This window comes from Nannocystis sp. RBIL2 (genome assembly GCF_026626745.1).
Classification (GTDB): domain Bacteria; phylum Myxococcota_A; class Polyangia; order Nannocystales; family Nannocystaceae; genus Nannocystis.
The window spans coordinates 2,676,372-2,734,042 of sequence record NZ_JAPNJW010000001.1 but is presented as its reverse complement, the minus strand read 5'-3'; the positions used below and the strand labels follow the sequence as shown (position 1 = coordinate 2,734,042).

Here is a 57,671-nt window from a genome sequence, read left to right as displayed (position 1 = left end):
TGTCGGCGGCGAGCCGCTGACGCGCGGCCGCCTCGGCGCGCCGGGCGTCGCGGATCGCGGTCGCGGTGCCGTCGGCGATCCACTGCACCGCGATCTCGGCGAGCAGCGGCGAGCCCGACCACAAGGTCGCCGCAGCCGCGGTCTCGAGCGCGCGCCGGGCGGTCGCGGGGGCGCGCAGGAAGCCGACGCGCAGCGCGGGGACGGTGGCCTTCGACAGGCTCGTGATGTGCCAGGTGCGCTCGGGCGCGAGCTTGGCCAGCGGCGGCGGCGGAGCGGCGACCAGCGGCGCGAGCGCGGCGTTCTCGACGATCGTCACGCCGTACTCGCGGCAGACTGCGACGAGCGCGAGTCGGCGCTCCTTCGGCATCACGGTCGTGGTCGGGTTGTGGTGCGTCGGCGTGCAGTACAGAACTTTGGCGCCGCTGTCGCGACAGGCCCGCGCGAGCGCGTCGGGCACGAGGCCGTGCTCGTCCAGCGCGACCGGGTGCGTCGGCAGGCGCAACCATCCGGCGGCCGCGAGGACGCCGGGGTAGGTGAGCTCCTCGACGAGCACGCCGGCCGGGCAGGCGAGGGCGGCCAGCGCGAGGACGGTGGCATGCTGGGCGCCGCTGCACACCGTGACCTCGTCGACGTCGGCGTCGACGTCGGTGGTGGCGAGCCAGCGCACGCCCGCGGCCCGCTGGGCCTCGCTGCCGCCGTGCGCCTGGTAGCCGGCGAGGGCCCCGAGGTCGGCGCGGGCGGAGAGGCCGGCGAGGGCGGCCGCCAGGGCGCAGTGACCGAGGTCGCCGGCGACGATCGGCGCCGCGGTCGGGCCGAGGTCGATGCGCGAGCGATCGAGCATCGGCGAGTACGAGGCCGGATCGGTGAGGTCGCGGACGAAGGTGCCGCTGCCGACCTGACTGCGCACGAGGCCGCGCCGCTCGGCCTCGGCGTAGGCGCGGGTGACGGTCCCGATCGAGGCCCCGACCGCCGCCGCGAGCTCGCGGTGCGTCGGCAGGCGCTCGCCGGCGTGCAGCTTGCCGCGGGTGATGTCGGCAGCGAGGGCGTCGGCGATGGCGGCGTAGAGCGGCCCCTCGGCGCGGCGGAGACGGGGAGTCCAGGACGGAGCGGGCACGGTGTGCGTATCAGGATAGAAAATTAATTGTACCAAGACAATCTTCATGCGGCGAACGGGCGGGTCGTCCCTCGGCGCGTCATCGTTCGACGGGTCGCGAGGCGGTCGACCTCGTGCCTGCGGAATTTCGGGGAGACTTCGGCAGAGGGGGGTCCGGATCGGCCCGAGAGACGGTCTCTCCGGGAGCGTGGGGGATTCGCGCGCGCCTCGTTCGTCGAGCGCTTCGCCTTCCGCTGCTGCGCGTCCGGATTGACCGCGTGGAGGGCTCGTGGTCAGGTGGGGCGCATGCGATGGCGAGGGTTTTCGCTCGGAATCTTGTGGATCGCGGGCGCTGCGTGCGGCGACAGCGGCGGGCGCGATGACTCGGCGACGGGGAACGCACAGACGTCGTCCGCAACGGACCCCACGGGCTCGTCGACGGTGCCCACCACCACGGGGTCGACCGGCTCGGAGGCGGGCACCGCGACCGACAGCGCCACGGTGGCGCCGACCACCAGCACGAGCTCCGGGTCGAGTACGACCGACGACACGACCGGATCCGACGCGACGTGCGTCGATACGCCGCCGCCGGGCTTCGCCGGTCGCTCCGACCCCACGTGCGCCGCGGCGCCGCAGGTCGGCACGTTCCAGCCGATCCTCGAGTGGAACCGCGGCACCTGGGCCACCGCGCCGACCTCCGACCAGGTGCTCATGTCGCCGATCGTCGCCTCCCTCGACGGCGACGACGTGCCCGACGTCGCGTTCGTCACCTACGTGTTCGGCGACCACTACGGGCCGGGTGTCCTTCGGGCCATGTCGGGGGACGGGCAGAAGGAGGTCCTGAACGTCGAGGGGCAGGACGTGTGCGGCCACTCCGGGCTCGCGGCCGGCGACATCGACGGCGACGGCCAGGTCGAGCTCGTGGTCGTGACCACCGGCGGCGCGGTCAAGGTGTTCGAGCACGACGGCACCCCGAAGTGGACCAGCCCGATCTACACGCTGCACTGCTCGACCTCGCCGGGCATCGCCGACTTCGACGCCGACGGGTCGCCGGAGGTGTTCGCGGGCGCGGTGATCCTCGACGCCGACGGCAACGAGCGCGGCGTCGGTCCGCACGGCAACGGCTTTCGCATCTCGCTCGCCGCCGACATCGACGAGGACGGCCAGCAGGAGCTCGTGGTCGGCAACGCCGCCTACGACGGCCTGGGCGGGGTCGAATGGTTCAACATGGAGAGCGACGGGATCCCCGGCGTCGCCGACTTCACGGGCGACTCGAAGCCGGAGATCGTCGTCAGCGCGTCCGGGACGGTGCGCCTGCAGGACAACCAGGGCGTGGTCCTGTGGTCGTCCGCGGTCCCCGGCGGCGGCGGCGGAGCGCCGACGATCGCCGACTACGACGGCGACGGCGAGCCTGAGACCGGCGTCGCCGGCAGCGAATTCTACGTGGTGTTCGACACCGACGGCTCGCTGATGTGGCAGGCACCGATCTCCGAGACCGAGTCGGCCACCGGCTCGATCGTCTACGACTTCGAGGGCGACGGGATCGCGGACGTCATCCACGCCGACGAGAACCGCGTGTGGGTGTTCTCCGGGGTCGACGGCGCGGTCAAGCTCGAGTTCGACGGCCACGGCAGCGCGACCCAGCTCGAGTCGCCCGCGGTCGCCGACGTCGACGGCGACGGCCAGGTCGAGATCGTGTTCGGCAACAACCAGTTCTACGACCCGGCGGCGCCGAAGGGGATCTCGGTCATCGGCGACGAAGCGCTGTCGTGGCGGCCGGGGCGGAAGATCTGGAACCAGTTCGCCTACTCGATCACCAACGTCGCCGACGACGGCACCATCCCGGCGATGCCGGTCCACAACTGGACCGCGCACAACAACTACCGCTCCGGCGACGACTCCCCGCCCGACGGCACCGCCGCGCCGGACGTCGTGCTCGAGGCGTCGATCTGCCAATACCTGTGCCAGGACACCGCGCTGCAGCTGTGGGTCAACGTCGGCAACGCCGGCGCCTCGGCGCTGACCGCCGGCGCCACCATCGAAGTGTACGGGGACATGGGCGGGCAGGAGACGCTGCTCGCCTCGCAGCAGTTCTTCGAGGTGGTCCAGCCCGGCGAGTACGCGACCGCGATCGGCTTCGACGTCGACGGTGCGGGCTACGACAGCCTGGTCGTCCGCGCCGTCGCCGGCGAGGAGGAGTGCAAGCTCGACAACAACGCCGCCCTGCTGTCGACGCCGTTCTGCAACCCGCCCGGCTGACCGGCTCGGGCCGCTGCGAGGTCGACGATCGCACGCTTTGCGCGACCGTCGACCTCGTGCGCGAGCGTGCGGACGCCACGTACTTTGCGGCGTTCCTGGCACCTGGGGCTCGGCGCTCGCACTCCTTCGGTTCACGGCGTTCGTCCTCGCGGCGGAGCGACGGTGGCGATGCAATTCACGGGTAACTCCTGAAGGTCCCCGGTGAGCGACTCGAGCAAAGAACGTCGAGACAGGCAGTTACCCCTGCGCGAGCGAAGGCGCCGGCGAGCGACCCGTGACAGCGACGCGTCGGGCATTGCCGGAGTTGGCCTGCTCCCGTTCGTGCCGTCGATTCATCCATACATCTCCGGGCTGCAGATTGCAGACCTTCGGGCATATCGCTGAAATAGCCCATGCGCGTGTTCGCGCGCGAGGGCGTCTCCATCGAAATGACCGGCAGACCAGTCGAGTGGCCGTACTGCACCGGTTGGCCACGATCGCGGTGATCCGTCGGAACGGGTGATCCATCGATCGCGTGATCCGTCGCCTGTCGGCACGACGCTGGCGCGGCCGCCGGAGCGGCTGCGAGAAGTTGTATTCTTTCGTTCGTTCCCGCTACCTTGCTACGGTGGAGCTGCGATGATGCGTTTGGTTTTGCCGCTCGGCGGTTGTCTCCTTCTCGCTGCCTGTCCGTCCGATCCCGTCGCCAACACGTCCGACGGCGACACGACGACCACGGCGGCCACGACCACCACGTCGCCCGGCACCGGTAGCACCGGGGACAGTCCCGGCAGCACCGGGGACGTGCCCACCAGCACCGGTGACGATTCCCCGACGACCGACGCCTCGACGTCGACGACCGGCGACGACGGGGAGCACTTCGAGCCCGCTCCGGGCGGCCTGCGCCGGCTGCAGCGTCATCACTATGTCGGCTCGGTCCGCTATCTTCTCGGTGACGCGGCCGCCGGGGCAGCCGCGCCGCCCGAGGATTACTCGCTGCACGGCTTCGACGCGATCGGTGCGGCCGAGCTGTCGCTGCAGGAAAGCGCGATCGAGCAGCTCGAGGCGTCCGCGCGGGCGGTCGCCGTCGCTGCGGTCGCCGACCGCACCACGCTCGGCGGCCACGTCCCGTGCGTCCTCGAGGCCGATCCGGGCGACACCTGTTACGAGGCAATCGCCGCCGACCTCGGGCGTCTCGCGTGGCGCCGCCCGCTGACCGCGGAGGAGGTCGGCCCGCTGGTCGCCATCGCCAAGGACGCGAGTGCCTGGGGCGGCGGCAGCTTCGCGACCGGTCTGCAGTACGAGCTGATGGCGCTGCTGCAGTCGCCGTACTTCATCTACCTCGTCGAGGTCGGCGAGCCGGACCCCGTCGACCCGGCCGTGCGCACCCTGACGCCGACCGAGCTCGCCGCGCGCATGTCGTTCTTCCTGATCGGGCGGACCCCTGACGCCGAGCTGCTCACCGCTGCCGAGGCCGGCGAGCTCACCACCGACGACGACGTGCGCGCGGTCGCCGAGGCCATGATCGCCCGCACCGAGGCGCGCGCGACCCTGTCGAACTTCTACTCCGAGCTGTTCCAGCTGCGCGACCTGTCGACGATCAACAAGAGCAACGAGCTGTTCCCGCAGTTCACCCCCGAGCTCGCGTACGCGATGAAGTACGAGACGCTGCGGCTGATCGAGGACATCGTCTGGGACAAGGACGCCGACTTCCGCACGCTGCTCGACGCCGACTACACCTTCGTCAACCCCGCGCTGGCGTCGCTGTACGGCCTGCCGCCGCCGCCCGGGCAGGGCTTCGCCAAGGTCGACCTGGCGGCCGAGCAGGGCCGCGCCGGTCTCCTGGGCCAGGCCAGCTTCCTCGCCCGCTTCGCCCACCCGGCCGAGACCTCGCCGACGCGCCGCGGCCAGTTCATCCGCGCCAAGCTGCTGTGTGAAGCGGTCCCGCCGCCGCCGCCCGGCGTCGACGCCAGCCTGCCGACCGAGGACCCGAACAAGCCGCAGACGATGAAGCAGAAGCTGCTGCAGCACATGCGGGACCCCAGCTGCAGCGGCTGTCACTCGCTGCTCGACCCTCTCGGCTTCGCGCTCGAGAACTACGACCCCGTCGGCGCCTACCGGACCCTCGACGACGGCCTCGAGATCGATCCGAGCGCCAACGCTGCCGACCTCGGGGAGTTCGCCTCCGCCCGCGACCTCGCCGAGCTGCTCTTCGACGATCCGCGTATCACCGCGTGCGTGATCAAGAACTTCGTCCGCGGCTCGCTCGGTCACATGGAGCGCCTCGGCGAGATCGACGTGCTCGACGACCTCGAGGCCGGCTTCGTCGCCAACGATCACCGCCTGCAGCACCTCCTCGTCGAGCTGGCCGTCAGCCCCGTGTTCCGCGCCGTCGGTGCGCCCAAGTGAGCTTTTTATGATCAACCGTCGCACCATTCCCCGTCGCACCTTCCTCCGCGGCCTCGTCGGCGGCTCCGCGGCCGTCGTCGGCCTCCCCCTGCTCGAGGCGATGCTCGACAGCCACGGCGAGGCGCTCGCCGACGGCTCCCCGCTGCCGACCCGGTTCGTCACCTGGTTCTTCGGCAACGGCGTGATCCTGCCGCGCTTCGAGCCGGCCGCGACCGGCGCGAATTATCCGCTGAGCGACCAGCTGCAGCCGCTCGCCAACGTGCGCGACTACGTCACGGTGCTGACCGGCCTGCGCAACCGCTGCGAGGTGACCGTCACCCACCACGAGGGCATGACGGCCTTCAACGGCTACACGATGACCGAGCTCAGCGGCTTGTTCTCCAAGGCCGGCGGCCCGACGATCGACCAGCTGATCGCGGCGAAGATCGGCCAGGACACCCCGGTCGCGTCGATCCACCTCGGCGTCTCGAAGCACCTCAGCGTGATGGACTCCGGCACCACCATGCACGCCCTCTCGCACAAGGGCCCCAACGAGCCGCAGTACCCGCAGTTCAACCCGCAGCAGGCGTGGACCGACCTGTTCGGCGCGTTCGCCCCCCAGGCCGACGACCGCGCGCTGCGGTCCAGCATCCTCGACGCAGTGCGCGACCAGACCGCCGCGCTGCGGATGAAGCTCGGCAAGCACGACAACGAGCGGCTCGACGCGCACCTCGACGGCGTGGGGGCGCTCGAGAAGAAGATCGAGGCCACCGTGCCGCTGTGCGCCTTGCCGGACAAGCCGACCGAGACCAACACCGACATCAACGGTGTCGAGCCGATCACGGCCGTCAACGCAGTGATGAGCGACCTGCTGGTGTACGCCTTCCAGTGCGACATCACCCGCGTCGCCAGCATGCTGTTCCACGGCGGCGCCGCCGAGACGGTCTTCTCGGAGATCGACATCTGGAGCGGCCACCACAACAACTCGCACAACCCCAACTCCGAGGAGCTGCACACCGGCATCGTGCACATCATGGGGCGCTTCGCGGACATGCTCGAGAAGTTCAAGGCCTCGGAGGACATCGACGGCAAGAACCTGCTCGACACCTCGATCATCTATTGCAGCAGCGACTGCGCCGAGGGCTGGACCCACTCGATCCAGCGCCAGCCGGTCATCCTCGCCGGCCACGGTCGCAACAAGCTGATCTTCCCCGGCATCCACGTGCAGGCCGCCCCGTACCCGATGAGCGACGGCAACATCTCCGACGTCCTGCTGACCTGCCTCCAGGCGTTCGACCCGCGCGCGACCTCGATCGGCGCCGGCGGGCCGATGTCGACCACGCCGATGGAGGCGATCAAGGGCACGATGTTCTGACGGCGAAGCCCGCGACGGCCGCTCAGGGCGGCCGCTGGGGTGCACCATGCAGCATGAAGAGCGCGGCCTCGGCCGCGCTCTTCGTTTTACCGGGCGGGGCTCACTCGCACATGCCGCAGCCGAACGACTCGACCTCGGCGACGCACTGCGAGTCCCACTCGACCGAGCAGCAGAAGCTGTCCTGGGCGCACACGCACTCGGAGATCGCCGCGTCGTCGCACGACGCCGAGTCGTGCTCCTCGCAGCAGCCGGTCCCGCCCTGACCGCCGCACGTGCCGCAGCCGAGCGTCTCGACCTCGGCGACGCACAGGCCGTCCCACTCGACCTCGCAGCAGAACGGGTCCTGGGCGCACACGCACTCGGAGACCGCCGCGTCGTCGCACGACGGGGTGTCGTGCTCCTCGCAGCAGGCGGCCTCGACCGGGCCTTCACACATGCCGCAGCCGAACGCCTCGACCTCGGCGACGCACTGCTCGGTCCAAGCACCCGTGCAGCACAGGTCGTCCTGCGCGCACACGCATTCGGCGATCGCCGCGTCCTCGCACGACGGGGTGTCGTGCGCCTCGCAGCAGGGGCCCAGGGCCGGGCCCTCGCACATGCCGCAGCCGAACGCCTCGACCTCGGCGACGCACTGCTCGGTCCACGCACCCGTGCAGCACAGGTCGTCCTGCGCGCACACGCATTCGGCGATCGCCGCGTCCTCGCACGACGGGGTGTCGTGCGCCTCGCAGCAGGCGCCCAGGGCCGGACCCTCGCACATGCCGCAGCCGAGCGGCTCGACCAGCGCCACGCAGTCGGCGCTCCACACGTCCTGGCAGCAGCCCGGCGCGTTGTTGCAGACGCACGCCTGCACCGCCTGGTCCGCGCATCCCGGGCCCTGACCCGCTTCGCAGCAGTCGCCGAGCTCCGGCTGACACACGCCGCAGCCGAGCAGATCGACCTTGTCGACGCAGGTGACGTCCCACTGCGCCTGGCAGCAGAACGGGTCCTGCGCGCACACGCAGGCCTCGATCGTCGGGTCGCTGCAGCCGGGCCCGTCTCCGGGCATGCAGCAGGCCGTCTTCTCTTCCTCCTCGCACATCCCGCAGCCGGCCTCGTCGACCAGCGCGACGCAGGCCTCGCTCCACACGTCGGCGCAGCACTCCGGGGCCAGGGCGCACACGCAGCTCTCGACCCCGGCGTCGAGGCACCCGCCGCCGCGGTGCGCCTCGCAGCACTCGCCCTTCGGCGGCTCCTGGCAGACGCCGCAGCCGAGCGAGTCGACCGCAGCGACGCACTCGGGCCCCCACACGCCCGCGCAGCAGTCGGGCAGCGCCAGGCACACGCAGCTCTCGATCGCGTCGTCGGTGCAGCCGGGCCCGATCCCGGCCTCGCAGCACGCACCCTCGGGCAGCGGCGGGCACGCGCCGCACCCGAGCTCGGTGACCAGGGCGACGCACTGGCTGGTCCACGGCCCCTGGCAACACGACGCATCGACCGTGCACACGCACGCCTCGATGGCAGGGTCGCTGCACAGGGTCGGCTCGCAGCAGACCGCCGGCGGCTCGCCGGTGGTCGCGTCGGTCGTCTCCGTGCTCGTCACCCCCGTCTCCGTGGTCGAGCCGGTGGTCGTGGTCGCCGTCTCGGTGTCGGTGGTCGAGGCCGTCGTGCCGAGAGTGGTCGTCGGCGCGGTCGTGGTCGGCTCGCCCGTGGTGGTGCCCGGGTCCGAAGTCGTGGTCGAGGTGTCGGGCTCGGTCGCCGCCGAACCGGACGAGCTGCTCGGCGCGCTCAGGCTGTCGGTCGAGGTGACATCGTCGCCGCAGGCGGACAACAGCGGATTCAATGCGACGAGCGCGAGGGTGATCGAGGCGAGGCTACGCAAAGCGAACGGCTCCTGAAGGCGGAGGACGGCGCCGCCCTGTCCGCAGTATCGCAGCGCACAGGACCTGCACCTTGAGTTACCTATACACGAGGAAGGCCCGACGTTTGCGATCTTCGCTCGGCGCTCGAAGGGATATCGCACCGCGTATCCGCGACGCCCCGAAGCGCGGCCTGTGACTCGTTCACATCAGCGCGAGAACGCGCTCGCGGTCGCCGATCAGCTCGCCCGACGCCGGGTGCATCGATGTGCGCCTCGGTGAGCCGCGGCGGCCGCTGAAACGGAGATTTAAGCGGGGATTAAGTGGGCCGCGGGCGACGCCTGGCGCACCCTCGCCGCGTGCGTACTCGGTCGATCGACATTCTCATCCTCGGCGTTCTCGCGGGCCTCGGGGCCTGCGACAGCGATGTCCCCGCCGGCACGACTGCGACCACGAGCGCGACGAGCGGCCCCGACTCCGATTCGAGTAGCGAGGCCGGCACGAGCGGCGAAGCCGGCACGAGCAGCAGCACGAGCGACGCAGTGCCGACCAGCGGTGACCCGAGCTGGGGCAGCAGCAGCAGCAGCAGCAGCAGCGGCGATGTCCCGCCGGACGATTGCCAGGCGCCGCTCCCGAGCCCGCCGTCCTGCGAGCCCATCCCGGAGGCGTGCGGCAACGGGACCGCCATCGCGGGGGCCAGCGACGCATTCGTCTACCGCACTGCGTTGACTGCAGAAGACGTGTGGTTCCTCGGCCACCGCGTGGGCTGCCCTCAGGCCCTCTACCGCGTGTCGAAGCGAGGCGGCGACGCGCAGTGGATCCGCGAGGTCCCCGTCCTCGTCGACTTCGAGGGCGATGACGCGGCGCTCTACATCGTCGAGCAGACCGAGGACCCGCTCATCATGAAGGTGAGCGCGCGGGTCGACGGCGAGGAGACCGTGATCGGCGAGACGCACGCCCATCCGGCCGACAACAGCTACTGGAACACCGCGCTCACGCGCACGCTCGCCGGCGTCGTCACCTACGACGACCTCGGGCCGATCCGCCCGTCGTTCGCGCACCTGACCCCGACGAAGCTGGTCCTCCTGGCCGACAAGGTCGAGGGCAAGTCTTTGGGCTCGGCGCCCGCCTACGACGGCGAGCGCCTGTTCTTCACCTGGAACGACCCACCGTTCGACGAGGATGGCAGCGGGCCCCTCCATGGCGCGCTGGTGCGCCTCTCGGGCGGCGCCCAGACCGTCCTGGCCGGCGACGCCTCGACCCGCATCGATCCATCCGTGGCGGTCGACGCCGACTTCGTCTACTTCGCCACCGGCGATCCGAGCAAGGTGTACGGCGTGCAGCCGGCGCCGATGAACGTGTCACGGGTCGCCAAGACCGGCGGACCGGTCACACCGCTGTTCCCGGCGATGGACATCGGCATCGATCAGGTGCTGGTCGACGGCGACGAGGTGTTCTTCCACCAGGCGCCCGCAGGCATCTTCGCGGTGCCGAAGACAGGCGGCACGCCGCGGCACGTGTGGCACGGGGTCGAGATCGAACGGCGCGGGCTGCATCTCGACGCGCACGACCTCTACTTCTCGGTCAGGGTGGCGCAGGGCGACATCCCGCCGCCCGGCCACGATTTCATCGTCCGCGTCGCCAGGACTGCGGTCGTTCCGTAGGTTTCTGCGGTCGAGCTCGAAGACGACCTCGCGCGCACGCATCCTCGCGTCTCGAGGATGCCCTCTCGTGAGTCGCGGCTTCGTCGCTCGCCCGACGCGGCGTTATGCTCTCGGCCGGCATGCCCGCGCCAGACGACCGCTCGGACTTCAGCGTGCTCGCGACGCATGTGCCGGTCGTCTCGTCCTCGTTCGTCGGGCGCGTCGCCGATCTCGACGCCATCGCCGGCCGCTTCGAGGACGGCGCGCAGCTCGTGACGATCACCGGGCTCGGCGGCATGGGCAAGACCCGCCTGGCGCAGCGCTTCGCCGAGGCGCAGGCGGCCAGCTACACCGCGCCAGGAGCGGGCGGGGCGTGGTTCTGCGATCTCACCGGGGTGCACGGGGCGATGGCGGCCTGCTCGGCGGTCGCGTCGGCGCTCGGCCTGCAGCTCGCGGCCGACGAGCCCGCGCTGGCCGAACACCTCGCACGCACCCTCGCGCGGCGCGGGCGGATCCTCGTCGTCCTCGACAACTTCGAGCAGCTCGCCGACATCGCCGAGGCGACGCTCGGTCGCTGGCTGCGGGCCGCCTCGCGGGCGCGCTTCCTCGTCACCTCGCGCGTCGCCCTCGGCCTCGCCGGCGAGCACCTGTGGCCGCTGCACCCGCTCCAGCTGCCGCCGCCGGGGCTGCGCGACGAGGCCGGTCTCGCCGCGATCGAGTCGATCGATCTGTTCGTCCGTCGCGCCCGCCAGCTCCGCCCCGACCTCGTGCTGCGCCCGGACGACCTGGCGGCGATCGCCGAGGTCGTGCGTCGGCTCGACGGGATCCCGCTGGCGATCGAGCTGGCCGCGGCGCGCATCACTGTGCTCTCGGTCGTCCAGCTGCGCGACCGCCTGGTCCATCGATTGGCCCTGCTCGTGCGCCACGGCGAGGGCGGGCGGCACGCGTCGATGCGCCGGGCGATCGCCGATACGTGGGACCAGCTCCGCGCCGCCGAGCAGGACTGCTTGGCCGGGTGCACGATCTTCGCCGGCGGCTTCACCCTCGAGGCCGCGGAGGCAGTGCTCGCCGACGAGGTGGGCCCGGTGCTCCCGCTGCTCGAGTCGCTGTGCCTGCGCTCGCTGGTGCGCGCGACGCCTCGCCTCGACCTCGACGGCGAGCTGCGCTTCTCGCTGTACGAGACGATCCGCGAATTCGCGGCCGAGCGCCTGACTGCAGCCCCCGAGCTGGCGGTCCGGCTCGCCGGGCGTCACGCGGCCGTGTACGCCGACCTCGGTCGCGCGCTCGCGGTGCCGGCGGCGGCCGGCGGCGGACCAGCAGCGGTGCGCCTCGAGCTCGACCTCGACAACCTGATCGCGGCGCACGCTCACGCGCTCGTCGGCGACGGTCCCCATGCCGCCGAGCAGGCGCTGGCCCTGGCGCGCGGGGCTCATCGCGCGCTGATCCGCCGCGGCCTGGTCGGGCACTCGCTACGCTTGCTCGACGGCGCGATCGAGAAGGCTCGGCCCGCAGCGGCGCCGGCCGACCTCGCCGCCGCTGTGCTCGCGCGAGGTCGGGCCCATCGTTTGCTCGGGGCAGGGCAGCGAGCCCGCGCCGACTTCGAGGAGGGCTTCGCGCTCGCTCGCGCGGCCGCGGACCCGACGCTCGAGGCGCTCGGCCACATGTTGCTCGGCGAGTTGGTCGAGCTCGACGGCGCCACGGAGGAGGCGCGCGCTCTCTTCACGGCCGCGCTCGCGTGCCTGGCCCGGGTCGCAGATGACCCGCTCGGCCCGTTGCACGAGGCGGACGTGCGGACGCGCCTCGCCCACGCGTACCGGCGCGAGGGGCAGCTCGAGCACGCGGAGCGGGAGATCCGTCGCGCGCTCGAGCGGCATCGCGCGGCCGAGCACTCCGAAGATCTGCCGCTGGTGCTCTACGAGGCGGGGGTGATCGCGTGGTTCCGCGGCCGCCACGACGAGGCGCTGGACCGCTACGACGAGGGGCTCGCGCTGGTCCAGGCGAGCGACGCCCGCCACGCCCGCGGCGCGCTGCTGTACGTCCGCGCGATCCTCCTGCAGGAGCGGGGCGACCTCGACGCCGCGTTCGACCACTACGTCCGCGCCCTCGAGCTCATCCGCGTCAGCGGCAACCTCCACCTCGAGGCCAGCGCGCTCTACTACTTCGCCGGCGCGCACCTCGAGCGCGGCCAGCGGGACGACGCGGCCAGGCTGCTCGAGCGCGCGCTGGTCATGTTCCGCGACCTCGAGATCCCTCGCTACCAGGCGCTGACCGAGAGCTGTCGCGCGACCCTGTTCGCGTTCGCCGGCGACCTCGAGTCGGCGCGCGCTTGCCTGGCCGCCGCCGAGCAGGCCGCCGCAGCGTGCCGCTCCGAGCGCGCGTTGACTGCGACCGTGGCGATCCACGGCCTCACAGTGCGGATGATGGCGGGCGCTCCGGGGGCGCGCGCCGGCTTGATCGAGGAGGCGCGCGCGCTCGCCGAGGCGCACCCGAGCGACGACTCTCGCTTCGCGCTGCGAGCCGCGCTCGCCTGCCTCGCGCGCGCCGAGCCGTCGGGGCAGCCGCTGATCGTCCGCGCCGGCGGCCGGGCGCTGCGCCTGCCCGGAGCCGCGGCGGACGTCGATCTGCGGCGCCGCGTGCCGCTGCAGCGGATCGTCCTGGCGCTCGCGCGCAAGCGGATCGAGGCGCCCGGCGAGGCGCTCGCGCTCGAGGAGCTGCTCGCCGCCGGCTGGCCCGGCGAGCGCGTCGGCGACAGCGCCGGCACCAACCGCGTCCACGTCGCGCTGACCACCCTGCGCAACCTCGGCCTGCGCGGATTCCTCGTCAGCAACCGCGACGGCTACGCGCTGACCTCCGCGAGCCCGTGCTCGCTCGAGCAGGGCGATTGACGTTCCGCACCGAAGTTCAGCCCCAGCGCAGCGTGACGACATGCAGCGCTCCGTCGTCGAGGCTCACCAGCGAGCTGGGCTCCGGCCCTCCGTCGCTCACCTGGATCCGGCCCGCGTAGGCGCGGACGCGCTCGAGCCGCGGCCAAAGCGCGAGGAGCTGCTCGACGATCGCCCGCTCGACGAGCTCGAGGTCGGGGGTCGTATCGGCCCCCAAGAAGTCGATCCGCCCGAGCGGGTAGGCGTCGCGCGGCGGGAGGAGCGTCCGGCCCGGGAGCAACGACCGGCCGTCGAGCGAGCAGTCGTGGACGTCCCCGTGCGCGTCGTAGGTGGAGAGCACGACCGGGAAGCTGTCGAAGGCTCCCTCGGCCTCCACCTCGAACACGACGAGCGCGACTTCCGGGAGGACACGGAGGGCTCCGGCGATGGCGAGGAGCTCCGCCTGCAGCGCGGGTGACAGGGCGGCGAGCGCTGCGCGAACCGATCGTTCGTCGACGAACCGCATGGCCCGAATATAGGCGGGCCTCGGGCAGGCAACCAGTCAGTCGACCCGGGATTCGCTGAGCCGGACGTCGAGTCCGTGACTACTGGTTTTGCCGCCAGCCGCCGCCCAGCGCCTGATAGATCGCCACCACCGCCTGCATCTGGTCCTTCTGCGCCTCGACGAGATCGATCTCGGCTTCCAGCGAGTCACGCGTGGTCATGAGGACCTCGTTGTAATCCGCCTGCGCCGACTGATAGAGGGCCTTCGACGTCTCGATGGCCGCGCGGAGCGCTGCGACTTGCCCGGACAATTGCTCGTAGCGCTGGCGCAGGTTCGAGAGCGCCGTCAGCTGGTTGTACACGTCCGTGTACGCCTGCAGGATCGAGCGTTCGTAGTCGAAGACCGCCTGGACCTGCCTGGCGTTCGCCGAGCGGTAGTCGGCCTTGATCGCTGCCCGGTTGAGCAGCGGCGCCACCAGGCCGCCGGCGATGTTGTAGGCCAGCGACCGGGGGTCGATCAGGTGCTGCAGGTTGAACGACTCGAAGCCGATGCCGGCGTCGAGGCGGAGCGAGGGGTAGAAGCGGGCCTTCGCGCTCTTGGTGTCGAGCTTCGACGCCTCGAGCCGCAGCTCGGCCGCCTTCACGTCGGGGCGGTTCTCCAGCAGATCCGAGGGCAGGCCGGTGGCCACCACGTCGGGCTTCGCGGCCATGAAGGTCCGGGGGTTGCGCGCGACGGGCTGCGGGAACCTTCCGACCAGGAAGTTGATGCGATTTTCGACGATGATCCGCTGCTGCTCGAGGGAGAACCTCCGGCCCTGGTTCTTGAGCACTTCGCCCTGGAACCGCTGGACGCCCAGCTCGGTGCCGCGCGCGGCCAACTTCTTGAGCTTGACGACCTCGAGCGCGTTCTTCTGCAGCTCGATGTTGCGATCGAGGATCTCGATCTGGAGGTCGAGCGCGACCAGATCGTAGTAAGAGCCGGCGATCTCCGCCACGATCTCGGTGACCAGGAAGTTCCGCTCCTGGATCGTCGCTTCGTATTGAAGCAGCGCGGACTTCCTGGCGTTGCGGAGCCTGCTCCAGATGTCGGTCTCCCACGAGGCCACGAAGCCGAAGCGGAAGTCCGCCAGCGGCCTCGGCAAATTGTGGGCCCTGTGCTCGACCCCCTGGGCGGTGTACTCGCCCGGCTTCTCGAGGCCGGCGCCGACCTCCGCGTCCAGGCGCGGGATGTAGTCGCCGCGGATCGCCGCGGCGTTGTTCTGGGTGATGATGATCTCCTGCAGCTGAATGTTCAGCTGCTGGTTGTTCTCCATCGCCTCCTGGATGAGCGACCTCAGGTCCGGGTCGGCGAAGAACTGGTCCCATTGCTTCTGCACCGCGACGCTCGGGCCGGACTCCGTCGCCAGGGCGCCGAAGTTCTCGGGGGCCGTCTTGTTCGCCTCTCTGGCCTTGTTGTTGCCCAGGATGCTCGCGCAGCCGAGCGACAGCGACAGGGCGCAGGCGACCGTGCGGGCGAAGATCGAGCGCCACCGCTTATTCACGGGAATCCTCCTCCGCGTGCGCGGGGTTCGAGTGCGCCGGCGGCTCGGGCCGGATCGCGCGGGGGGTCGCGTCCTGGGGCTGGTGGAGCTCCGGCGCGCGCGCCGTCGACATCGACCCGGCGTCCGCGAGGGTCTCGGTGATGAGATCCGCCAGCGACACCTCGGACAGCGGCAACGGGTCGGTCGGCGCCGACGGCTCGGTGGGCCCGCCGATCCGCAGGAACTTCTCGAACCGCTCGATGTGGCCGAAGATGAAGTAGAGCCCCGGGATGAGGACCACGCCGAACACGGTGCCCATCACCATGCCGCCGAGCGCGGACGAGCCGATGGTGTTGTTGCCGACGGCGCCGGCGCCCTTGGCCACGACCAGCGGATAGAGGCCGGCGACGAACGCGAACGAGGTCATGAGGATCGCGCGGAAGCGGGCCTTGGCGCCGGCGACGGCGGCTTCGAACACCGTGGCGCCCTCGCGCCGGGTCTGCACCGCGAACTCGACGATCAGCACCGCGTTCTTGCCGAGCAGGCCGACCAGCATGACCAGGCCGACCTGCGCGTAGATGTCGTTCGCCAGGCCCATCATCTGCAGGAACAGGAACGAGCCGAACGCGCCCGCGGGCAAGGACGTGATCACGGCCAGCGGGAGGACGAAGCTCTCGTACTGAGCCGCGAGCACCAGATAGACGAACACCAGCACGATCCCGAAGATGTAGATCGCCTCGTTGCCGCGCCGCGCCTCGTCGTACGACAGGCCCTCCCAGGCGATGTCGTAGCCGCGCGGCAGGACCTCCGCCGCCACCGCCTTGATGGCGTTGACCGCGTCGCCGGTCGTGTAGCCGGGCGCGTTGTTGCCGCGGATGGCCGACGAGTTGTACATGTTGTAACGGGTGATCTCGTTCGGGCCCTGCCGCTTCTTGAGCGTCATGAACGACGAGTAGGGGACCATCTCGCCGGCCTCGTTCTTGACCCACATCTTCAGGACGTCCGGCGGCAGCGCCCGGAACTCGGGCAGCGCCTGCACGTAGACGCGGTAGAAGAAGTTGAAGCGGGTGAAGCCCTGCTCGAAGTTGCTGCCGATCATGAGATCGAGGTTCTCCATGGCCTTGCGGATGGAGACGCCCTTCTGCATCGCCTTCTTGTTGTCGATGACGAGCTCGTACTGCGGGTAGTTGGCGGCGTAGAACGTGAAGAGGCCGGTCAGCTCGGGCCGCTCGCGCAGCGCCGCCATGAACTCCTGGTTGACGCGATCGAACTCGTAGTAGTCGGTGCTGCCGGTCTTCTCGAGCATGCGGAAGGAGACGCCGCCGGCCGCGCCGTAGCCGGGGACCGCCGGCGGCTCGAAGAACTCGACCACCGCGCCGATGTCCTTGGCCCGCTCCTCGAGCTCCTCGATGACCTCGGTGACCGACTTGTGGCGCTCGGACCAGTCCTTCAGGTTGATGAGGCACGTCCCGGCGTTCGAGGCGCGGCCCTCGGTGAGGATCTCGTAGCCGGCGAGGGCGGACACCGACGCGACCTCGGGCAGCTCCTTGGCGATGTCCTGCAGCTCCCGCGAGACCGCGTTCGTCCGCTCGATCGTGGTGCCCGGCGGGGTCTGGATGATGGCGTAGATGATGCCCTGGTCCTCGTTGGGCACGAAGCCGGCCGGGAGCACCTGGTTGACCTGCATGATGCCGAACACGAACAGGCCGAGCGCCAGGAGCGTGACGTAGAACCGCCCCAGGGTCGCCCGAATCACCCGGACGTAGATCGACGTGACCCAGTTGAACACCCGGTTGAAGCCGCGGATGAACAGGGTGATCGGGTTGCGGGTCTTGCCGTGGTCGTGCACCGGCTTGAGGATCAGGACCGACAGCACCGGCGTGAGCGTCAGGGCGATGAAGCCGGACAGCACGATCGACGAGGCCATCGTGACCGAGAACTGGCGGTAGAACACGCCGACCGGGCCGGGCATGAACGCCACCGGCACGAACACCGAGGTCATCACCAGGGTGATGGCGATGATGGCGCCGCTGATCTCGTTCAGGACCGCCTTCATCGCCTCGTAGATCGACAGGCTCGTCGTCTCCATCTTGGCGTGCACGGCCTCGACGACGACGATGGCGTCGTCGACGACGATGCCGATCGCCAGGACCAGCGCGAACAGGGTGATGAGGTTGATGCTGATGTCCAGCACCGCCATGAAGATGAACGCGCCGACCAGCGACACGGGCACGGCGAGCGTCGGGATCAGCGTCGAGCGCCAGTCGCCGAGGAACACGAACACGACCAGCGCCACCAGCACGAACGCCTCGACGAGGGTGTGGGTGACCTGCTCGATGGAGGCGTCGACGAACCGCGAGACGTCGTAGCTGATCGCGTAGTCCATCCCCGGCGGGAAGGTGGTCGCCTTGATCTCCTCCAGCGTCTTCTTGACGTTCTCGATCACCTCCTGCGCGTTGCTCCCCAGCGTCTGCTTGAGCACGATCGCCGCCGAGGGGTGGCCGTCGAGGTTGGAGTAGATGTTGAAGAACTCGCTGCCCAGCTCGACCTTGGCGATGTCCTTCAGGCGCAGGATGTGGCCGTCCGGGGTGGCCCGGATGATGATGTCCTCGTACTGCTCGGGCTTGTTGTAGCGGCCCTCCCACACGAGCACGTACTCGAGCGACTGCGCCGTCTTGCCCGTGGCCTGGCCGACGCGGCCGGGGCGACCGATGATGCTCTGGTCGGCCATCGCGTCCTGCACCTCCTCGGGCGAGACGTTGTAGGCCCGCATGCGGTCCGGGTTCAGCCAGACGCGCATGGCGAACTGCCGGCTGCCGAGGATGCGCGCCTGGCCGATGCCCTTGACGCGCATGATCTCCGGCAGGACGTTGACGTTGGCGAAGTTGAACAGGAACTTCTCGTCGGCGCCCTCGGCGGTGCTGAACACGTTGACGTACATCAACATGCTGGGCATGACGCGCATCAGGATGACGCCCTCGAGCTGGACCAACTTGGGCAGCTGCGGCATCACCTGATCGATGCGGGTCTTGACGTTGATGATCGCCTGGTCGGGGTCGGTGCCGAGGTCGAAGATGACCTGGATCGTCGCCTCGCCGGCGCTGGTCGCGTCGGTGAGCATGTAGCGCATGCCCTGCACGCCGTTGATGGCGCGCTCCAGCGGGATGAGCGTCGACTGGATCAGGACGTCGGCGCTGGCGCCGGGGTAGGCGACCGTGATCTGGACCTGCGGCGGCGCGATCTCGGGGAACTGAGACACCGGCCGCGTGCCGATCGACAAGAGGCCGAGGAGGACGATCAGGACCGAGACGACGATGGCGAGGACCGGGCGGCGGAGAATCTGTGCGAACATGTCGGCCTCCTCATTCCGCGTGGTACTTCAGCTGCGCGAACACCTCGGCGGGCTCCTCGAGCTTCACGTCGACGTGCTTGCCGTCCTGGACCTTGCGCAGGCCCTCCAGGAGGATGTGGTCGGTGTCCTCGAGGCCGCTCTCGACGATGAAGGCGTGCGGGAGCTCGGCCGCGACCACGATCGGCCGCTGCTTCACGATGCCGTCGTCGCCGACCACGAAGACGTAGCGGCGATCGAGGATCTCGAACGTCGCCTTCTGCGGGATCAGCTGGGCGTTGGCGTACTTGGTGGTGACGATGATGTTGCCGGTCTCGCCGTGCCGCAGCAGGCCGGCGGGGTTCGGGAAGGTCGCGCGGAAGGCGATGTTGCCGGTCGTGTTGTCGAAGTCGGCCTCGATGGTCTCGACCCTGCCCTCCTGGTCGAACATCTTGTCGTTGGCCATCTTGAACTTGACGACCATCTTCTGCTCGGGGTCGGCCTTGTAATCGAGGTACTCGGCCTCGGGCACGTTGAAGTAGATCCACAGCATGCGGTTGTCGGACAGCGTCGTCAGCAGGTCGCCCTCCTCCACGAGGCTGCCCAGCCGCACCATGAACCGATCCATCAGGCCGGTGAACGGGGCCCGGATCTCGGTGAGGCGCATGTGGGTCTGCGCGAGCTCCAGCTCGGCCTTGGCGCGGTTGAGCTTGGCCCCGGCCAGCGCGAGCTCGGCCGAGGACACGATGTCCTTGTCGGCCAGCATCTTGGTGTTCTTGTATTCGATCGAGGCCGCCTCCGCCTCCGCCTCCGCGCGGTGGAGGTCCGCTCGGTAGATGAGCGGCATGATCTGGAACATCTTGGTGTCCTCTTCGATCAGCTGGCCCTCGTCGACGAAGATGCCCGTCAGATAGCCGCGCTCCTGGGCGCGCACCTCGATGTGCTGAATCGCGTGGACCTGGGCGACGTAATCGCGGGTCAGCTCCACGTCCTGTCGGAGCGGAGTCGTGACGGCGAAGACTCCCGCCTCTTCGTGATGCTCGTGCGGGTGTTGGCATGCCAGCAGGCACACGGCCGTGAGCGCGCCGGCCAGCGAGAGGAGTCGCGGCAGCAATCTTTTGTCAGCGGCGCGGCCGAGCAGCAGGCGCACGATCGCCAGGACGATCGAGGTTCGGGGCCGCCGCAGCGCGCTTGGGAGGTTGTCGTTCATCGAGGTTTGCCTGTCCGGCGCGAGGTCTGTTCGCGCACGGCCCAGGCGCAACGGTGTCCGTCGCCGGGGCCGCGGCCGCTCGGGCCTGGCCCACGCCGTTACACGTGCGATGCCGGGGGCGTATCGATAGAAAATGGTTGAGGAAATCGCAGGAGGGCGCGGCCCGGTTGGAAAAATTCCCAGCGCTCCCTGGGAGCCCCTCCCATCGTCGTCCTCGCCCGGGCGGCGCGCGGGCCGACCGCAGAGTTCGCTGCGGCGGGTCGCGGCTCCGTCGCAGCCAGGCGCGGCGCGGGTTTTCCTGGACCCTCGCGGTCGGGCTTCGCCGTGGCGCGCGGATTGCAGCCGCCGAAACAAACCGCGGTACCCTCGCCGCGGAGGCCTCCTCATGACCCGCCAGCCCTTCGCCCCCGCCGAACGCAGCCGTGTGCGGATCAACGGCCTCGTGTTGGTCCTCGGCGCGGTGCTCAGCGTGGCGATGGTGGCGTGGGTGGGGATCCGGTTCGAGGACGCGGAGTCGGAGCTGGCGATGCAGCGCGAGCAGCGGCGCCTGGGGGACCTCGCGTCGCTGTTGTCGGTGGAGCTCGCGGCGGAGCTGGCGAACCTGGCGCGCGATTCGCCGCCGACCGCGGACCCGCCGGCGACAGAGCCCGGGACGTGGACCGCGCCGGTCGCCGGCGGCGACGGCCGCGAGCTCGGGGTGCAGGTGCGGATCGGCGAGCTGTTCCACGTCGCCGATCACCTCCATTCGGCGGACGAGCGGGTGTTCGTGCAGCCGCCCGGCGCGGCGAAGTTCTTCGATCTTCACGGCCTGTCCGCAGGGCCAGGTGTGCTGGCGGCGCTGGTCGGGCGCGGCGAGGACACCGGCATGCTGTCGGACGAGCAGGCGCAGCAGCTCGGGCTGCCGGCGTACCCCGCGTTCGTCAGCGTGGCGGCGGCCGACGGCGGGGTCCTCGGGACGTGGCGCGTCGCCGTCGTCGGCAGCACCCGCGAGGAGGTCGAGCGCGACCGGCGAGGCATGCTGCGCGTGATCATCAAGGTGCTGCTGACCGGCATCACGACGGTCGCGTTCGGCTACTTCGCGTTCCGGGAGTTCCGCGCGCAGGTGATGGCGCGCCACCAGCTCGAGCTCGCCGAGCAGCGGCGGGCCGGAGAAGAGGTGCTGGCCCGCGAGAACCGCACCGCGACGATGCTGACGCTGGCTTCGGGGGTCGCCCACGAGGTCGGCACGCCGCTCGGGCTGATCCGCGTCAAAGCGGAGGCGCTGCGCAACGCGCTGCAAGACTCGCCCGAGGAGCAGGACGCGAAGACGATCCTCGGGCAGGTCGACCGCCTGCGCGACGTGGTCCAGGGGTTCCTCCGCGTCGCCCGCGGCAGCATGCCCGAACAGACGCGCGTGGCCCCGGCGACGCTGGCGCAGGCGGTCCGCGACCTGCTCGCGCACCGCTTCCAGGCGGCCGAGGTCGCGCTGCAGGTGGAGGTCGCGCCCGAGATGCCGGACGTGCGGGTCAACGCGCTGCTCGTCGAGCACGCGCTGGTCAACCTGCTCGTCAACGCCTGCGACGCGTCCCCGCGCGGCGGCCAGGTCACGCTGCGCCTGCGCCACGAGCACGAGGACGTGGTGTTCGAGGTGCTCGACGAGGGCGAGGGCGTGCGCGAGGAGGATCGCGAGCGCCTCCTCAAGCCGTTCTTCTCACGCAAGGCGCACGGCACCGGCCTCGGGCTCGCGCTCACCAACGAGATCGCCCGCATGAGCCGCGGGTCGGTCACCCTCGCCACGCGGTCGCCTCGCGGCGCGATCGCCACGCTGCGTTTGCCCCGGGAGGTCCCATGACGAGCGAACACAAGGTCGTGCGCCCGCACGTGCTCCTGGTCGACGACGAGCCCGAGTGGGGCGACGCGCTCGGCGAGGAGCTCGGCCGCCGCGGCTTCAAGGTGCACGTGGTGCGCGACGCCGCGGCCGCGCTCGCGCTGCTCGAGTCGCAAGAATTCGACGCGCTGGTGACCGACCTGCGCTTGGAGCGCGGCGACGGCGTGTCGCTGATGGTGCAGGCGCAGGAGCTCGTGCCGCAGCTGCCGACGATCGTGATGACCGCCTACGCGGCGATCGACACCGCGGTCGAGGCGATCCGGCGCGGCGCGTTTCACTACTTGACCAAGCCGTTCGGGGTCGACGAGCTGGTGCTGTTCCTGCGCCGCGCGCTCGACGACCGCCGGCTCCGCCGCGAGACGGGCGAGCTGCGCCGGCGCCTTCACGACGCGGCGCCGCAAGGCCTCGTCGGCCGCAGCACGGCGATGCGCGCGGTGTTCGAGGTGATCGCACGCATCGCCGACACCGACGTGCCGGTCCTCCTCACCGGCGAGACCGGCACCGGCAAGACCACGATCGCCGCGGCGCTGCACGCCCGTAGCCAGCGCGCGTCGGCGCCGTTCGTCGCGGTCAACTGTGCGGCGATCCCCGAGCAGCTGCTCGAGAGCGAGCTGTTCGGCCACACCCGCGGGGCCTTCACCGGCGCGACGCAGGCGAGCCCGGGGCTGTTCGCGGAGGCCGACCAGGGCACGCTGTTCCTCGACGAGATCGGCGAGCTGCAGACCGCGCTGCAGGCCAAGCTGTTGCACGTGATCGAGCGCGGGGTGATCCGGCCGATCGGCGGGACCCGCGAGCGCCGCGTCAATACGCGGATCCTCGCGGCCACCAACCTCGACCTCGCCGCGGCCGTGCGCGCCGGCGAGTTCCGCGAGGACCTCTATTATCGCCTCGCCCTGGTGGTGCTCGAGATCCCGCCGCTCCGCGACCGCCGCGAAGACATCCCGCTGCTCGTCGAGCAGTGCCTCGAGTCGGCGCGCCGGCGCTATCCTACGGCGGCGCCGCGCCGGATCGGCGAAGACGTGATGGCCGCGTTCCTCGCCTACCGCTGGCCCGGGAACGTCCGCGAGCTGTGTCACCTGGTCGAGCGCCTGGTGCTCCTGTCGCGCAACGAGGTGATCGCGCCGACGGACCTGCCCCGCGGCTTCGGCAGCGAGGACCCGGACGCGGCAGAGGACGGGCCGGGGCCGTTCGGCGACGCGGTGCTGCCGCTGCGAGAGATCCAGCGCCGGTACGCGCGCTGGGCGGTGGCGCAGCACGGCGGCGTGAAGGCCCACGCCGCCCGCGCGCTCGGGGTCGACATCAAGACGCTGATGAAGCTGCTGACGGAGTGACCGCGACGGTCGCATTCGGCTGATACACTGGTCGTCGCATGGGCTCTTCGAATCGCGGCCAGCCGATCGTCATCGCCGACTATGACCCGGCGTGGGTTGCGAAGTTCGAGGCGGCGCGCGATTCGATGTTCGCCGCCTGCGGCCGGGAGGCGTTCGTCGCCATCGAGCACATCGGCAGCACGTCGGTGCCTGGCCTCGCGGCCAAGCCGATCATCGACATGATGCCGGGGCTGCGCTCGCTGGACGACGCGCCGCCGATCATCGCCAGGCTGGTGGCGCTCGGGTACCAGTACGTGCCGGAGTTCGAGCAAGACACGGCTTCCGGCCCCGGCATGCCGCACCGTCGCTACCTCCGCGGCAACGACGGGGACGGCCGCCGCGCCTATCACGTCCACATGGTCGAACACGGCGGCGACTTCTGGACTGCGCACCTGTTGTTCCGTGACTACCTGCGAAGACACCCCGAGGCGGCGGAGGCGTACGCGCAGCTCAAGCGCGAGCTGGCGACCGGCTTCAACGCGACGATCACGTCCACGAGCGACATCAACGTCGGCTACACCGACCGCAAGACCGAGTTCGTGGAAGACATCGTCGCCCGCGCGAGGGCCGAGCGCGCACCGCGGTGACTGCGGGCGCGCGGCATCTTTCGACCTGCCCCATGAGACAGGTGCAGGTCGAGCTCGATGTCGTCGCGGGTCCGCGTCAAGCGCGGTCGCAGGTCACGACCGCGTTGCGCAGCTCGTAGCTGAGCAGCATCTCCGACCAGCCGACGTCGGGCGCGCGCTCGAGGCGGATGCCCGGGACGCGGAGCAGGGCGTCGAGGAACATGCGCGTCTCGTGCAGGGCGACCTGCTTGCCGGGGCAGTGATGGGCGCCGGCGCCGAAGCTGAGGTAGGCGCCGTTCGCCTTCATCCGCTGGGCCCGATCGGGGTCGAGCGCGCGCGGGCACGGGCCGACGGCGGCCTCGTCCTCGTGGATCGCCCGCAGGTCGAGCGCGTACTTCTCGTTGCCCTTGTCAGGCGAATCGGTCTTGCGCCGGTAGAGCAGCGAGGCGATAGGCTCGAGGCGGAGGATCTCGTTCAGGATGGCGAACTGGCGCGCCTCGTCGCCCGCGAGGAAGTCGGCGCGCAGCGCAGCGTCGTCGAACAGGTGCCAGGCGGCCATGACGATGAACTCGCGCGTGGTCACCATGCCGGCGGCGGCGTAGGTCATGCACTCGGTGAGGATCGCCCGCTGCGACGCGCCCCTGGCCAGGAGCTCGGACAGGAGGTCGTCCTGCGGCGCCTTGCGGCGCGCGCGGAGGGCAGGGGTGATGTCGTTGACGTAGAAGCCCAGCATCGCCCGCCCCTTGCGCAGGCCGGCGGCGAGCTTGGCGAAGACGTTGAGCCGGTGGTGCCAGCCGGCCGACAACATCAGCGCGAGCCGCCGGGCCATCTTCGGCATGTCGCTGTCGGTGAGCCCGACGATGTTGGCGGCGACCGCCACGGTGAGCTCGAAGCTGATGATGTCGAGCTGGGCCCGCCCGTCGCGCCGGAGCTGACCGAGCAGCCGCGCGGTCTCCCGCTCGATGATCGCGTGGTAGCGGCTGGTGATCGCCTTGGGCGTGAAGAAGCGGGCGATGCTGGTGCGCTTCTCGCGGTGCGGCGCGCCGTCGAGGAAGAACACCGGCGCCTTGTCCGGATCGCTGATGTCGACGAACTCCGCCCCGGCGCCGCCCTGCAGCAGGTCCCTGTCCAGCAGGACCTCGCGCGCCCGCTCGAAGGCGCGAATATGCTCGGCCCCGGGCTCGATCTTGATCCGTTGCGTGACGACGGCCGCGCTCTTGCTGTCGTTGCGGGTGGCAGTGAAAGGACATTTCGCCGCAGAATCCACGCTCATCGGCCGCCAGCTCCCCTTCTCAGATTATGAGACACACTGTATCATAAATGGTCTCCGACGCCTCAGCAACCGACGCCCGCCAGGTCCGAACCCGCGCCAAGCTGCTGCGCGCGATGCTCGCGTTGCTCGAACGGGAGCCGTTCGAGGCCATCACCGTGCGCGCGCTGGCCGCGGAGGCGGGGGTCGGCTACGCGACCTTCTTCCGCCACTACCCCGACAAGGAGGCGCTGCTCGACGACCTCGCCGCGGACGAGATCGCCGGGCTGCTCGGCGCCGCGATGCCGCTGTTCTCCGCCGAGAACACGGGCCGGGCCTGCGTGGCGCTGTTCGAGTTCGTCTCGCGGCGCAAAACCCTGTGGCGCGCGCTGCTGACGGGCGGGGCGGCGCCGCGGCTGCGCGAACAGTTCGTCGGCCAGGCGCGCACGCTGGCGGCAGCTTCCGACACGAACACCGCGGCGGTGTGCCCGATCGACCTGCGCGTCACCTACGCGACGTCCGCGACGATCGAGATCATCGGCTGGTGGCTGAGACAACCAGAGGAGCTGCCGATCGAGACGATCGCGGGGATCCTCGACCGACTGGTGATCACGCCGACCGTCTCGGAGCGCTAGAAGGGGGTCGATGAGAGCTGCGGGTGCCGAGCCCTTCATCGCGGCTGAGCAGCATGCCCAGGACCTGGAGCGCGGTCAGCGAGTCGACCAGCCCGACCAGCTCGACACTGGTGGCCCGAACAAAGCCGTCGAGTCGAGACGGCGACCCACTTGCCACACCCGGGCGCCGCGCCGGCCAGGCGCCGGGCCTCATTTGCTCACAGGCCGCAACGACATGCACATCTCGCGATTGGCGGCGATGATGGCCTCGCCGGCCTCGAAGCCCATCCGGACGCTACACTCGATGTAGCTCCTGGCATCGAGCGGCTTGCTCACATACAGGTGAGAGACCGTATGCAGCATGGTCTTGCCTGATTCGCTGGCAGAGGCCCCTTCGAAGCGGACCGCGCAGGACAGCGAGCCATCTGGCCACAGCTTCTCCTCGATGACTTGCAGAGCGTCCCCCTGTTTCCATTGTTTCGGGATCTGGGCCAGGGTCTTGGGGGGCGGCGCCTTGATCTTCTTCAAATAGGCGAATTGCTCCCATGCCAGGTCGGCGTGAAACCATTGGTTGGCAGGATCGAAGACATGGCCTGCGCTTTCCGGGAGGGTGATCTCCAGCCCCCACGGCTCGATCGCCACGACCTTGGTCTTCGCCGGTTCGGGCGCCGGGCTTGACGGGGGTGGCGCGCTGGCCGGAGCCGGCGCCGGTGGGGTCGTCTCGGTCGGAACGGGAGGCGTCGCGGTCGGAGCGGAAGGCGGCGCCGTGGGCGTCTGCGCGTCGCAAGCGAGCCACGTGAAGGCGAGGAACGCTCCGAGTCTCATGACCGTCAGGGTACAGGAGCGCGGCGTAAGCCGATGCGGGGGAGCTCCTTTTGCGCGACTGGGGCCGCCCGCGGCGGTCAGGCCCTCTGGCGTCGCGCTCGAACGAAGCGTGCCGCACCCGCGCCATCGCCACCGAGCGCGGTCACGAACGCGCGTGCTTCTGCCTCTCGAGAGAGCTCAAGACGAGCGCGCCGGGTGTTCATCCGCATTCGCGCCCTCCGGGAGCTCCGCCCCCGGGGGGCGCAGAGGCAGCTCGACGATGAAGGTCGAGCCGGCGTTCGGCTTGCTCTCCACGCGGACCGTCCCGCCGTGCGCAGTCACGATCGAGCGCACCAGGTAGAGGCCGAGGCCGAGGCCGCCGAAATTGCGGGCCGACACTGCGCGCTCGAAGCGATCGAAGATCCTGGCCTGATCTGCCTCGACGATCCCGATGCCGTGGTCGCGGACGGAGATCGACGCGGAGGTGGGTCGCTTGCACACGGTGACGTCGATCGGTCGATTCTTGCCGTACTTCATCGCGTTGGAGAGCAGGTTGAGCAGGACCTGCTCGAGGCGGGACCTGTCCCAGTACCCCACCACCGCGTCGTCCAGCTCGAGCACGGTCCAGCAGCCGGCGGCGGCGAGCTGCGGGGCCATGCGCGCGACGAGCTCGCGGATGAGAGAGGAGAGGTCGACCGATTCGAAGGTGAGGGTCAATCGTCCGGTGTGAAGGCGCGAGACGTCGAGCAACTCGTTCACCAGGTGGCCGAAGCGCGCGATCTGCCGGTTCAGGACCTGAAGGGTGGCCTGGATCCGCTCGGGGGAGAGGTTCGCGGACGGGTTGCGACGCAATCGACGCTCGATCATCTGAATGTGGAGCTGCAGCGAGGTGAGCGGGGTCTTGAGCTCGTGCGAGGCGATCATGAGGAACTCGTCGCGCAGGCCGACCGCCTCCTGGGCGTTGGCGTACAGCCGGGCGTTGTCGAGGGCGAGCGCGACGCGGCGCCCCACCTCCTCGGCCAGCGCCAGGTCGGCGGGCCCGTAGCGGCGCCGGGGATTGGTAGCGAGCAGGAACATGACACCGAGGCACCGCTCGCGCGCGAGGAGCGGGACCCGGAGGTAGGTGTGGACGTGGAACTGCTGCAAGAGCGGCGTGACGTGGGCGTCCCCGAGCTCGGGCGCCGTGGGCGAGGCCGCCGCGGCGCGGGTCAGCGCTTCACGCAATGCTTCGAGCGCTTCGGGAGCGACCCCCGAGGCGGCAGTCTTGACCTGCGCGCCGTCCTCCGCGACCTCGGTGACGAGGCACTGATCGGAGAGCTCGGGCACCGCGAGCGCGGCCACGTTCTCGAGCGTCGCGTCGTAGCCGAGCGCCATCAGCTTGCGGCTCGCCTCGGCCAGGAAGCGCTGGGCCTGCTCGGTCCGCTTGCGCTCGGTGATGTCGGTGGAGATCCCGCAAAGCGCACGCGGAATGGTGCCGCCGCCGAGCGGGAACTTGATCGACAGGAATGAGCGCAGGACGTCGGCGATCGGCAGCTCCTCCTCCCATTCCATGGGCACACCCGCCGCGAGCACCCGGCGGTCGTGATCGAAGATCGCCTCGGCGACCGGGGCGGGGAAGAAGTCGGCGTCGGTCTTTCCGAGGATCTGCTCGCTCGGCACGCGCAGCAGGTTGCTCACCTGGTGATTGACGAGGAGGAAGCGGCCCTGGGGGTCCTTGAGATAGATGGCCGTGGCCGAGTTGTCGACGATGCCCTTGAGGGTCTCCTGATTGGCGGCGAGCGCCCGCTCCGCCCGCCGCCGCTCGGCGTTCTCCTGCTCGAGGTCGGCGTAGAGCACCGCGTTTTCCAGCGAGATCGCCGACTGTGAGGCGAGCAGCTCGAGCACGCTGAGGCGCGCGGCGGTGAAGGCCCCGGTGACGAGGCTGTTCTCGAGGTAGAGCATGCCGAGCAGCCGGGCCTGGCGCGCGATCGGCAGGCACAGCAGTGATTTCGGCCGCTCGCGCGCGAAGTATTCGTCTTCCAAAAAGGGGTGACGCGCGGCGGCGTCGTCGAGCAGGACGCGCTCGCGGCTGCGGCGGACGTAGTGGAGGATCGATTGCGGCAGCGCGGCCGTGGACTCCGCCCCGGCCTCGAGCACGCGCGCAGTGCCGCCGCCTTCGGTGATCTGGGCCGCGATCGCCAGGCGCTCGTCGCGGACCAGCAGGACGTAGCCCCGGTCGGCGCCGGCGTGCTCGATCACGATGCGCAGCAACGTCGCCAGCAGGCGCGGCAGCTTGAGCTCCCCGGAGATGGTCTGCGAGGCTTTGACCACCGAGAGGACGTCGAACTGCTCGGCCCGCACCGCGAAGGTGAGGGTGGGGGCGATCGGCTTGCGCTCGACGAGGCGGGGATGGCGCTGATCGAGCTGCTCCACCTTGGCGTGGGCACCCCAGCGGAAGTAGCCGGCGCGGGCCCGCTGCAGGTAGGCGTCGGCAGGGATGGTGAGGCCGCGCGCACGGTAGAACGCGGCCGCGCGCTCGCAGGCGATGGCCTCGATCTGGACGAAGCCGTGCTCTCGCGCCGCAGTGACTGCCTGTTCGTAGAGCCCGGGAGCCTCGGTGTCGTGGCCCTGAAGCCGGGCGAGCTCGGCGCGGACCAGGGCGTGTTTGTGGAAAAAATTCTCCGGGCAGCTCGCCGCCCACTCGCCGAGCTGCCGTTCGCAGGCGTGCAACGCTTCGGGCGGCTCCGACGGCGGTGATGTCTCGTCGCAGCAGGCGGCGAGGGCGAGCGCGCGGTAGAAGAAGCTCTCGACGATCCACGCGTTCGCGTCGTTCTTCCACGGGAACTCGACGCTGGCGACGGTCGCCGCGGCCGCCGCTTCCCGGGGAGAGCCGAGCACGAACAGCGCCTGCGCCTTCGCGCTGTAATAATAAGCGTAGGCGCTCTGGAAGTCGGCCGGGTCGAGGCCCTTTTCGAAGGCGTCCTGGTCCAGCTCCGAGCCGTCCAGCATCGAGAAGTGGACCGGCCGGCCGCGCAGCGACTGGATCAGGTAGTGGACGCTCAGGAGGATCCGGTGGACGAAGGCGTAGCCGGTTTTTTGCACGAAATCGAAGCGGCGTTCGACCTCGCGGAGCACGTCCTCCAGGGGCTCGCCGCACAGGAGCGGGATCTCCGTGGCCAGGATGCAATGATAGCACGCGTAGTTCAAGTCGCCGGATTCGACCGCGACCTCGAAGCCGCTGCGCGTGTAGGGCAGGATCTCTCGGTAGTGGTGGCGCCAGAAGACGATGTAGTTGGCGAACGCGTAATAAACGATCGACTTGGCGGTGAGGAGGCGGCCCCGGCTCGCCAGGTCGTAGCTGAGCTTGCCGAACTCGTACGCCTCCCTGTATCGCCCGAACTTCGGGCCGATCTGGGTAGCGAACGAGACGTACGCCTGCGAGGACAGCTCGGCGTTGCCGTGCAGCAGGCTGAGTCTTATCATGCGCACCGCGGCGAGGAACATCAACATCGGGTCCACGAAATAGGCGGGGACCGACACGCCGATCAGGACGTTCATGATGCCCTGGATCTCCGGATGCGTCATGGGCGGCAGATCGATCAAATCCGCGATCGCGCGGTCGCCCAGAGCCTGCCAGACGCTCTCGGTCTCTTCCTCGACCTCGGCGTCGGTCGGGTGAATCGGTAGAGCGATGCCGGAGGCGCGGAGGAACGGGAGGCCGATCTCGACCGCGCGGGCGCAGTGTCCGCGGGTCATGTGAAAGGCCACAGCGAGCTCGACGACCGCGGCTCTCTCGACCACGGTCCGCGCTCGGGTCATGAGCGCGTCGATGCGGAGCTCGGCCTCGTCGAAGCTGCTGGTGACGTACGCGGCGTGGGCGTGCTCGAAGGTCAGGGCGTAGGCCAGCTCGTACTGCGTGTCCCAGCGGTCCGGCGCGAGCAGGGCCTCGCCGGCGGCGAACAGGGCCGCCGCCGCGTGGAAGGCCGCCGCGGCCTTGGCCTTCCGGCCGGCGCGCAGGTTCAACCCGGCGAGCTCCTCTTTTTCCGCTGGCGAGCGGATGAGCACCGCGCCGCGATTGAGGTGGCCGACGACGTCGAAGAGCGCCTCGTCGCGAACCTCGTCGCGCTGCGCCTGCAAGAGCGTGCGGCCGATGCCCAGATGCACCTCGGGGAGCTGTTCTGCCGGGATCAGCGAATAGGCGGCCTGCTGCACGCGGTCGTGGAGGAAGCGCCAGGTCCCGCCCTGGCCCAGGAGCAGCCCCTCTCGCACTGCCTGCTCGAGGGCCTCGCGGAGCTGCGCCGGCGGACGGCCGGCGACCACCGCGAGGGTGTCGAGATCGCCGCGGTCGCCGAGGCACGCGGCGAGCTTGAGCGCGTCCCGGGTCGCGACCGGGAGGCGCAGCAGCTTCTTCGCCATGAGCTCGGCGACGTTGTCGGTGAAGCCCTTGTCGCGGATCGCGGCGATGTCCCAGCGCCACGCGCCGGCGCTCGCGTCGAGGGCGATGAGGCCCTCCTGGTGGAGGGCGATGAGGAATTGGAGGACGAAGAACGGGTTGCCGGCGGTCTTCTCGTGGACCAGCTGCGCCAGCGGCTCGACCTGCTCCGGGCTGGCGTGGACCGCCTCGGCCACGAGCGCGCCGACGTGGGTCGGCGAGAGCGGCGCGAGGACGATGTCGGAGACGACTGCGCCGTGCTTCTTGGCCTGGTCGAGCGTCAGCTTCAGCGGGTGCGCGGGGCCGACCTCGTTGTCGCGATAGGCGCCGAGCAGGAGCAGGTGCGCGGCCTCCGAGGACGTGGCGAGCTGCCCCAAGAGCTTCAGGCTGGCCGCGTCGGCCCACTGCAGGTCGTCGAGGAACAGCACCACCGGGCGCTCCTTGCGGGCGGCCGCGGCGACGAAGCGGGCGAGGGTGGCGTGCAGTCGGCTCTGGGCCTCGGCAGGCGGGAGCGGGGGCATCGGCTCTTGTGGGCCGACGAGCTGCTCGACCTCCGGCAGCACGTCGGCGAGCAAGCGGCCGTTCGGGCCCAGCGCCTCGCGCAGGCGCTGGCGGAAGCGCTCGACCCGATCTTCGCTGGCGCACAGGATCTCCTGCAACAGGACCCGGAACGCCTGCAGGAACGGGAGGTAGGGGACGCTGCGGTTGTATTGATCGCACTTGCCGGCCAAGAAGAACCCGCGCTCGCGCACCACCGGTTTGTGAAGCTCGGCGACCAGCGACGATTTGCCGATGCCCGAATAACCCGACACGAGCACGAGCTCCGCTCGCCCGTGCGTCACCACCCGGGCGAACGCGGCGCGCAGTGCCTCGACCTCGCGCTCGCGGCCGTAGAGGCGCTGCGGGACCTGGAAGCGGTCGGACAGGTCGCGCTGGCCGAGGGCGAATGCGGGGATGGTGCCGCTCTCCTGCCAGCGGGTGAAGCACTCGTTCAGGTCGTGCCGCAGGCCGAGCGCGCTTTGGTAGCGCTCCTCGGCGCCCTTGGCCAGCAGCTTGAGCACGACCGCGGACAGGACCGGGGGGACGGCGGGGACGAGCGCGTGGGGCGGCCGCGGCTCCTGGGCGATGTGGCAGAACACCCATTCGACGGGGTCGCTGGCGCGGAAGGGCAGGGTGCCCGTCAGCAGCTCGTAGAACGTGACGCCGAGCGAATACAGGTCGCTGCGCTCGTCGACCCACCGGTTCATGCGGCCGGTCTGCTCGGGGGCCATGTACGCGAGGGTCCCCTCGATGAGGCCGGCGTGGGCGGGGCGCTGCGACTCGCGGGGCGCCTGCGATGCGATCCCGAAGTCGGTGATCTTGAGCTCGTCGGTGTCGGGGTTGTAGAGCAGGTTCTGCGGCTTGATGTCCTTGTGGATGATGCGATGCCGGTGCAGCTCGGCGAGCGCCGCGGCGACGCGGAGGGCGAGGGGGAAGAAGCGCTCCAGCGGCATGGGCCCGGAGACGAGTCGATCGAGCGAGCGCCCGCCGAAGTCCTCCAGGACCAGCGCCGGCTGGCCGTCGAGCGCATCGATCGCGCAGGGCTTGACGACGACCGCGGCGTCGATCGCCCGGGCGATCTCGTATTCGTGGTACAGCCGACCGAGAGCGCGGGGGCCGGCGTGGTCGCGGCGCAGCACCTTGAGCACGACCGGGCGATCGTCGTCGCCGCGGCGGGCGCGATAGACGACGTTGTCCGCCCCTTCGTGGAGGACAACGAGGTCGAGGTAGCGCGAATCACGGGTCATGGGATGGTCGCGTGACCTCCTCTGCCACGGCTCCCAGATGACGCTCGTGTCGCCGGGCCCGGTCGACCGCCTCGCCGCTCGTCCGTGACGGAGGCCGCGGACCCCTAAATCTGCGAGCGCTTGCGCGTCCTTCCAGCGCGCTCGGCAGGAGAGGCGGCTGAACCGTCGCAGTCCGTGCAGGGGCGGGCGCAGTGGTGGCAGGCTCGACGGTGAGGACCGAGCGCCCGGCGTCCTGCTAGGCGGGCCGCGTCACTTCCGCCGGCGGCGCGCGAGCAGCAGCCGCGACCGGCGGCGCGTGGCGGAACTACCGCCCCACGCCTTCTCCGATCGGGCTGGCACGTGTAGGATCGGCGACATGCGCGGCATTCACACGACGCTCACCCGACCGCCGACGAGCCTGCGAGGATGGAGCGCCTGATGTCGCCGACCCTCGCGTATCGCGTCGGGGCGTGGTGCTGGATCGTCACCGGCATCGGCCACCTGAGCGTCGACGCCCTGCTCTCGCGGGCCCCGCCGTCCCCCGCGGCCGCGCGGCTGAACGCGGCGATGCGCGAGAACGTGTTCGCCATCGGCGGTATCCCGCGCACCAGCCTCGACGTGGTGAACGGCATCAGCATCGCGATGGGGCTGGCGCTCGTGGTGGTCGGGGTCCTGTTCCTGATGATCGCCCGCGCGGCCGGCAGCGCCGAGCAGACGCGTGGCGCCGCTGGCCTCGGTCTGGTCGCGTCCCTGGTGTTCCTCGCCGTCGCGGCGGTGCTGCTGCCGTTGCCGCCGATCGTCACGTTCACGGTGGCCAGCGGGTCGTTCGCGGTCGCCCTGGCGAAGCTTCCGCGCCGCAGGTCCTGATACCGCTGATGTCCTTTGGGACATGTTGTTTGGGCGCGCTCGGGGGGGTCAGTGAGGCCCGTCAATCGACCAGCCCCGGGCTGGCCACACGCAGCCACGCATCGACATCCACGATGTTCTGCATGTGCATGCGCGCATCGAGCCGGGCCAACGCCCGCGTGTCGACGGGGTTGGCGAAGCCGTGGAGAAGTCGCTCCGCGATCTCGGCGTGGAGGCCCATGCCGGTCTCCTGAAATGCCCGCCGGGCGAGGTGGAGATGGCGAAATGCGCTGGCTGTGTCGCGTATCGCCCCGGCCAGTCCGGCGCGGAGGAGTTGAGCATCTGCGCGCAGATGTGCCTGGCCCTCGCTCTCGAGCTGGGTGATATCCTGCGTCACGACTTCGGTAACCTCCGCGAGGTCCTTGTGGCCGGCGCGAAGAGTCGCCAGACCCGCGCGCGCCCGCAGCAGGAACGCCTCGGCTCTTCGCGCGGCGACATCGAGGAAGCCGGACGCGACGAGAATCGGCCACACCTTCTGGATCCGCTGCCACGCGTCGAGCGAGCGCCGTTCGTACAGATCGCAATACACGCCGATTTTGAGCGCATGGAGATCCTGAACATGAAAAGCGTCGCGCTGACCCTGCTCGTGCGCGCTGCGCACGCGAGCGCGGGCTTGCTTCGGCTGGCCGGCGGCCAGTAGCGTGAGCCCGGAGTAAATCGCGGCGATCCGGCTGCTGTGGACGTCGCCGAGCGCTTGTGCGCGTTGATACAGCGACTCCGAGCGCTCGCTCATGACGCGAAGCTCCCCCATGGCCTCGAGCGCGGCCATCGTACTCGCTTGGCCCAGCCCGCACTCCCACACGCTGCCCGGGCAGTGATCGCGGAGGTATTGCACCCCGAGGTCGATGTCCGCCAGCGCGGAGCGCCACTGGCCCTGGTGTCGCGCGACAATACCCTTGCAGAGGATGGCGAGGCCCGAGGCATAGGGATCGCGGATCCGTTCCGCGATCCGGTGCGCCTCCTCGAGCATGCCCGTGCCGATCTGGAGGCTGCGACTGCTGAGTGAGAGCCCGCCCAAGGCGAGGGCTCGGGCGATGCGCTTCGGCTCGCCGGCCTCGAGCCCGAGCGATATGCACTGGACGAGGAACAGCGCCGCCTGGAGCGGGTCGTTCAGCAGCAACCCCTTGCCCGCGATCCAGGTCAGATCGATGCGGTCGAGCTCGCGCCTGGACAGCTCGAACTCACTGCGCTCCGTGAAGCCGAAGCCGCGCCGAAAGAGTCGTGCGCTCTCTTCCCTGAGCTGGGCCCGTGCCTCGCGCGCCGCGCCGAACTCCTGCACCCCGGCCGCGAGCAGCAGCGGGCGGAGGATGTCGTTGCCACGCGCGAGGTGTCCGTTGTTGAAGAGGTGCTCGGCTGCTGCGAGCTGAAGCCGCCAGGCCGCGGCGGCGGGCGCATGCTCGGCCGCGGAGAGAAACAGCGGCGCGGCTTCGACTCCTCGCCCTGCCCGGACCAGCGCCTCGGCCCGGTTCTTTTGCAGTGTCCACCGATCCGGGCGACATTCCAAGGCGAGCGCGTAGAGCTCGGCGGCGCGATCGAAGGCGAACACGCGGTTCGCCGCGGATGCGCCCGCGGAGGCGTGTTCGGCGGCCTCGTCGTCGCGGCCGGCGGCATGCAGGTGACGAGCGATGCGCGCTGACCCGGCGGAGTCCGTAATGATGTAGGCCGTAGCGAGATCACCATGACTTCGCCGCAAGAGCTCAGGATCGAGGATCGCCAGCGCCGCCTGCTGCATCGGCTCGCTGGGTGATTCGATGCACTGCGCCTCGCCTTCACCGGCGGATTGGATCAGCCCCTGTCCGCGGAGCTGCGCGATGAGGGCCTGGAGATCGCCCGACCAAGCCCCGACTTGCGGCAGTAGCCACAGCGGGATCGCTCTGTCTGCGACGATGACCCGGCCGTACAGCTCGTGCGCCTCGTCCGAGACTCGGGCGAGGCGCGACTTGACGAGGCGGCGCAGCAGGTCGCCGTCTCCCGGCGAGGTGAGGTCCGCACCCCCGCCACGCTCGACCTCCTCCATGAGGGCGCGGATGAGAGCCGGGTTACCGCCCGATTCGCGAGCGATCAGCTCCGCGAGGTGGCGGCTGAACGCCGTGGGCGTCGAACGCAGGCGGCGGATGAGCTCGACTGTCCCCTTGAACGAGAGCGGGTTGAGCTCGACTTCCCGCAGGACGTAGGCGGGCGTGCTCATCGCGCGTTGGAGGGCCAGCTGGTGCAGCAGCGGCGCATCGAGCCGCCGATAGGCGTTGATGAACAGCGCGGGTGGTACGCCGGGCGATCCGAGGAGGTGGTTGAGTAGGTACGCGCTGTCGAGATCGCCCCATTGTAGATTGTCGAGGAAGATCACGGTGGGCTGGCGCTCTGCGATTCGGTACAGCAGGAGCTTGAGGCCTTGAAAGGCGAGGCGCCGGATCTCGTTCGAGTGCGACCCTGCCTGGACCCGCGAGGGGACCCGGTGCTCGACGCGTGCGAGCACCGGGAAGACTTGCGTCAACGCGTCAAACTTGCCGCCGAGATCGCGGGTCAGCGCCTCGCACTCGAACGGCGGATACGTGCAAAGCAGGGCGGTGATCGCGTCGAGTAGGCTGTCGAAAGCCCGGAAGGGAACCGACTCGCGTGGTGAACAGGCGCCGCGAAGGACGACGCCTCCGCTCTCTGCGACCTCGGCCGTGAAACGATCGACGACCGCGGTCTTGCCGGATCCAGCCTCCCCGATGAGGTCGACGCAAGCTGGCGCACCTTGGGCCGCGAGTTCGATGGTCTCGTGGAGGGTCAGCATCACGGCTTCCCGTTCGATCAGATCGGTGGCGGTCAAGGCCCTGCCGCGGATCGTCAACGACCGATTGGGCGCACACCAACGGAGGATCTCCGCCGCTCCGGGTCGCTCGGAAGGCAGGCGACGGAGGAGCCTGGCGACGAGCTCGGCGAGATCGCGGGGAGCGTCGCGTCGGAAGGCCGTGACGGGAGGTGCCTCCTGATACTGCTTATCGTTGAGCGGATCCTCGATGAATGGCCACCGCATCGCCAGCGCCTCGAACAGGATCACACCGACGGCGTACCAGTCGGAGGCTGGCACCGCGAGCTGACCTGCGACCTGCTCCGGCGCCATATAGGCGGGTGTGCCTTCGATTCGGCCGTCGAGGCCGAAGAGTGTCCCGCGGTTCAATTCGTCGACGAGTCCGAAGTCGATGATGACGACCCGCCCGGCGGTGGTGACGATGACGTTGCTGGGTTTGAGATCGCGGTGGACCTTGCCCGCTTGGTGCAGCGCATGCACTCCGCGGGTGAGTTGCCGGAACAATTCACGCAGTTGCCCGTCCTCCGCCGACCACATCACCTCGCGGAGGTCGTGTCCTTCCAACAGCTCCATGGTGAAGAACCACTGACCGTCTTCATGGCAGAGCTCGTAGAGCGCGACGAGGTTCTCATGGGTGATGTCAGCCATGCGGCGAAATTCGCGCTTGAGTCGATAGACGCCCTCGGGCTCGACGTCGAAGAGTTGCTTTAGTGCCACTGATTTACCGTTACGCGTGTCCAGGGCCCGGTAGACCGCTCCCATCCCTCCAATGCCGATTTCGCTCTCCAACAAAAAATGACCGAGTCGCCGCGGCAATCCCCTGGACTTGCTCATCCCACCCAAGATGCCGTGAGCCGGACGCCATGGGAAGTATCGGCCGCTTCCGAGCGCCGAGGTGTCTAGACCTCACCGTCTCGACGTTCGGTCTCGCGCCCCCGACCAGAAGCCGCACCTCCTCCGAAGCGCAAATCTTACGCGCTCGGGCGTGCCAGCGACGGCGGACTGAGAAGGGTGGCGAGCGAGTGCTGCTAATTGTTGTCCGCTCGCCGCCAACGTACACGCCTTTTCGTTCGACCACGACGGTGGGCGAGGTTGAGGGCGGAGACCGCGGCCCGCCCGCGAGTAATGGGCAGTCCGCGGCGATTCTCTCGAAGGCACCAGCGCATGCGCGGATAACCGCGAGTGCCCCTTCTGCGGGTCGCTTCTGCTGCGGTCACGGCCGCGTGCCGCGGAGGCTCGTCCGCGCGCTGCACAGCTCCGGCGTGCCCTCATTTCCGGAGGTTCTTCTACTTGCGTCGTCGAGCGTGCGTCCGGGTCTTCGCGCGCCCCGCCGGCGCGCGCCGGGTCTCCGGCTTCGCCGGCGCCGCCGCGGCCTGGCGCTTCAGCTCGTCCCACAGCGCGCTCGCCACGACGCCGTGCGGGCGGTCGCGTCGCCGCATGACGAACAGCTCCATCCTGTCGACCTCGAACTCGGGCACCTCGAGCACCACGAGCTCGCCCGCTGCGAGCTCGCGCGCGGCCACGTGCTCCGGCAGCCCTCCCCAGCCCATGCCGGCCAGGATGATGTCCTTCTTCGCGGTGACGTCGGTGACGCTCCAGCGCAGACCCCCTTCCAGCACGTTCAGCGACGGCGCTTCGGAGCTCTGGGCGCTGTCCCGCAGGACGATCTGCGCGTGCGCCCGCAGCAGCGCCGGCGGGATGGGCACGCCGCAGATCGCCAGCGGGTGGTCGCGGCGCGCGACGGGCAAGATGCGCACGCTTTTAAAAAAGGCGCTCTCGACCCGGGCCGCGGACACGCCGAGGCGCGTGGCGATGACGAGGTCCGCGTGCTCGTCTTGCAGCGCGGCGGCGGCGCCGGTGAGGCGCTCGGTCGCCAGCTCGATGCGCACGGCCGGGAAGCGGGCCCCCACCGCGCGGAGGATCGTCATCAGCGAGCCTATCGGCGTGACCGCCTCGACCGCGAGACGGACGATCGGCTCGACGGCGCCGGCGAGCTGGCCGGCGAAGCTCTTCAGCGCCTCGACCTGCTCGATGACCGCGGCCGCGCGCTCGCGGAACAGGCGGCCGGCGTCGCTGAGGCTGGCGCGGTAGCTGCCGCGATCGAACAGCTCGAGGCCGAGCTCGTCCTCGAGGTTGCGCACCAGCTTGCTCACCGCCGGCTGCGACTTGTGAAGCGCCCGAGCAGCGGCAGTGAACGCGCCCGCGTCGGCGACGGCGAGGAAGGCGAGGAGTTGGTCGTACGTCACGCGGTGAAACTCCAGAACCAAGGGTAATCGGGTTCATCGAAACATACCATTTTCTTGGCATGGAGAACTCGCCTAGAACTGTCTCCACGGAGGTTCAGGAGTTCATGGCGAATCGCATCGATCGGGTCATCATCACGGGCGCCAGCAGCGGCATCGGCCTCGACCTGGCGCGCCGCTTCCTCGCCGAGGGCTCGCGGCTGGTCCTCAACGCGCGCGACCCGGACAAGCTGGAAGACGTGCGGCGGAAGCTCGACAGCAGCGGTTCGCGGGTCTTCACGGTCGCGGGCGAGGTCGGCGACCCCGGCACCGCGCGCGCCCTGGCAGCGGCGGCCCGCGAGCACCTCGGCGGCGCGGACGTGCTGGTCAACAACGCCGGCGTCTTCGGCGCAAGGCCGTTCCTCGAGAGCACGGTCGAGGACCTCGAGCGCTTCTTCACCACCAATGTGAAGGGGACGTACCTGGTGACCCAGGCGATCGTGCCGCTGATGATCGCGGCCGGCGGCGGCTCGATCGTCAACGTCGGCGCGGCGCTCGTGCAGCAGGCGATGGCGGCGCTGCCGGCGTCGGCGGCGATGGCGAGCAAGGGCGGGGTCCATGCGCTCACTGTCTCGCTCGCCGCCGAGCTGGCCAAACACGACATCCGCGTCAACACTCTGGCGCCGATGATCGTTCGCACGCCGCTGATCTCGGACGCCGATGCGCTGGCGTGGGTCCACCCGCTCGGGCGCGTCGGCGAGGTCCGCGACACTTCCGATGCGGTGCTGTTCCTGGCGCGGGCGGGGTTCGTGACCGGGGTGACGCTCGAGGTCGACGGGGGCTACTCGCATGGCCGCTGAGGGCGGGCACGCGATGCTGGTGGCGCTCGTGGTCGCGGACCCGGCCGCATACGCGCGCTACCGGGAGGCGATGGCGCCGATCCTCGCGGCGCACGGCGGCGCGTTCCGCCACGACTTCGTGGTGGCCGAGGCGCTGCGCGGCGCCGATGCTCGCAGCAACCGCGTCTTCACTCTGGTGTTCCCCGACCGCGCGGCGAAGGAGCGCTTCTTCGCCGACGAGCGCTACCGGGCGGTGCGGGCGGCCCACTTCGAGCCGGCGGTGCTGCACACGGAGATCCTGGCGGAATTCTCGCTTCCGCCGACGTCGGCGCCCGCGTAGAGCGCCGTGTCGATGGGCCCGGGTCACGCGCTGTGGCGACTCATGGCAGGGTGCATTTGTAGCAGCTGTAGAACTGGTACTCCCATTCCTCGCAGCCGCACGACGGCGGGCTCGGGGCCGTGTAGCACCAGCGGCGATAGAGCGTCAGCTTCTCGCCCGGGACGCCCGGCTGGAACGGGCAGCTGTCGCAGCCGGAGCCCACGGTCGTGGTCCTCCACTCGCCGGTCGAGCAGACGCCCTTGGCGGCGGGCGGCGCGTCGGTGAACTCCGTGAGGTGCGGCGGGACGAGCTCGCTCGCGGTGGATTCGTCCGACAGGCCGGCGCAGAGGTCGAGCGGTGGAGCGGACTCGGGCGGCGCCTCGGCGAGGGCGGCGGCGTCGCGCCAGGACGCCTCTTCCGCCTCGTCGCACGCGGGGGCGCACAGGGCCCAGGTCAGGAGACAGGTCGAGATTCGAATGTTCATGGCGATCGCTCCTACTGGCAGACACCGGCGCCGTTACAGGACCACGTGTACAGCTCGTCGGGTTCGCAGCCGCACGAGGGCGGGCTCGGGGCGCGATAGCAGAAGCGGCGGTACATCTCGTGCCTCCAGCCCGGCTTGTCGATCTGGGTGTGCCAGCAGCTCCCGCACGGCTTGCTGACGTACACCCAATCCCATTCGCCGTAGCTGCACTCGCCCTTGGCCTCGGGCGTGTCGGCGGCGAGCTCGTCCGCGACGGGTGACTCCTCGGCGGGGAGGCGCGCGAGTTCACAGAGCTCGTGGAGCTCCTCCTCGGCGTCCATGGGCCCGTCCTGCAGCTCCGCTTCCTCGGCGTCGAGGACCGCCGCTTCGTCGGCTGTGGCCCACGCGTCCGGGTCGTCGCAAGCGACGAGGGTCAGGGTCCACAGCGATCCTGCAGCGATCCGTGTTCGTGTCGTGATGCTTGGTTTCATGGTCGCGTCGGCGAGCCTCCAACGGCATGACAGGCGCCCCGAACCGATGTCGCGCGAGCCAGGCAAAAAAATCGGCCTCGCCCCGCGGAGCGGGCTCTGCAGGAGAGCGGGGATGAATCCACGTCGGTGACGGATCGACGTCGTTCACTGCGTGCGCTGGCATGCCGCGGACCGTGGCCCTCGCAGCGACGAGCACAGCGTCCGGACGTTCGAGCCGGTCTCGCAATGCTCGCCGCGGAGCCCTCGAAGGTCGGCCTTCGTCGTCGTGCGAGCGCGTGCCCCGACGCGGGAGCACGCGCTCGGACTTCCGCGGCTCAGGAGCGCGAGTCGTAGTGCGGGGCGATCACGACGAGCGGCTTGGCGATCGCCGCGCCCGTCACCTTCGCCAGATTGGCGGCCAGCGCGGCCTCGGAGAGGTCGACGGCGACGCACGCTGCCTCGTCCCATGCGGCGTGCGCGAGGAGGATGCCGGCGATGCCATCGGAGTGTTTTTTGCCGTTGGCGTCGGCGGTGCGCCGCGAGAACGGGAGGCCCGCCACCTTCGCGCCGATCCGGCCGAGCACGAGGTACGCGTCGCCCATGTCGCCGGCGGCGACGAAGTAGGTCGCAGGCGGCGCCTCGGTCTCGGCCGAGAAGCCCGCGAAGGCCTCGCGGATCCAGCCGTCGGCCCAGGCCTCGCGCGCCTGCACGACCTCGGGAGGGGCGCCGCTCGGGCCCTTCGCGCCGGCGAACGCGTCGTCGGGGCCGACGTCCGAGCCGCGCGCCGCGAGGATCGCTCCGACGACGACCGAGCGCGGGTGGGCCTCCGAGATCTCCCAGCCGGTGTAGGCCAGCAGCGCGGCGGGCTCGCGCGGCGGCTGGCCCGGCAGCGCGGCGACGCGAGCGAGCAGCGCCTCGGCCTCCTCGCGCGAGCGCACCTCGATGCGCCAGCCGCGAACGAGCGCGGCGATGGTGCTGCCGGCGTCGGGGTCGACGCGCCGCCGGCGATCGGTGCTGGTGCACACCCACGTGACCTCGTCGTAGCCGTCGGCGTTGTAGAGCCGCCCGAACTGCGGCCCCGCGGGCTTCGCGGGAGCGGTGGGCGGTGCAGCGGCCTCGGGGGCGCTCGCGGGCCGGGGTGCCTCGGGCGTGCTCGCGGGCTGGGGTGCCTCGGGGGCGCTCGCGCCGGCGCCAGCGGCCTCCACGTAGCCCTTCTTGGTCTTCTCTGCGACGAGCTTGGCGGCGTCCTTGGCGGCCTCCTCCGGCGTCCCGTGCTGCTTCACCTTGGTCTGCCCGTCGGTGCCGATGCGCCCGTAACGGACCGTCACGGAGTGACCCTCGATCGCGATCTCCCAGAACTTGCGGGAGCCGCCTTCTTCCATCTCGAACCTGCGTGCCATGTGTCGGCGGAGGATACAACCGATGCCGCAGCGCCGGCGCGTCCGACCATTTTCCCGTCGGACGCGCGAGAGCTCGCGCGCCGGTGCTGGGCCGGAGGGTGCGTACGTAGGCGACCCGGAGGCTACTCCGGGATGTTCGGGATGAACTTGAGGTCGGCGCCGCCGGGGTACCAATAACTCGTGTACTGCCCGTAGCCGTAGACCTGGATGCCGAACTTCTGGTCGCCGGCCAGCGCGTGCGTGCCGTCGCCGGCGTTCGAGAGCTGGACGCGAGCGACGCCGTAGCCGGTGTTGCCGATCGGGGTCGGCGCGGGCAGGGGCATGCCGTCGAGGGTGATGCTCGCGCCCATCGGCGCGGTGACGTTGACGAACGAGCTCTCGTAGTTGGTCGGGGCGTGGAACAGGTAGTCGGTGCGGTACTGCTTGAGCGGCACGGCGATCGTCATCGCCGGGTCGCCGGTGTCGCCGCCCGCCTGCTGGCCTTGCATGTACTCGGCGACGACGACCTTGGCGCTGGCGGTGATCATGAAGTCCTTGTCGGTGGCCGCGATCTCGAAGTAATCGCCGGGGTTGGCGAGAGTCGTCGGCGCGCCGTCCTGGGGCGGCTCGTAGCTGATGGTGGTCGCCGCCTCGGTGGCGATGACCCGGACCATGCGCGCCTTGGTGAACGGGTCCTGATCTTTCGGCTTCACGAGCGGGGTGGTGACGAGATACTCCCTGGCGAGGCTCTCGTAGGGGAGCATCGACTCCTCGAGGTGGTCGCAGGCCTCGACGTTCCACGGGATGTAGGTGCAGTAGTGGGCGGCGATCACCTGGATCGGCTTGTCGGCGGTGACGTGGGTGCCGGTGAGGTCGGAGATGTCGGGCATGGCGGGCTCGCCGCCGCCGTCTCTCGAGAAGACCTGCAGGACGTCGCCCTCGTCGAGCATGACGACGCCGGTCCCGTCGGCGGCGATCCCGGCGCCGGCGGCGACGATCTTGCCGGTCGCCGACGGGGTCACCGTCACCTTGGTGCCGTCCTGACTGGCGACCACGGCGTAAGCGCCGGGCTGCCAGACATGGGTGTTGCGGATCGCCACCCAGTAGTCCGCGCTCCAGACATTGACCGGCACCAGCAGCGAGGCGTCGTTGGCCATCGAATACTCGTCGTCGATGACGTACTCGAGCGGGCTGTACTGATAAAGGGTGATCGGCTGGGTCGAGCGCACCCGATAGGCGCCGTCGGCGACGATCCTGCTGTCACCGCCGTCGCGCAGCTCGGTGACCCACGGGAGGGTGATCACCTTGACGCTCTGGCTCGGGACGTCGTCCTCGACGACGCTCGTCGCCCCGCGGGTGATGGTGACGTGGGCGGTCTCGTCGGTGGTGTTGGAGACGACGACGGCGAAATGATAGGTCTGCTCGACCCGGGTGGTGGTCACCGTGGGGTAGTAGTCGCAACCGATGTACGAGGTGCCGAGGTTGGCGGGGGCGCAGGCGCCGACGCAGTGGCCGAGGTCCGGGTCGCACGTCACGCCCTGGACGCCGTCGCAGTAGGTGTCGACATAACCGTCGCCGGCGTCGTTGCAGACGTGGGCGACGTCGCCGTTGCACATGCCCTCGCCCGGATTGCACAGGAGGCAGCCGAGGCCGTCGACACAGACGTCGTCGCAGGGGGTCTGCTCGGAGAAGCCGCCCATGCCGTCGCACACCTTCTTGGTGTCGCCCTCGCAGACGATCGCGCCCTCAGGGCAGACGGGCGGGACGGCGTCGGAGTCGCCTGCGTCAGGCGGAGGCGATCGCGGTGTCTTGCGAATGGAAGGGGTGACAGCGCGGCGTCGTTGCGAGGTCGCGGCGCTACGGACCGACCCACAGCGCCATGTAAATGTCGTCGAAGTACGCGTTCGGGCCGATCTTCAAGCGCCGGGTCTTGCGTCCCTCTTCGACGAAGCCGAGCGATCGGTACAGCCCGATCGCGCGAGCGTTGACCGAGCGCACCTGGAGCTCGACCTTTTCGACCCGCGGGTTCGCCCGCGCCCAGCGCAGCAGCTCGTTCATGAGGGCCCTTCCGACGCCCTGGCCCTGATGGCCTTCGTGGACTGCGAGCGTCACGCGGACGACGTGCGCCGTCACGGCGAGCGAGAGCGGCTCCAGGAGCGCTTGACCGACGATCGCGCCTCCGCGTTCCGCGACGAGGTAGATGCCGCAGTCGTGCGCTCCGAGGTCGACGATCATTTTTAAAATGTTGGCGTCGTCGATCTCCTCGGGCCTCGGGGCGAGCCTCCCCGGCACGCGCGCGATCGCGCGCTCGGCCGCCGCGAGCTCCGGAGCGTCCTCCGGCCGGGCGTTTCGAATCGTAAGTGCGTCCGAAGCCATGACGGTTGTTTACCACGCGAGGGTCACGTGGCGTAGCTGCTCGGTCGGCTCTCATCGTCATCGACTGCGCAGGAGGGTCGGGTACCCTCGCGGCGGATGCCTCGATGTCACGCGCTCTGGCTCGCAACGCTCTGCCTCGCCGGTTGCTCCGCGCCGGCCCCCGAAGCCGACCTCCCGCGAGCCGGCGAGGCAAAGGCCGTCGCGTCTGCGGTGGTGAGTGACGCGCCGGGAGAGGCGCGGGCGGCGGTGAGCGAGGCGCCGGGCGAGGCGCGGGCGGAGGTGCCGTTCGCGATCCCGACGATCGAGTTCCCCGCTCGCGGCCCGGTGCAGATGGATCCCGCAGAGCCCGGGAAGTTCTATTGCCGCTACGGCGGAGCCGGGATCGCGGGGTGCACCGACCAGTGCGACAACCTCGGCGATCTGTGGGCCTGCTCGACTCTGGCGCTCACCTACCGCACCGGCGGTCCCAGCCACGAGGTGCCGCTCGATCGGCCGCGGGCTCGGGCGCTCTACGTGCGGGCGTGCCGGGGCGGCGAGGCCCTCTCGTGCGCGTACCTCGGCCGCATGCTCGTGGCGGGCGCGGGCGGCCCGGCCGAACCCGCGTTCGCGCGCTCGCTGCTCGCGGGGGTCTGCGCGCAGGCGGAGAGGTTCCGCGACCCGTCGGAGCGCCACCGGGTGGAGCGGGCGTGCGACGAGCTGGCGCTGATCGAGCGGATGCAGTCGTGGACCGCGACCGTGACGAGCGCGTCGGGGCTCGCGGGCGTGGCGACCGGATCGCGCTGCACGGTCAGCGTGGCGCCGGGCGACGGCAATTGCGAGGCGAACGTGCAGTGCGAGGGCCATGCGGTGTACGCGGGCGGTCACTTCCCGTGCACGGGCACCGGCGCGTCGCTGGCCGGCGGCGAGGCGATGACGACCGCCCGCGACGGCGACCCGTCGATAGCGATCGACATCGCCGCGCGCACGCTGACGCTGCGAGACGACGCGCGCGGCGATCTCGGGGCGTTTGATATGGCCGCGACGATCGACGCGACCGCGACGCCGCAGCGCGCACACTGACGCTGCGAGACGATGCGCGCGGCGATCTCGGGGCGTTTGATGTAGCCGCCACGATCGACGCGACTCCATCGCCGCAGCGCACACTGACGCTGCGAGGCGACGCGCGCGGGAGTCTCGGGACGTTAGCGATCGCCGCGACGATCGACGTGCCGACCTGATCGCTAGAAAGTGCATGCCGGCGGTGATTTCGGTGACCGCGACGCCCATCGAGGTCCGCAGGATGTCGAGCGGCGAGAGGAGGGCGGGGTAGGTCTGCGGGATGTCGCTCTCGAGGTCGGCGGCCACGGCCTCGAACACGCGCTTCACCGAGGCCTGCATCGCCGGGAGCGGCAAGGCGGTAAAACGGCAGGTCGGCGGCTCGCGGCAGGCGGTGCCTGAATCGGCACCGGACCGAGCCACGAGCGAGAGCCCGGGGGCTGCGAGTTCGACCGGCTGTGCGAGGTCGACGCGCTGTTCGTCGGGCATCGGGCGTGTTCACCCGATGGATCGCGCGCTGCGCCGCTTGCCGAGGTACGGCAGCGCGAACAGGTAGAGGCCGCTGAGCATGAGCAGGATGAGGGGGAACAGCGCCAGGAAGCCGATCCACATGGCGGGCTGTTCCTGGCCCATGGCGGCGATGTTGATGAGGACGGCCACGGTGAAGGCGATGGACAGCCAGCGGTGGGTCTGTCGGATCCAGTTGTTGCGGTTCATGGGCACCTCTCTTCGGACCTCGGTGTACCGCTCGCCTCCTGGCGTTGCTTCTTCAAAACTGATTCGCTGAGAAATCGGCCGCGGACGGGCCGTGGGCGGGCCTTCGAGCGGTCGAGGCCGGTGCCGTGGCTGTCTCTTTGTCCTGTCTCTTCGGACAGGCCGCCGAGACATCGAAGCCCGGCTCATGGCACGCTCTGCGTGCGCATGTAGCCGGGCGGGTCGTTTGCGGCGGGCGTCAGCCCTCGACGATCGCGTGCTCGACGTCGGTGAAGGCGAGGAACGAGATCAGCAGGGCTGCGACGAAGGTGAAGTCGAGCCCGGACTTGGTGCCGTCGGCGTTCCAGGCGTCGACTTCGGCGACGGTCGGCTCTTCCTTCGGGTTCACGATCGAGGTGACCGAGAGGCGATTGCTGCCGCGGGCGTCGAGCTCGCGGATCGCCCGCACCAGCTCGGCGGGGTCGTCGGGCACGCGGCTGGTCGGGATCCCCAGGCGGTCGGCGAGCAGCTGGATCCGGAACGCGCGGACGTCTTGCGGGCGGCCGTCGATCACGCGCTCGTCGAACACCGCGGCCGCCAGCGACGAGTCCCAGGTCAGGCCGCGGCGCCAGAGGTGGGTCGTCCCGGTCAGCGCGAACGCGTCGTCGATCACCACCGAGGTGCTGGCGAATCGCACCGCCCGGCCGGCGCCGGCGCCCGGGGAGAACAGGGCGAAGCGGTCGGGCGCGGCGGCCCGGATGGCGTCGACGGCCTTGAGCAGGCTGTAGTCGCGGACCTCTTGCAGGCGCTCGGGCGTGCCGGGGCCGAGCTGGGTCGGGACGCACAGGATCACCCGCAGGCCGGCGCGTGCCGTCATGCGGTCGCGCAGCAGGGTCCACCATGGATCGGGCACGTCCTCGCCGTCGGTCCCCAGGTCGTCGAGCGCGGGGGTCTCGATGTAGACGAAGTCCTGGGCGCGCCCGATCGCCTCGCGCAGGGCGATGAACGTGTCGCGGGCGCCGTGTGCGGCGGTGAAGATCCGGCGATCGAGCGCGCGGGTGATCGAGTCGATCTCGTCGCCGATGGCGTTGCGCAGGGCCGTGCCCGCGCCGCCGGCGAACGCGATGTTGGCGTCGAGCCAGGCCTCGAGCTGGGCCTCGTTCTGGCTGAGGGGGAAGATGTCGTCGTCGACCGCCGCGTAGCCGACGCCCGGCGCGCCTTCCATGCCGAGCGCCGAGGTGCGGAGGACCGCGACCACCGGGCCGGCGCCTTCGCCGTCGGCGATCGTCGGCAGCGGCGTGGCGGCCTCGGCCGCGACCGCGAGCTCGCTCTGGATCGCCGCCGAGCGGACCGGCTCGGTGAGCGCCTGCACCTCGGGGAACGACAGCCCCGCGGTCCGCTCGCGCACGTACTCCGCGACCGCGACCGCCGGCGCGCCGGTGAGGCTGACGCCGGTGCCGTGGATCTCGATCGCCGCCGGCACGCCGGGGTGGCCGAGGAAGAAGTCGCGGGTGGGCTCGAGAGCCCACGGCACCGCCGGCGAGGCGCCGATGACTGCAGTGGCCGCGTCGTCGCTGGTGGTGGCCGCCGCGACCTCGAGCCGGTCGAGCAGGGTGTACGGGACCGAGGACGCGGTCGCCGAGCCGATGAGGTCGCGGTCGAGGTAGTGCAGGCGGTTGCCGACGATCGTGTCGATGCCGCCGCGCGGATCGCCGCCGGCAGTCGGGGTCCGCGGCAACGGGCGACCGGTGACGCTCGCGCGATCGGGGGTCGAGCCGTACGCGGGCGACGTCAGCGAGACGATGTCGGTCGCCTGCAGGCGGTTGCGCAGGGTGTTGTCGTCCCACGCCGCGGCCGGGATCGCGGTGCGGTCGACGATCGCCGGGGTCCCCGACAGCAGCACCACGTGGCCGCCCGGGGGCACCGCGCCGTTCGGCAGGGCGCCGGTGCCGGTGGCCCCGGTCTCGCACACCACCCAGTCGCCGGCGATGGTGGTCGCCGCGGCGCCGGCGACCGGCGCGGGGCGGGTGAAGCGACGATCGGCGTAGCGGCGCTGGGCCGCGATTGCGCCGGTGGCGTCGGGCAGCAGGACCAGAGTGTCCATGCCGAGCAGGCCGCTGGCGCCGAGAGTGCCGTTGATCAGCACCATCGTGAGGTGGGCGACGCCGCCCGCGTTGACGCGCCCGGCGCCGCCGCTGGTGCGGAAGTGCAGGGCGATGTCGAGGTTGAAGCCGAGCGGCCAGGCCCGCACCCACGCGCCCGCGCAGGCGGGGCCGAGGTTGATCTCGAGGAGGACTGTCTGGTGATCCTCGGCGAGCGCGCCGCCGCCGGTGAGGGCGCGAACCCGGTACTCGCCGACGGCCGGGGCCGCGGTGCCGCTGTCGGCGAGGGTCGACGGCAGCGGGCCTGCCCCCGGGGTCGGGGCCGCGGCGCCCGGCGTCCCGCCCCACGCGAAGTCGCCGAGGCCGAGCACCAGACGGGTCGGGTCGGTCGGATTGGGCAGCGCGAGCAGGGCGTCGGCGGTGGCCCGCGAGTTGGCCAGCAGGACGCCGTCGGTGGTGCTGGTGCGGTTGACGTGGATCCGCGTGCTCGGGCGGTTCTGGGCCGATCGCCGCTCCTCTGCGAGCGTGCCCCCGGCCCGGCTGTCGCGGCGCTCCAGGCCGACCAGGTGGCGCTCCTCGTCGACCACCGCGACGCGCACGAAGTCTCGCGTCAAGCCGGCGTGCACCGGACCGCCGGGCCACAGGGTCACCTCGGTGCCGTAGTTGCCGGTCGGCAGCGCTGCCATGCGGGCCCGCGGGGCGTTGTCGACCTGCGGGTTGTCGATCGTCGGCGGAACACCCGGCGGCGGGAGGGGGGCGAAGGTCAGGGCGATGTCGTCGTCGCCGCCCACCTGCACGAGGGCTTCGTTGGCGACGGCGCCGTCGACCTGCAGGCGATCGCCGAGGAACGGCGCCGCGAGCGGGCCCTCGTGCGCGTCGACCAGGTGCGCGGTCCGCTGGTCGGCGAACTGCACGACCACCGGCTGGCCGCCCTGCTGCGGGTAGTCGGCCGCGTCGATGTCGGGCGCGAGCAGCTGGATGTCCTCGTCGTCGGTCGCCGGGTCGTCGCCGACAGCGGTCGACAGCAGCCACGACCACCAGCACGCGACCGCGCCGGGATCGATCGCGCGGCCGCGGCGATCGAAGGCCCACAGGTCGACGTCGCCGATCAGGTCCTGCAGCAGGACGTCGCGATCGGCCACTTCGCCGCCGGGCCGGCGCAACCACGTCATCGGCAGCGCGGCGTTGACGAGGTTGCCGCCCTCGATGGCGAGGCCGATCGCGGCCATCTTCTCGGCGGCATTGTCGCCGGGGATGCCGGTCTCGCCGCCGAAGAACGGGTAGATGCCGGCAGGGGTCAGCGGGGTCCCGGCCGGCAGGACGATCGCCAGGCTGCGGACCTGCGGGCGGGTCGGCGCGCTCGCCTCGGTCGGCGGGTCGTCGACCGGATCTGACGTCGCGGCGGGGATGAGGCCGACGAGCGCGTGCAGCCGGGCCTCGACCTCGGGCAGCAGGCGGAACAGGGCGACGATCCGGCCGGCCGGGAAGGGCCACGCGCCGCTGCTGTCCTGCAGCGCGTCGAGGGCCGGCGGGGTCGCGCCGCCGGTCACGAACAGGCTCAGGGTGCCGGTCGCCGGCGCGAACCAGTCGGTGTTCGCGGCGAAGTTGACGGTCAGCCGCAGCAGGTCGGCGGGGTCCGGGACGTCGAGGTTGACTGCGGCGTCGGAGAACCACGGCCCGAGGACCGGGGCCATGATGCCGAGGTTGTCGATCGGAGGATTCAGCGTGATGGCCATCGGGACCTCAGATCTGGTTGGAGGGCGTCGCGTCGCTGCGCCGGCCGGCGGGGTCGATGATCGAGACGGTCACGTAGGTGCCCGCGGGCGCCTCTCCGGGGTCGGAGCCGACCCAGGTGTCGGCGGCGCCGCGGGTGAACGTGACCTCGCGCCGCGCGGGCCGCTGGCCCGGTTCGATGCGCCACAGCTCGAAGCGGTGCATGCCCATCGGCGAGCCGTACAGGCTGTCGGCGTTCGGGTGGCTGAGGGTGATCTGCAGCGCGCCCGGGACGTTCTGCACCGCGATGGCGGTCGCGGCCGCGGGCGGGTTCGGCGGGATCACCGAGACAGTCGCCGGCGCGCTCGCCTCGCTCCACTCGCCCGGGAGGATCACGCCGACGGTCGGCGCCCCCGGCGGGTCGTCGGCCTGCACCTCGACCGCGAACTTGTACACGCGCCACGCCTTGAGCGGCGTGGCGGCGAGGATGTCGAAGCTCGTGCCCTCGCCGTCGACCTGCGCGCCGCTCACCGGGCCGGCGTCGACGACCTGCATCGCCAGCGATTCGCGCGTCGGCGTGCTGGTCCGGCGCAGGCGCCAGGCCTTCGGCACCGCCTTGCTGCGCGGGACCTTGACCCGCAGCTTGACGCCGTCGGTGGTCGGGTCGAGGCCGGCGTTGACCGCCGAGACCTGCGGCCTCGTCGGCGGGCCGAGGTTCGGCACCGCGAACGGCACCAGGTCGGCCTCGGACATCTCCGACAGCGCGCCCGAGGGGCCCTCGCCGAGCACGCGGTAGATCGTCAGCACCTCGAGCGAGCCCGACACGCGGTGGACGAAGCGGGTCGTGGTCGCGGCGGCGACGATCGGCTGCCGGGTCAGGCCCTCGAAGTGGTCCCAGCCGAACAGCGCCTTGTGGTCCTTGAACTTCTCGGCCCGCGGGGCGCCGGGTTCGGCGGCGAGGATCTCGGCGCGCGCGGCGTGGTGGCCGTCCTGCTCGAGCGCCTTGAGCAGCAAGGTCTCGTTGCTGACGAACACGCGGTAGCGGGTGCCGATCGTCGAGCCGAAGTCGAGGTCGACGCGCGCGTGGCCCTCGACGTCGGGGCGGGCGGTCCACCGCAGCTCGGTGATCACGGGCGGCGGGGGCGGCGGGCGCGGGTCGACGATGGTGCGCTGCGCCGGCAAGGCGTCGGGCGAGACGAGGCCGAGCTCGTCGATCCAGCGGGCGGTGTAGGTGACCTTCTTCGAGCCGCAGCGCGGCAGGTCGGGGCCGTCGCGGACGACGAGCAGCATGTCGGGCGCCGGCGGCAATGATTCGATGGTCGCGGGCGCGGGGCTGGCGAGCAGGTAGCTGACGGTCGTGGTCGGGCTGCCCTCGAAGGTCTCGACCAGGTCGAGGCGCGCCAGGCGGGCGCCGCCGGGCGGCAGCTCCGAGGTGCGGGGGATCGGGATCCGCACCGTGATCGTGCAGTGCAGCAGGCCGTCCTGCACCGGCGATCCGACGGTCGGCGGCTGCGGATAGATCTCGATCACCGGGCGCATCGGCGGGGTGCGCGGCTTGGCCGGGGCCAGCAGGGTGCGCCACGGCGACCAGCGGCCGAACCAGTCGCCCTCGGCGAGGCGGTAGAACACGGCGCCCTCGGGCGCGTCGCGCTCCTCGAACCGGCCCTCGCCGGGCGCGCCTTGATCGATCGGGCGCGACACCACCAGCGGCAGCGGCAGCCCCGGCGGCAACGGCTCGCCGATCGTGATCCGGCCGTGCTTCGGGTAGGCGTGCAGGGTGCGGTCGCCGCGGACGTCGGTCGCCGCGAGCGCGGCCACTGCGTGCGGGCGGAACTCGCTGGCGAGCAGGCGCAGGGCCCGGCGCACGTCCGGCGGCGGCGGCTCGGCGAGCCAGCCGCGGTCCTCTGCGCTGTCGAAGGTCATCGCCGGCGGCAGCTCGGGCGGCGTGCCGACGAACGCGACCGCGGTCGCGTGCAGGTCGACGAACTGCCCCTTCTCGGTCGGCACGAGGCCGAACTCCTTGAGCTCGGGGAAGCTCGCCTCGACCGCCTTGGAGTCCGAGCGCACGGCCGCGGCGAATGATTGTTGCTGGGCCGAGTTCCACTGCTTCGCGCGCCAGCGCCACACTCCGCGCACGCGGTAGAACACCAGCGAGCCGACGCCCGCGGGCGGCTTGAGGTCGACGTCGCCGAAGCCGAGCCAGTGGCCGACGTCGGGGTCGACCGCGCCGGCGAGGATGAATGGTTCGACCGGCACGCGGATGTTGCCGTCCTTGCCGTCGACGTCTTGCTGATCGGTGACCTGCCAGGTCTCGACGCTGGTGTCGTTCAGCACGAGGTCGAGCCAGCGATCGATCTCGCCGCTGACCTGATCGACCCGCGTGAACGCGTCGTCGGGGATCGCCGAGGGCGCGGTGCCGGGGGTCATCGCGGTGTGGGCGACGTACATCGGCTGGCGGGTCGCGCCGCCGCGGTGCACCCGGTCCTTGGCCTCCGACTCGGCGTTGCCGGTCGGGTGGTAGCGCGCCTTCGGCTTGACCGGCAGGCTCCACACTTGCCACAGCTGCTCGGACAGCTGGGCCTTCTTCAGCGCGGCGCTGTCGAGCCAGCGGATGCCCTTGACGGTGCCCTTGCCGACCACGCGCACCTGCTGGATCGTCCAGGCCGCGAGCGCGTAGCGTTCGGTCGAGCGCGACAGGATCGGCGCGGTGCCGACGCCGGTGCTGGTCAGCGCCTCGAAGCGCAGCACGCCCGCGGGGCTCTGCTGCTCGGCGAGGAGCGGGCCGAGAGTGTCGGTGAATTTCTCGAGCTCTTCCTCGTTCTTGAAGCCGCCCTTGGCCAGCTCGCCGATGTCCTTGAACGGCGGCTCCTTGGGCGGGTCGAGCTTGTCGCCGGGCTCGGCGAGCAGCTCGGCCCAGAACACCTCGGGCGCCGGGAAGTAGCCGTACACCGGGTTGTCCGGGGTGACGTCGAACGGCACCGTCCGCGGCGCGCCGTGGCTGTCGATCCACGTCACGCCGCCGTCGTGGACGAGGTCCTTGAACTTGGCGAGGTCGAGCACCGCGCGGTACACGACCAGCGGCGCCGCGGGCAGGCCGAGGCGCGCCGACGGCAGGGCACGGACGTGGATGCCGGTCGGCAGGTGCGTATCGGCGACGCCGTCGATCGCCTCGGCATGGAACGCCCACACGGGGGCCTGGGTGCTGCTCATCGTGACTCCTCCGCGGTGGTGGGAAGCGTGGTCCTCGGCATCACTCGCCCTCCTCCAGCACGAACAACGGGCGGTCGACCAGCGGCGCGGAGCCGGTGGCGCCCGGGCTGCCGTTCTCCCTGAACTTGACCTCGAGGTCGTAGATCCGGCCGCCCTGCATCGGGATCGGCGCGCTGGGCACGAAGATGGAGCGCGTGCCGGCGGCGTTGCGCACCCGCTCGCCGAGCGACGCCAACAAGGCGCGCAGGGTGACGAGGTGCGGCGTCGGGAACGGCACCATGGTGTCGAAGGACCGGTAGAGCTGCAGGCTCATCACCTCGAGCCGCGGGGGCGGAAGCGGCTCGTTCAGAGCCCCGGTGCGCAGCCCGGCGCGCCACACCGGTTCGTCCGCCTCGACCAGCACGCCGGCGACGCGCCACGGCTGGCCCGGTGCGGTCGGTTCGAGCCACAGCACCGTGGTGCGCGGGGCGGGCGGCAGCGGCCACGGATCGAGGCCGAGGGTCGTCAATGCGGCGTCGAGCTCGGTGTCGCCGATCGCCAGCGGTCCGGCGGCGAGCGGCGCGGTGACCAGGGCGTCGGTCGGCGGCGACAGTCCGACCGGCGTGGCGAAGCCGAGGGCGCGCAGCATCTCGGTCGGGTTGCGGTAGCGCGAGGTCCGGAAGTGGCTGCGGGCGATCGGGACCTCGGGGAAGGCGTCGACGATCTTCGGCGCCGCGTTGAGCAGCAGGTCGTACTCGGTGCGCGGCTCGAGGTCGGCGGTGACGGACACCGAGGACGAGCCGACCGCCGGCGTGCCGCCGATGCAGGGGGCCGCGATGACCGCCTCGATGAGCTGCTGGTCGGCGAGGAACCAGGCGCTGGTGTCGACCTTCCACTCGACCGAGGTCGTCACGTCGAGCACGTGCAGGCCGCCGGAATGGTGGACTGCGCTCGGCTCGATCGAGCCGGCCGGCGGCCGCGTGTGAAGGACCTTGACCTGCAAGGTGCGGTCGTACTTGTCGACCAGCGACTCGAGGTGGTCGACCATGAACCAGAACCCTGCGTGGTCGTCGAGGAAGTGCGGCGGGTCCTCGTGCGACGGCGCCGCGCGGGTGAGGTAGCGGGCCACGCCGCGGGGGTCGAAGGTCCGCTCGTCGAAGCCCGGGCCGCCCTGGGCCGGGTCCTCGAGGCTCGAGTTCTGGACCGGGGGCGGTGCGGCGGCCAGGCCGAACGCCGCGGTGTGGAAGCGGAAGCGCTCGGGCATGCCCGGCGGATCGATCCACCCGCCGGAGCTCGGCGGCGACGGCTCCTGGCCGGGGCTGGACGGGCGGAAGCCCTGGTACTGCCACGCGACGCGGATCTCGTAGGTCGCGGCGTCGTCGAGGTAGGTCGTGTGCGTCGGCTTGTTGTCGGTCGCAGCGAGGACCCACTGCTGCATCAGGTCGATCAGCGAGGCGCGGTAGTCGACCTCGGCCTGCTGGGCCGCCCTCGCCTCGAGGGTCACGCCGCACAGGGCCACGAGGGCGACGTCGCCGCGGTTCCACGGGGCCACCTCGACGCGGGTCCAGCCGTCGCCCTGCGGCAGCTTGTACAGCAGCTTCGGGCACTCGCCCTCGCCCTTGAGGACCTGGGGCTCGAGCACTGTCTGCTTGTCGTGGATGTCGACTGCGATCACCTGCGGCCAGTCGGACTGCTCGAACGTGACGAGGTCGAGGATCGGCCGCTTGCGGCCCCAGCACACCTCGTACACCACCGGCTGCTTCTCGCCGGTGAGCCGCATCTTCACGATCCCCGGCGCCTCGATCCGCAGCCACTGGCGGCCGGCGCCGACGGTCTGGGCCGTGCCGAGCACCACGTTGTTGGCGCCGTAGGCGGTGAGGATCGCGGTGCTGCCATTGGGGTCGACGTCGACCGCGACCGCGTCGACCTGGCCCGGGTACTGGCCCTCGAGCACGTTCTTGAGCAGGCGCAGCGCCCATTGATTCCCGGACAGGAACGGCTGCAGCGAGCTGCCGGAGTACTTCGTGTTCGACTTGCCGGTGAAGCCGTCGATCATGCCGTCGCCCTTCGGCATCTCGTCGCAGATGCCGTTCGAGACGACCGCGGCGTCCTTGTCGGTGCAGACCTCGAGCACCAGCTCGCCGCCGAGCAGCGGCTTCGACAGCGGCAGGAAGATCGGCGCGGTGCCGACGATCTTGGAGGCGGCGCGCCACGACGGGAACCGCCAGCCCTCGGCGAGCACGGTGCCGTGCAGGTCGATCGCGCCGTGCAGCGGGGCGACTGCGCCGGGGATCCAGGTCCAGCCGGCGTCGGCGCCGAGGGCCGCGAGCATGCCGGCGTCGAGGCCGTCGGGGAACCTGGCGAACACCTTGAAGCGGCTCGGGAACACCGCGCCGGCCGGGGGCTCGGCCCGGAACTGGCCGAGCACGCCGTACGCGTACTCGCGGGCGCGGCCGTAGGCGCACGACGGGTCGGCGGGCGCGACCTCGTCGCACACGTGCTCGACCGTGTTGGCCGGGTTGCCGGGGACCTCCTGCGAGCCCTCGCCGAGCCAGCGCGACCAGGCGCGCGGGTCCCAGCTGAACAGGCCGAGCTCGCGGCCCTCCTCGGTGCTCGGCCCGGTCGTGTCGCCGCCCTCGATGATCGCGGCGCGCCACGACGGCAGCCACCACGCCGAGTCGAACGGCCCGGGCACGTGGGTCCAGTGCGCCGCGTTGTTCGGGTCGGCGCCGGTCAGCTTCCACAGGGTGACGTTCTTGAGGCGGAAGGCGTACTTCAGCTCGGTCGAGCCGCTCCACGGCGACAGCGCGGCCGGGGCGGCGAGGCGGCGTTCGAAGTCGGCGGCGCCGCCGAGGCCGTCCTCGGCGAAGTGGGCGAAGCGCAGCACGGCGATGGTGTCCGGCCACACCGTCGGCACCGCGCCGGCGCCGCCCCGCGCCGCGGTGCCCTTGACCACCGCGAGGTGGTCGCACAGGTCCATGCCGGCGATCGGCGACTCGGGCACCGGGATGTTCGACGGCGGGTCGTCGCCGATCCGGATGTCGACGCAGCCGGAGATCTCGAAGAAGAACAGGTCGACGTGGCCGCAGAAGTGGCCCTCGAAGTAGCTGTAGCCGGGCGACACGTGGAAGTGCACGAGGCCGTCGACGCCGACCGAGATCAGCACCAGGTCGAGCTCGCCCTTGATGCCGGCCGCGCCGGCGAACAGCAGCGGCTTGGTGCCGAGGCCGACCAGCAGGAAGGCGCTGATCTCGAGCTTGAACGGGCCCGCGGACCACTTGAGGTCGAAGCCGGCGCCCATGCCGATCGAGAAGCCGTCGAAGTCGAGCGGGTCGGCGAGGTCGAGCGGGACCAGAGTGCCGCCGAGGCCGTGCAGCTGGCGCTCCTCGATCATGACGAACGCCCACGCGCGCACGTCGAGGATCTCCGGCAGCAGGACGATCGTCACCGGGTTGCCCGGGCGGGTCGCGTGGTTGTCGGAGCCGATCCGGATGTACCAGGCGTCGCCGCCGGCGAGCGGGAAGTAGGCGGAGATCGGGATCTCGAGCTTGAGGACCTTCGGGATCTCGTACGAGCCGCGCACGCCGATCATGATCGAGTCGGGCTCGATCAGGACCATGCCGAGGATCCGCAGGCCGCCGCTCGAGGTCGTGCCCGACTCGGTGGCCGCGCTCTTGCGCTGGGTGACGAGCTTGGCGTCGATGCCGAAGATCACCGAGACGTCGGGGAAGCCGATCGTCAGCGAGCCCTCGGCGTTGAAGGTGAAGCCGCTGTCGGGCAGGGTGCCGACCACCGCGCCGACGCCGAAGGCGTACTGGCCGGACTTGCGCTTGTACTTCAGCTCGGGCGAGCGGGTGTACCAGTCGAGCTGCCGCTGCACCGGCTCGGCGGCGGTCAGGCCGTCGAGGTTGCGGGTGCCGTTGGCGACGAACCGGCCGACGAAGCCGAAGATGCCGAAGCCGGTGGCGCCGAGCGGGATGCCGACCGGCAGCTGCACGCCGACCTCGACCGCGACGAAGTCCTGGTCGACGGCCAGCGACCCGTAGGCGCTGAGCTTGGCCGGGATGACCTCGAGCGACAGGAGGGCGCGGAACGAGCCGCCGTCGCCGATGGTGACCGAGCCCTTGCCCTTGATCGCGCCGGGGACGTCGACCGAGGCGGTGAGGCCGCGGAACTCGACCGAGAACGGGGCGCTGTCGTCGGGCAGCTTGATGCGGATGGTCGCGCCCTCGAGCCGCACGACGCCGAGGTCGAGCGCGAACTCGAGGTCGAACTCCATCCATTGCGAGCCGTGACCCATGCGCGACGCGGCGATCCGGATCAGGTTGCCGAGCGGTCCGCCGAGCGCCCACGTGCCGGGATTGACGACCTCGACGCTCATGCTGTCGTAGGTCAGGGCGAGCCCGTCGAGGCCGCCGCCGGGCGCGCCGTCGAAGCGCAGGCCGACGCCCTTGTAGCGCATGCGCAGGTGGCCCTCGACGGAGCCGATGCCGTTGATGCTGACGTTGACGCGCAGCTCGATCGTG

Annotated in this window: 33 protein-coding genes (2 of these 33 cut by a window edge); 13 read left to right on the top strand and 20 right to left on the bottom strand. The window is 70.8% G+C overall.

Annotated elements, in window-relative coordinates:
• A protein-coding gene (locus OV090_RS10575; protein WP_267703462.1) for a PLP-dependent aminotransferase family protein crosses the window boundary here: on the bottom strand, window positions 1-1,114 show its 5' portion. 272 nt of this gene lie to the left of the window's left edge; the window shows 1,114 of its 1,386 coding nt (coding positions 1-1,114); the start codon lies at window positions 1,112-1,114; its stop codon lies beyond the left edge, outside the window.
• Between the two features lie 420 nt (window positions 1,115-1,534).
• Between OV090_RS10575 and OV090_RS10570 the strand changes: the two genes are divergently transcribed.
• The 3 genes from OV090_RS10570 (at window position 1,535) to OV090_RS10560 (ending at window position 7,094) form a co-directional block, all read left to right on the top strand.
• Window positions 1,535-3,352, top strand: a complete 1,818-nt coding sequence (locus OV090_RS10570; RefSeq protein ID WP_267703461.1) for a VCBS repeat-containing protein — start codon at window positions 1,535-1,537, stop codon at window positions 3,350-3,352.
• Window positions 3,353-3,970: 618 nt separating this feature from the next.
• The gene (locus OV090_RS10565) at window positions 3,971-5,740 is read left to right on the top strand and encodes a DUF1592 domain-containing protein (RefSeq protein WP_267703460.1); all 1,770 of its coding nucleotides are present in this window, start codon (window positions 3,971-3,973) and stop codon (window positions 5,738-5,740) included.
• Window positions 5,741-5,747: 7 nt separating this feature from the next.
• Window positions 5,748-7,094 carry a DUF1552 domain-containing protein gene (locus tag OV090_RS10560; protein WP_267703459.1) on the top strand — a complete coding sequence of 449 codons (1,347 nt, stop codon included), beginning with the start codon at window positions 5,748-5,750 and terminating at the stop codon, window positions 7,092-7,094.
• Window positions 7,095-7,194: 100 nt separating this feature from the next.
• Here OV090_RS10560 and OV090_RS10555 read toward each other — a convergent pair whose 3' ends face one another.
• A complete protein-coding gene (locus OV090_RS10555) occupies window positions 7,195-8,955 on the bottom strand; it encodes a hypothetical protein (RefSeq protein WP_267703458.1) in 1,761 nt (586 codons plus the stop codon).
• Between the two features lie 336 nt (window positions 8,956-9,291).
• Here OV090_RS10555 and OV090_RS10550 point away from each other — a divergent pair, with 336 nt between their 5' ends.
• Window positions 9,292-10,596, top strand: a complete 1,305-nt coding sequence (locus OV090_RS10550) for a hypothetical protein (RefSeq protein WP_267703457.1) — start codon at window positions 9,292-9,294, stop codon at window positions 10,594-10,596.
• Window positions 10,597-10,715: 119 nt separating this feature from the next.
• Window positions 10,716-13,460 (top strand): tetratricopeptide repeat protein, encoded by a 2,745-nt coding sequence (locus OV090_RS10545; protein ID WP_267703456.1) that lies wholly within the window; start codon window positions 10,716-10,718, stop codon window positions 13,458-13,460.
• A 16-nt stretch (window positions 13,461-13,476) separates the two neighbouring features.
• Here the strand turns inward: OV090_RS10545 and OV090_RS10540 are convergent, their stop codons facing one another.
• From OV090_RS10540 to OV090_RS10525, 4 genes are all read right to left on the bottom strand, one after another.
• Window positions 13,477-13,962, bottom strand: coding sequence for a hypothetical protein (locus OV090_RS10540; RefSeq protein ID WP_267703455.1), 486 nt, complete (start codon window positions 13,960-13,962; stop codon window positions 13,477-13,479).
• Window positions 13,963-14,041: 79 nt separating this feature from the next.
• Window positions 14,042-15,481 carry an efflux transporter outer membrane subunit gene (locus OV090_RS10535; protein ID WP_267703454.1) on the bottom strand — a complete coding sequence of 480 codons (1,440 nt, stop codon included), beginning with the start codon at window positions 15,479-15,481 and terminating at the stop codon, window positions 14,042-14,044.
• Complete coding sequence (locus OV090_RS10530) at window positions 15,474-18,812, bottom strand: efflux RND transporter permease subunit (protein WP_267703453.1); 3,339 nt, start codon at window positions 18,810-18,812, stop codon at window positions 15,474-15,476. The genes OV090_RS10535 and OV090_RS10530 overlap by 8 nt, the downstream gene beginning before the upstream one ends.
• Window positions 18,813-18,822: 10 nt before the next feature.
• Entirely contained in the window at window positions 18,823-19,998 is a 1,176-nt protein-coding gene (locus tag OV090_RS10525; RefSeq protein WP_267703452.1) for an efflux RND transporter periplasmic adaptor subunit, read from the bottom strand.
• A gap of 385 nt (window positions 19,999-20,383) precedes the next feature.
• Here OV090_RS10525 and OV090_RS10520 point away from each other — a divergent pair, with 385 nt between their 5' ends.
• Genes OV090_RS10520 through OV090_RS10510 form a run of 3 tightly spaced genes read left to right on the top strand, consistent with a single transcriptional unit; the run spans window position 20,384 to window position 23,822 of the window.
• Window positions 20,384-21,829 carry an ATP-binding protein gene (locus OV090_RS10520; protein ID WP_267703451.1) on the top strand — a complete coding sequence of 482 codons (1,446 nt, stop codon included), beginning with the start codon at window positions 20,384-20,386 and terminating at the stop codon, window positions 21,827-21,829.
• Window positions 21,826-23,196 (top strand): sigma-54 dependent transcriptional regulator, encoded by a 1,371-nt coding sequence (locus tag OV090_RS10515; RefSeq protein ID WP_267703450.1) that lies wholly within the window; start codon window positions 21,826-21,828, stop codon window positions 23,194-23,196. The genes OV090_RS10520 and OV090_RS10515 overlap by 4 nt, the downstream gene beginning before the upstream one ends.
• 38 nt (window positions 23,197-23,234) lie before the next feature.
• Entirely contained in the window at window positions 23,235-23,822 is a 588-nt protein-coding gene (locus OV090_RS10510) for a GrpB family protein (protein WP_267703449.1), read from the top strand.
• Between the two features lie 76 nt (window positions 23,823-23,898).
• On the opposite strand, the gene OV090_RS10505 is transcribed toward OV090_RS10510, so the two are convergent.
• Window positions 23,899-25,074, bottom strand: coding sequence for a cytochrome P450 (locus OV090_RS10505; protein ID WP_267703448.1), 1,176 nt, complete (start codon window positions 25,072-25,074; stop codon window positions 23,899-23,901).
• A gap of 47 nt (window positions 25,075-25,121) precedes the next feature.
• Between OV090_RS10505 and OV090_RS10500 the strand changes: the two genes are divergently transcribed.
• On the top strand, window positions 25,122-25,685 hold the full coding sequence (locus tag OV090_RS10500) for a TetR/AcrR family transcriptional regulator (protein ID WP_267703447.1): 564 nt from the start codon (window positions 25,122-25,124) through the stop codon (window positions 25,683-25,685).
• 189 nt (window positions 25,686-25,874) lie between these two features.
• Here the strand turns inward: OV090_RS10500 and OV090_RS10495 are convergent, their stop codons facing one another.
• On the bottom strand, window positions 25,875-26,489 hold the full coding sequence (locus OV090_RS10495; protein WP_267703446.1) for a hypothetical protein: 615 nt from the start codon (window positions 26,487-26,489) through the stop codon (window positions 25,875-25,877).
• A 177-nt stretch (window positions 26,490-26,666) separates the two neighbouring features.
• On the bottom strand, window positions 26,667-32,666 hold the full coding sequence (locus tag OV090_RS10490) for an AAA family ATPase (RefSeq protein WP_267703445.1): 6,000 nt from the start codon (window positions 32,664-32,666) through the stop codon (window positions 26,667-26,669).
• A gap of 417 nt (window positions 32,667-33,083) precedes the next feature.
• Between OV090_RS10490 and OV090_RS10485 the strand changes: the two genes are divergently transcribed.
• The gene (locus OV090_RS10485; RefSeq protein ID WP_267703444.1) at window positions 33,084-33,512 is read left to right on the top strand and encodes a hypothetical protein; all 429 of its coding nucleotides are present in this window, start codon (window positions 33,084-33,086) and stop codon (window positions 33,510-33,512) included.
• 61 nt (window positions 33,513-33,573) lie between these two features.
• Here OV090_RS10485 and OV090_RS10480 read toward each other — a convergent pair whose 3' ends face one another.
• Both OV090_RS10480 and OV090_RS10475 read right to left on the bottom strand, forming a co-directional pair.
• The gene (locus OV090_RS10480; protein ID WP_267703443.1) at window positions 33,574-37,179 is read right to left on the bottom strand and encodes a serine/threonine-protein kinase; all 3,606 of its coding nucleotides are present in this window, start codon (window positions 37,177-37,179) and stop codon (window positions 33,574-33,576) included.
• A 452-nt stretch (window positions 37,180-37,631) separates the two neighbouring features.
• Window positions 37,632-38,591, bottom strand: coding sequence for a LysR family transcriptional regulator (locus OV090_RS10475; RefSeq protein WP_267703442.1), 960 nt, complete (start codon window positions 38,589-38,591; stop codon window positions 37,632-37,634).
• Between the two features lie 104 nt (window positions 38,592-38,695).
• Here OV090_RS10475 and OV090_RS10470 point away from each other — a divergent pair, with 104 nt between their 5' ends.
• Window positions 38,696-39,427, top strand: a complete 732-nt coding sequence (locus OV090_RS10470; protein ID WP_267703441.1) for an SDR family oxidoreductase — start codon at window positions 38,696-38,698, stop codon at window positions 39,425-39,427.
• Window positions 39,417-39,746 carry a DUF1330 domain-containing protein gene (locus OV090_RS10465; RefSeq protein WP_267703440.1) on the top strand — a complete coding sequence of 110 codons (330 nt, stop codon included), beginning with the start codon at window positions 39,417-39,419 and terminating at the stop codon, window positions 39,744-39,746. Before OV090_RS10470 ends, OV090_RS10465 begins: the two co-directional genes overlap by 11 nt.
• Before the next feature lie 40 nt (window positions 39,747-39,786).
• Here the strand turns inward: OV090_RS10465 and OV090_RS10460 are convergent, their stop codons facing one another.
• The 5 genes from OV090_RS10460 to OV090_RS10440 all read right to left on the bottom strand — a co-directional run bounded on the left by OV090_RS10460 (window position 39,787) and on the right by OV090_RS10440 (window position 44,413).
• Entirely contained in the window at window positions 39,787-40,209 is a 423-nt protein-coding gene (locus OV090_RS10460) for a hypothetical protein (protein ID WP_267703439.1), read from the bottom strand.
• An 11-nt stretch (window positions 40,210-40,220) separates the two neighbouring features.
• Entirely contained in the window at window positions 40,221-40,679 is a 459-nt protein-coding gene (locus tag OV090_RS10455; protein WP_267703438.1) for a hypothetical protein, read from the bottom strand.
• Window positions 40,680-40,993: 314 nt separating this feature from the next.
• On the bottom strand, window positions 40,994-42,058 hold the full coding sequence (locus OV090_RS10450; protein WP_267703437.1) for a WGR domain-containing protein: 1,065 nt from the start codon (window positions 42,056-42,058) through the stop codon (window positions 40,994-40,996).
• A gap of 122 nt (window positions 42,059-42,180) precedes the next feature.
• Window positions 42,181-43,737, bottom strand: coding sequence for an IgGFc-binding protein (locus OV090_RS10445; protein ID WP_267703436.1), 1,557 nt, complete (start codon window positions 43,735-43,737; stop codon window positions 42,181-42,183).
• Between the two features lie 157 nt (window positions 43,738-43,894).
• A complete protein-coding gene (locus OV090_RS10440) occupies window positions 43,895-44,413 on the bottom strand; it encodes an N-acetyltransferase (protein WP_267703435.1) in 519 nt (172 codons plus the stop codon).
• 213 nt (window positions 44,414-44,626) lie between these two features.
• Between OV090_RS10440 and OV090_RS10435 the strand changes: the two genes are divergently transcribed.
• Entirely contained in the window at window positions 44,627-45,472 is an 846-nt protein-coding gene (locus tag OV090_RS10435; RefSeq protein ID WP_267703434.1) for a hypothetical protein, read from the top strand.
• 474 nt (window positions 45,473-45,946) lie between these two features.
• Here OV090_RS10435 and OV090_RS10430 read toward each other — a convergent pair whose 3' ends face one another.
• From OV090_RS10430 to OV090_RS10415, 4 genes are all read right to left on the bottom strand, one after another.
• The gene (locus tag OV090_RS10430) at window positions 45,947-46,165 is read right to left on the bottom strand and encodes a hypothetical protein (RefSeq protein ID WP_267703433.1); all 219 of its coding nucleotides are present in this window, start codon (window positions 46,163-46,165) and stop codon (window positions 45,947-45,949) included.
• 235 nt (window positions 46,166-46,400) lie between these two features.
• Window positions 46,401-49,979, bottom strand: coding sequence for a hypothetical protein (locus tag OV090_RS10425; RefSeq protein ID WP_267703432.1), 3,579 nt, complete (start codon window positions 49,977-49,979; stop codon window positions 46,401-46,403).
• A 7-nt stretch (window positions 49,980-49,986) separates the two neighbouring features.
• Window positions 49,987-53,166 (bottom strand): hypothetical protein, encoded by a 3,180-nt coding sequence (locus OV090_RS10420; RefSeq protein WP_267703431.1) that lies wholly within the window; start codon window positions 53,164-53,166, stop codon window positions 49,987-49,989.
• A gap of 40 nt (window positions 53,167-53,206) precedes the next feature.
• A protein-coding gene (locus tag OV090_RS10415; protein WP_267703430.1) for a hypothetical protein crosses the window boundary here: on the bottom strand, window positions 53,207-57,671 show its 3' portion. 731 nt of this gene lie beyond the right edge of the window; only the last 4,465 of its 5,196 coding nucleotides appear in the window; its start codon lies beyond the right edge, outside the window; it ends in the stop codon at window positions 53,207-53,209.

Excerpts from the sequence above, each read along its gene's own strand:
- OV090_RS10525 (WP_267703452.1), bottom strand. The coding sequence starts at position 19,998 with ATGAACGACAACCTCCCAAGCGCGCTGCGGCGGCCCCGAACCTCGATC.
- OV090_RS10540 (WP_267703455.1), bottom strand. The coding sequence starts at position 13,962 with ATGCGGTTCGTCGACGAACGATCGGTTCGCGCAGCGCTCGCCGCCCTG.
- OV090_RS10500 (WP_267703447.1), top strand. The coding sequence starts at position 25,122 with ATGGTCTCCGACGCCTCAGCAACCGACGCCCGCCAGGTCCGAACCCGC.
- OV090_RS10560 (WP_267703459.1), top strand. The coding sequence starts at position 5,748 with ATGATCAACCGTCGCACCATTCCCCGTCGCACCTTCCTCCGCGGCCTC.
- OV090_RS10510 (WP_267703449.1), top strand. The coding sequence starts at position 23,235 with ATGGGCTCTTCGAATCGCGGCCAGCCGATCGTCATCGCCGACTATGAC.
- OV090_RS10430 (WP_267703433.1), bottom strand. The coding sequence starts at position 46,165 with ATGAACCGCAACAACTGGATCCGACAGACCCACCGCTGGCTGTCCATC.
- OV090_RS10495 (WP_267703446.1), bottom strand. The coding sequence starts at position 26,489 with ATGAGACTCGGAGCGTTCCTCGCCTTCACGTGGCTCGCTTGCGACGCG.
- OV090_RS10545 (WP_267703456.1), top strand. The coding sequence starts at position 10,716 with ATGCCCGCGCCAGACGACCGCTCGGACTTCAGCGTGCTCGCGACGCAT.
- OV090_RS10480 (WP_267703443.1), bottom strand. The coding sequence starts at position 37,179 with ATGAGCAAGTCCAGGGGATTGCCGCGGCGACTCGGTCATTTTTTGTTG.
- OV090_RS10465 (WP_267703440.1), top strand. The coding sequence starts at position 39,417 with ATGGCCGCTGAGGGCGGGCACGCGATGCTGGTGGCGCTCGTGGTCGCG.
- OV090_RS10425 (WP_267703432.1), bottom strand. The coding sequence starts at position 49,979 with ATGGCCATCACGCTGAATCCTCCGATCGACAACCTCGGCATCATGGCC.
- OV090_RS10440 (WP_267703435.1), bottom strand. The coding sequence starts at position 44,413 with ATGGCTTCGGACGCACTTACGATTCGAAACGCCCGGCCGGAGGACGCT.
- OV090_RS10530 (WP_267703453.1), bottom strand. The coding sequence starts at position 18,812 with ATGTTCGCACAGATTCTCCGCCGCCCGGTCCTCGCCATCGTCGTCTCG.
- OV090_RS10565 (WP_267703460.1), top strand. The coding sequence starts at position 3,971 with ATGATGCGTTTGGTTTTGCCGCTCGGCGGTTGTCTCCTTCTCGCTGCC.
- OV090_RS10470 (WP_267703441.1), top strand. The coding sequence starts at position 38,696 with ATGGCGAATCGCATCGATCGGGTCATCATCACGGGCGCCAGCAGCGGC.
- OV090_RS10460 (WP_267703439.1), bottom strand. The coding sequence starts at position 40,209 with ATGAACATTCGAATCTCGACCTGTCTCCTGACCTGGGCCCTGTGCGCC.
- OV090_RS10520 (WP_267703451.1), top strand. The coding sequence starts at position 20,384 with ATGACCCGCCAGCCCTTCGCCCCCGCCGAACGCAGCCGTGTGCGGATC.
- OV090_RS10515 (WP_267703450.1), top strand. The coding sequence starts at position 21,826 with ATGACGAGCGAACACAAGGTCGTGCGCCCGCACGTGCTCCTGGTCGAC.
- OV090_RS10455 (WP_267703438.1), bottom strand. The coding sequence starts at position 40,679 with ATGAAACCAAGCATCACGACACGAACACGGATCGCTGCAGGATCGCTG.
- OV090_RS10450 (WP_267703437.1), bottom strand. The coding sequence starts at position 42,058 with ATGGCACGCAGGTTCGAGATGGAAGAAGGCGGCTCCCGCAAGTTCTGG.
- OV090_RS10420 (WP_267703431.1), bottom strand. The coding sequence starts at position 53,166 with ATGAGCAGCACCCAGGCCCCCGTGTGGGCGTTCCATGCCGAGGCGATC.
- OV090_RS10485 (WP_267703444.1), top strand. The coding sequence starts at position 33,084 with ATGTCGCCGACCCTCGCGTATCGCGTCGGGGCGTGGTGCTGGATCGTC.
- OV090_RS10445 (WP_267703436.1), bottom strand. The coding sequence starts at position 43,737 with ATGGGCGGCTTCTCCGAGCAGACCCCCTGCGACGACGTCTGTGTCGAC.
- OV090_RS10490 (WP_267703445.1), bottom strand. The coding sequence starts at position 32,666 with ATGACCCGTGATTCGCGCTACCTCGACCTCGTTGTCCTCCACGAAGGG.
- OV090_RS10505 (WP_267703448.1), bottom strand. The coding sequence starts at position 25,074 with ATGAGCGTGGATTCTGCGGCGAAATGTCCTTTCACTGCCACCCGCAAC.